The organism is Scytonema hankhaensis NUACC26, assembly GCF_045865695.1.
In the GTDB taxonomy this organism is placed as follows: domain Bacteria; phylum Cyanobacteriota; class Cyanobacteriia; order Cyanobacteriales; family Nostocaceae; genus Scytonema.
Genome location: NZ_BAACAP010000231.1, coordinates 1 through 57,671, shown reverse-complemented (window position 1 = coordinate 57,671; position 57,671 = coordinate 1). Strand labels below are relative to the sequence as shown.

At 41.8% G+C, this 57,671-nt stretch carries 53 protein-coding genes and 2 pseudogenes (1 of these 55 running past the window's edge); 27 read left to right on the top strand and 28 right to left on the bottom strand.

Features of this window, described 5'->3' with window-relative positions; translation table 11 throughout:
• The 3 genes from ACKTT2_RS35405 to ACKTT2_RS35395 all read left to right on the top strand — a co-directional run.
• On the top strand, positions 1-145 hold the end of the coding sequence (locus ACKTT2_RS35405) for a hybrid sensor histidine kinase/response regulator (protein WP_407895628.1). It extends 2,774 nt beyond the left edge of the window; the window shows 145 of its 2,919 coding nt (coding positions 2,775-2,919); its start codon lies off the left edge, out of view; its stop codon occupies positions 143-145.
• 12 nt (positions 146-157) lie between these two features.
• Complete coding sequence (locus tag ACKTT2_RS35400) at positions 158-628, top strand: chemotaxis protein CheW (RefSeq protein ID WP_407895625.1); 471 nt, start codon at positions 158-160, stop codon at positions 626-628.
• Positions 629-864: 236 nt separating this feature from the next.
• On the top strand, positions 865-1,098 hold the full coding sequence (locus ACKTT2_RS35395) for a DUF3134 domain-containing protein (protein WP_407895623.1): 234 nt from the start codon (positions 865-867) through the stop codon (positions 1,096-1,098).
• Positions 1,099-1,336: 238 nt separating this feature from the next.
• Here ACKTT2_RS35395 and ACKTT2_RS35390 read toward each other — a convergent pair whose 3' ends face one another.
• Positions 1,337-2,335: a formylglycine-generating enzyme family protein gene (locus tag ACKTT2_RS35390; RefSeq protein WP_407895621.1), complete on the bottom strand. Its 999-nt coding sequence runs from the start codon at positions 2,333-2,335 to the stop codon at positions 1,337-1,339.
• 6 nt (positions 2,336-2,341) lie between these two features.
• Positions 2,342-3,724, bottom strand: coding sequence for a sulfatase (locus ACKTT2_RS35385; RefSeq protein WP_407895619.1), 1,383 nt, complete (start codon positions 3,722-3,724; stop codon positions 2,342-2,344).
• A gap of 522 nt (positions 3,725-4,246) precedes the next feature.
• Here ACKTT2_RS35385 and ACKTT2_RS35380 point away from each other — a divergent pair.
• Together ACKTT2_RS35380 and ACKTT2_RS35375 are read left to right on the top strand one after the other, a co-directional pair.
• Positions 4,247-4,936, top strand: coding sequence for an Alr2735 family protein (locus tag ACKTT2_RS35380; protein WP_407895617.1), 690 nt, complete (start codon positions 4,247-4,249; stop codon positions 4,934-4,936).
• A 499-nt stretch (positions 4,937-5,435) separates the two neighbouring features.
• A pseudogene (locus ACKTT2_RS35375) lies at positions 5,436-5,877 on the top strand (Rpn family recombination-promoting nuclease/putative transposase); the annotation flags it as partial.
• A 203-nt stretch (positions 5,878-6,080) separates the two neighbouring features.
• On the opposite strand, the gene ACKTT2_RS35370 reads toward ACKTT2_RS35375, so the two are convergent.
• The 7 genes from ACKTT2_RS35370 to fdxB all read right to left on the bottom strand — a co-directional run bounded on the left by ACKTT2_RS35370 (position 6,081) and on the right by fdxB (position 12,276).
• Positions 6,081-6,557, bottom strand: a complete 477-nt coding sequence (locus ACKTT2_RS35370; RefSeq protein WP_407895615.1) for an ArsC/Spx/MgsR family protein — start codon at positions 6,555-6,557, stop codon at positions 6,081-6,083.
• A 116-nt stretch (positions 6,558-6,673) separates the two neighbouring features.
• Positions 6,674-7,285: a cysteine dioxygenase family protein gene (locus ACKTT2_RS35365; protein WP_407895613.1), complete on the bottom strand. Its 612-nt coding sequence runs from the start codon at positions 7,283-7,285 to the stop codon at positions 6,674-6,676.
• 84 nt (positions 7,286-7,369) lie between these two features.
• The gene (locus ACKTT2_RS35360; RefSeq protein ID WP_407895611.1) at positions 7,370-7,849 is read right to left on the bottom strand and encodes a hypothetical protein; all 480 of its coding nucleotides are present in this window, start codon (positions 7,847-7,849) and stop codon (positions 7,370-7,372) included.
• 196 nt (positions 7,850-8,045) lie between these two features.
• Positions 8,046-8,663: a cytochrome c oxidase subunit 3 gene (locus tag ACKTT2_RS35355; RefSeq protein WP_407895609.1), complete on the bottom strand. Its 618-nt coding sequence runs from the start codon at positions 8,661-8,663 to the stop codon at positions 8,046-8,048.
• 82 nt (positions 8,664-8,745) lie between these two features.
• A complete protein-coding gene (gene ctaD / locus ACKTT2_RS35350) occupies positions 8,746-10,449 on the bottom strand; it encodes a cytochrome c oxidase subunit I (RefSeq protein WP_407895607.1) in 1,704 nt (567 codons plus the stop codon).
• Between the two features lie 143 nt (positions 10,450-10,592).
• On the bottom strand, positions 10,593-11,588 hold the full coding sequence (locus ACKTT2_RS35345) for a cytochrome c oxidase subunit II (protein ID WP_407895605.1): 996 nt from the start codon (positions 11,586-11,588) through the stop codon (positions 10,593-10,595).
• Positions 11,589-11,982: 394 nt separating this feature from the next.
• Positions 11,983-12,276 (bottom strand): ferredoxin III, nif-specific, encoded by a 294-nt coding sequence (gene fdxB, locus ACKTT2_RS35340; RefSeq protein WP_407895707.1) that lies wholly within the window; start codon positions 12,274-12,276, stop codon positions 11,983-11,985.
• 975 nt (positions 12,277-13,251) lie between these two features.
• Here fdxB and ACKTT2_RS35335 point away from each other — a divergent pair.
• A complete protein-coding gene (locus tag ACKTT2_RS35335) occupies positions 13,252-14,844 on the top strand; it encodes a helix-turn-helix domain-containing protein (protein WP_407895603.1) in 1,593 nt (530 codons plus the stop codon).
• A gap of 185 nt (positions 14,845-15,029) precedes the next feature.
• Here ACKTT2_RS35335 and ACKTT2_RS35330 read toward each other — a convergent pair whose 3' ends face one another.
• The 5 genes from ACKTT2_RS35330 to dnaK all read right to left on the bottom strand — a co-directional run bounded on the left by ACKTT2_RS35330 (position 15,030) and on the right by dnaK (position 19,631).
• Positions 15,030-15,155, bottom strand: coding sequence for a type II toxin-antitoxin system HicA family toxin (locus tag ACKTT2_RS35330; RefSeq protein WP_407895601.1), 126 nt, complete (start codon positions 15,153-15,155; stop codon positions 15,030-15,032).
• Complete coding sequence (locus ACKTT2_RS35325; RefSeq protein WP_407895599.1) at positions 15,148-15,375, bottom strand: type II toxin-antitoxin system HicB family antitoxin; 228 nt, start codon at positions 15,373-15,375, stop codon at positions 15,148-15,150. The genes ACKTT2_RS35330 and ACKTT2_RS35325 overlap by 8 nt, the downstream gene beginning before the upstream one ends.
• 135 nt (positions 15,376-15,510) lie before the next feature.
• Positions 15,511-16,170 carry an acetoacetate decarboxylase family protein gene (locus ACKTT2_RS35320; RefSeq protein WP_407895597.1) on the bottom strand — a complete coding sequence of 220 codons (660 nt, stop codon included), beginning with the start codon at positions 16,168-16,170 and terminating at the stop codon, positions 15,511-15,513.
• A gap of 190 nt (positions 16,171-16,360) precedes the next feature.
• Entirely contained in the window at positions 16,361-17,440 is a 1,080-nt protein-coding gene (locus tag ACKTT2_RS35315) for a hypothetical protein (RefSeq protein ID WP_407895595.1), read from the bottom strand.
• 274 nt (positions 17,441-17,714) lie between these two features.
• Positions 17,715-19,631: a molecular chaperone DnaK gene (gene dnaK, locus ACKTT2_RS35310; protein ID WP_407895593.1), complete on the bottom strand. Its 1,917-nt coding sequence runs from the start codon at positions 19,629-19,631 to the stop codon at positions 17,715-17,717.
• 536 nt (positions 19,632-20,167) lie between these two features.
• Here dnaK and dusB point away from each other — a divergent pair.
• Positions 20,168-21,223, top strand: a complete 1,056-nt coding sequence (gene dusB / locus ACKTT2_RS35305) for a tRNA dihydrouridine synthase DusB (protein ID WP_407895590.1) — start codon at positions 20,168-20,170, stop codon at positions 21,221-21,223.
• A 90-nt stretch (positions 21,224-21,313) separates the two neighbouring features.
• Here the strand turns inward: dusB and ACKTT2_RS35300 are convergent, their stop codons facing one another.
• Positions 21,314-21,586: a hypothetical protein gene (locus ACKTT2_RS35300; RefSeq protein WP_407895588.1), complete on the bottom strand. Its 273-nt coding sequence runs from the start codon at positions 21,584-21,586 to the stop codon at positions 21,314-21,316.
• 729 nt (positions 21,587-22,315) lie between these two features.
• Here ACKTT2_RS35300 and hemC point away from each other — a divergent pair.
• The 9 genes from hemC (at position 22,316) to rnc (ending at position 32,410) form a co-directional block, all read left to right on the top strand.
• Positions 22,316-23,287, top strand: coding sequence for a hydroxymethylbilane synthase (gene hemC, locus ACKTT2_RS35295; protein WP_407895586.1), 972 nt, complete (start codon positions 22,316-22,318; stop codon positions 23,285-23,287).
• Positions 23,288-23,436: 149 nt separating this feature from the next.
• Complete coding sequence (gene glgA / locus ACKTT2_RS35290; RefSeq protein WP_407895584.1) at positions 23,437-24,867, top strand: glycogen synthase GlgA; 1,431 nt, start codon at positions 23,437-23,439, stop codon at positions 24,865-24,867.
• Between the two features lie 454 nt (positions 24,868-25,321).
• Positions 25,322-26,374 (top strand): M23 family metallopeptidase, encoded by a 1,053-nt coding sequence (locus tag ACKTT2_RS35285; protein ID WP_407895582.1) that lies wholly within the window; start codon positions 25,322-25,324, stop codon positions 26,372-26,374.
• 468 nt (positions 26,375-26,842) lie between these two features.
• On the top strand, positions 26,843-27,568 hold the full coding sequence (locus tag ACKTT2_RS35280) for an SH3 domain-containing protein (protein WP_407895580.1): 726 nt from the start codon (positions 26,843-26,845) through the stop codon (positions 27,566-27,568).
• A gap of 203 nt (positions 27,569-27,771) precedes the next feature.
• A complete protein-coding gene (locus tag ACKTT2_RS35275; protein ID WP_407895578.1) occupies positions 27,772-28,266 on the top strand; it encodes a hypothetical protein in 495 nt (164 codons plus the stop codon).
• Positions 28,267-28,304: 38 nt separating this feature from the next.
• On the top strand, positions 28,305-30,020 hold the full coding sequence (locus ACKTT2_RS35270; RefSeq protein WP_407895576.1) for an alpha/beta hydrolase: 1,716 nt from the start codon (positions 28,305-28,307) through the stop codon (positions 30,018-30,020).
• A 426-nt stretch (positions 30,021-30,446) separates the two neighbouring features.
• Positions 30,447-30,842, top strand: a complete 396-nt coding sequence (locus ACKTT2_RS35265) for a phage holin family protein (protein WP_407895574.1) — start codon at positions 30,447-30,449, stop codon at positions 30,840-30,842.
• A gap of 142 nt (positions 30,843-30,984) precedes the next feature.
• Positions 30,985-31,176, top strand: a complete 192-nt coding sequence (locus ACKTT2_RS35260; RefSeq protein ID WP_155752942.1) for a YqaE/Pmp3 family membrane protein — start codon at positions 30,985-30,987, stop codon at positions 31,174-31,176.
• Between the two features lie 544 nt (positions 31,177-31,720).
• The gene (gene rnc, locus ACKTT2_RS35255) at positions 31,721-32,410 is read left to right on the top strand and encodes a ribonuclease III (protein ID WP_407895571.1); all 690 of its coding nucleotides are present in this window, start codon (positions 31,721-31,723) and stop codon (positions 32,408-32,410) included.
• 173 nt (positions 32,411-32,583) lie between these two features.
• Here rnc and ACKTT2_RS35250 read toward each other — a convergent pair whose 3' ends face one another.
• Positions 32,584-34,158 carry a diguanylate cyclase domain-containing protein gene (locus ACKTT2_RS35250; protein ID WP_407895569.1) on the bottom strand — a complete coding sequence of 525 codons (1,575 nt, stop codon included), beginning with the start codon at positions 34,156-34,158 and terminating at the stop codon, positions 32,584-32,586.
• Between the two features lie 207 nt (positions 34,159-34,365).
• Positions 34,366-35,484 carry an HlyD family secretion protein gene (locus ACKTT2_RS35245; protein ID WP_407895567.1) on the bottom strand — a complete coding sequence of 373 codons (1,119 nt, stop codon included), beginning with the start codon at positions 35,482-35,484 and terminating at the stop codon, positions 34,366-34,368.
• Positions 35,485-35,956: 472 nt separating this feature from the next.
• Between ACKTT2_RS35245 and ACKTT2_RS35240 the strand changes: the two genes are divergently transcribed.
• Positions 35,957-36,454, top strand: coding sequence for a superoxide dismutase family protein (locus ACKTT2_RS35240; protein WP_407895565.1), 498 nt, complete (start codon positions 35,957-35,959; stop codon positions 36,452-36,454).
• Between the two features lie 218 nt (positions 36,455-36,672).
• On the opposite strand, the gene ACKTT2_RS35235 is transcribed toward ACKTT2_RS35240, so the two are convergent.
• On the bottom strand, positions 36,673-37,593 hold the full coding sequence (locus tag ACKTT2_RS35235; RefSeq protein ID WP_407895563.1) for an ABC transporter permease: 921 nt from the start codon (positions 37,591-37,593) through the stop codon (positions 36,673-36,675).
• 342 nt (positions 37,594-37,935) lie between these two features.
• Between ACKTT2_RS35235 and ACKTT2_RS35230 the strand changes: the two genes are divergently transcribed.
• A complete protein-coding gene (locus tag ACKTT2_RS35230; protein WP_407895561.1) occupies positions 37,936-42,321 on the top strand; it encodes an ATP-binding protein in 4,386 nt (1,461 codons plus the stop codon).
• Between the two features lie 123 nt (positions 42,322-42,444).
• Here ACKTT2_RS35230 and ACKTT2_RS35225 read toward each other — a convergent pair whose 3' ends face one another.
• From ACKTT2_RS35225 to ACKTT2_RS35195, 7 genes and pseudogenes are all read right to left on the bottom strand, one after another.
• A complete protein-coding gene (locus tag ACKTT2_RS35225; RefSeq protein WP_407895559.1) occupies positions 42,445-43,563 on the bottom strand; it encodes a hypothetical protein in 1,119 nt (372 codons plus the stop codon).
• Positions 43,564-43,647: 84 nt separating this feature from the next.
• Positions 43,648-44,877: pseudogene (locus ACKTT2_RS35220) on the bottom strand (IS4 family transposase).
• A 226-nt stretch (positions 44,878-45,103) separates the two neighbouring features.
• Positions 45,104-45,439: a hypothetical protein gene (locus ACKTT2_RS35215; protein WP_407895557.1), complete on the bottom strand. Its 336-nt coding sequence runs from the start codon at positions 45,437-45,439 to the stop codon at positions 45,104-45,106.
• Between the two features lie 281 nt (positions 45,440-45,720).
• Positions 45,721-46,740 carry an ABC transporter permease gene (locus ACKTT2_RS35210; RefSeq protein ID WP_407895555.1) on the bottom strand — a complete coding sequence of 340 codons (1,020 nt, stop codon included), beginning with the start codon at positions 46,738-46,740 and terminating at the stop codon, positions 45,721-45,723.
• 39 nt (positions 46,741-46,779) lie between these two features.
• Positions 46,780-46,968: a hypothetical protein gene (locus ACKTT2_RS35205; RefSeq protein WP_407895553.1), complete on the bottom strand. Its 189-nt coding sequence runs from the start codon at positions 46,966-46,968 to the stop codon at positions 46,780-46,782.
• Position 46,969: 1 nt separating this feature from the next.
• The gene (locus ACKTT2_RS35200; RefSeq protein WP_407895551.1) at positions 46,970-47,536 is read right to left on the bottom strand and encodes an ATPase; all 567 of its coding nucleotides are present in this window, start codon (positions 47,534-47,536) and stop codon (positions 46,970-46,972) included.
• 48 nt (positions 47,537-47,584) lie between these two features.
• Positions 47,585-49,084, bottom strand: a complete 1,500-nt coding sequence (locus ACKTT2_RS35195; protein ID WP_407895706.1) for an ABC transporter ATP-binding protein — start codon at positions 49,082-49,084, stop codon at positions 47,585-47,587.
• A gap of 252 nt (positions 49,085-49,336) precedes the next feature.
• On the opposite strand from ACKTT2_RS35195, the gene ACKTT2_RS35190 reads away from it, so the two are divergent.
• Positions 49,337-50,248, top strand: coding sequence for an AMIN domain-containing protein (locus tag ACKTT2_RS35190; protein WP_407895549.1), 912 nt, complete (start codon positions 49,337-49,339; stop codon positions 50,246-50,248).
• A gap of 196 nt (positions 50,249-50,444) precedes the next feature.
• Here the strand turns inward: ACKTT2_RS35190 and ACKTT2_RS35185 are convergent, their stop codons facing one another.
• The 3 genes from ACKTT2_RS35185 to ACKTT2_RS35175 form a co-directional block, all read right to left on the bottom strand.
• Positions 50,445-50,999, bottom strand: coding sequence for a DUF3172 domain-containing protein (locus ACKTT2_RS35185; protein WP_407895547.1), 555 nt, complete (start codon positions 50,997-50,999; stop codon positions 50,445-50,447).
• Between the two features lie 263 nt (positions 51,000-51,262).
• Positions 51,263-51,847 carry an endonuclease dU gene (locus ACKTT2_RS35180; protein WP_407895545.1) on the bottom strand — a complete coding sequence of 195 codons (585 nt, stop codon included), beginning with the start codon at positions 51,845-51,847 and terminating at the stop codon, positions 51,263-51,265.
• A 70-nt stretch (positions 51,848-51,917) separates the two neighbouring features.
• Positions 51,918-52,394: an NAD(P)H-quinone oxidoreductase subunit N gene (locus ACKTT2_RS35175; protein ID WP_407895543.1), complete on the bottom strand. Its 477-nt coding sequence runs from the start codon at positions 52,392-52,394 to the stop codon at positions 51,918-51,920.
• Positions 52,395-53,228: 834 nt separating this feature from the next.
• Here ACKTT2_RS35175 and rplC point away from each other — a divergent pair.
• The 8 genes from rplC to ACKTT2_RS35135 form a co-directional block, all read left to right on the top strand.
• Entirely contained in the window at positions 53,229-53,870 is a 642-nt protein-coding gene (gene rplC, locus ACKTT2_RS35170; RefSeq protein ID WP_407895541.1) for a 50S ribosomal protein L3, read from the top strand.
• 108 nt (positions 53,871-53,978) lie between these two features.
• Complete coding sequence (gene rplD / locus ACKTT2_RS35165) at positions 53,979-54,611, top strand: 50S ribosomal protein L4 (protein ID WP_407895539.1); 633 nt, start codon at positions 53,979-53,981, stop codon at positions 54,609-54,611.
• Positions 54,604-54,930 carry a 50S ribosomal protein L23 gene (locus ACKTT2_RS35160; protein ID WP_407895537.1) on the top strand — a complete coding sequence of 109 codons (327 nt, stop codon included), beginning with the start codon at positions 54,604-54,606 and terminating at the stop codon, positions 54,928-54,930. The genes rplD and ACKTT2_RS35160 overlap by 8 nt, the downstream gene beginning before the upstream one ends.
• Before the next feature lie 4 nt (positions 54,931-54,934).
• Positions 54,935-55,798: a 50S ribosomal protein L2 gene (rplB, locus tag ACKTT2_RS35155; protein WP_407895535.1), complete on the top strand. Its 864-nt coding sequence runs from the start codon at positions 54,935-54,937 to the stop codon at positions 55,796-55,798.
• Positions 55,799-55,876: 78 nt separating this feature from the next.
• Positions 55,877-56,155, top strand: coding sequence for a 30S ribosomal protein S19 (gene rpsS / locus ACKTT2_RS35150; RefSeq protein WP_155751479.1), 279 nt, complete (start codon positions 55,877-55,879; stop codon positions 56,153-56,155).
• A gap of 83 nt (positions 56,156-56,238) precedes the next feature.
• Positions 56,239-56,604: a 50S ribosomal protein L22 gene (rplV, locus tag ACKTT2_RS35145; protein ID WP_407895705.1), complete on the top strand. Its 366-nt coding sequence runs from the start codon at positions 56,239-56,241 to the stop codon at positions 56,602-56,604.
• A 21-nt stretch (positions 56,605-56,625) separates the two neighbouring features.
• The gene (gene rpsC, locus ACKTT2_RS35140) at positions 56,626-57,417 is read left to right on the top strand and encodes a 30S ribosomal protein S3 (protein ID WP_407895533.1); all 792 of its coding nucleotides are present in this window, start codon (positions 56,626-56,628) and stop codon (positions 57,415-57,417) included.
• A gap of 94 nt (positions 57,418-57,511) precedes the next feature.
• On the top strand, positions 57,512-57,671 hold a 160-nt coding region (locus ACKTT2_RS35135), incomplete at its 3' end, for a ribosomal protein L16 (protein WP_407895704.1).

Genomic DNA, 57,671 nt, shown 5'->3' with positions numbered 1-57,671 from the left:
TCCAGTTGTTATGCTCACTTCTCGAAGTAGCGATAAACATAGAATGCTTGCTTTTAAATTAGGAGCCAATGCTTATATTACTAAACCTTATCTAGAACATATGTTGTTAACAACAGTTAATGATGTATTAGAAAAGAAAAATTAATGTTACGGAAGAATGATGAATAACGAAATTAATATAGAAAAATTTATTGTTTTAAAAGTGGCAGATTATCTTTTAGCACTATCTATTAACGATGTGCTAAAAGTTATCAATTGTTCGTCTTTCAATAGTAAAAGACTGACCAAAATGGGATTAGTGCAAGTGGGCGAGCGCACGATTAGAATTTTGGATTTACACCAACAGTTAAATTTGGATGGCTTACCTCAGTTATCGGGTGACGAATCCTTTTTAGTAATTACACGCGATTCAGAAGATGAATTATGTGGGATATTGGTTCATGAACCACCCGATCTAGTCGAGTTACCACCTGAAACAATACGTCCGCTTCCAAAATCAGACATCTACAGCAAAACAACTCCTGACATAGTTAGTCATGTATCTGTTTTATCTTACCAAGAAACGATAAAAACTATTTTTCTACTAAATTTGAAGGCTACCATAACAATTTCCAATACTGATTTTTAACTGTTTCTCAGTAAACTGTGTTACGCTCAATTGGTTGAGAAATATTTTCGGTCATGTGACTGACACCGGATAGACGCCTCTCCGAATCTAAATCTCTACAGCCCTGATTTTGGAGGTCTTCTGTGTCAGTTTATATAAGTATTTTATTAAACGAGGTTGAAGACGAGCAACTCAAGCAAATAAATACCCTAGCTTTTGTTGCCTTTTAGTTTTTCCCAATTCAAAGAGAGTTTTTTATGCTTAACAGCCCTTTACGTGAAGAACCTCGTAATAAGCGAGCTCCTGTCATTCGTAAAACTAATGAGTTTGTGATTCTCGAATGGCTAAAGTCGAGTGGTCGCCTTATAGAGCGCACTCCTCAAGAATCTGAATATTTGAATGAAGTAGAAGAAATTTCAGAGATAATAGACCTTGATGATATTCCCTACGATCCTGAAGATGACGAAGTTGCGATCGATTTAGAAGATTAGTACTGTAAGACTTCCAAATCAACAAATATCCCAAAATTTCTTGTAGTGGGGGTTGAAAAGCCCGCTATTAATATAAGATACCGCGATTACAGCAGTTTTCAAGGTCTAGAGCCACTCTATGCTCTTGTGGTATCTATGCTCTTGTGGTACGGGCGTCCCCGCCCGTACACTCCGGAGATGTCAGGCGAGGATGCCCACCCTACAATCGGGGATAATTTATTTTATGGAAAGTTTACAATCAACTTATGCGTACTATACAACGAAATCCAATATGACAAGTTGAGGTATCTACTGTTTCTGGATGCCGTGCTGCTGGTCGATAACGCTGGCAGTAGTTGGGCGCACAAAGAAAGGAACCTCCTTTAAGGACTTTTCTGGGTATTTGAGCTTGCGATACAGTAGGCTCGTAACTCTCTTCTTTAGCTGCACCTCTAGGGTTTGTGGGAATACAGCAGGGTTTTGTTTTGTTTTCTGGATGGTGGTCTTGATACCAATCAGTTGTCCATTCCCAAACGTTGCCTACCATATCATATAAACCATAGCCATTGGGAGAGTAACAACCAACTGGTTCTGCTCCAGGAGGATTTGGTTTTAGGTTTTGCCAAGGGAACTCTCCTTCCCAAGTATTTGCCATCCTCTTGCCTTTGGGAGAAAATTCATTGCCCCACGCATAAACAGTGTTATCTAATCCACTACGAGCCGCAAATTCCCACTCTGCCTCAGTTGGAAGTGATTTACCAGCCCAAGTTGCATAAGCCTCAGCATCTTCATAGGCAATATGCACTACGGGATAGTTGTCTTTACCTTTAATAGAACTACCCGACCCTGTTGGATGTCTCCAGTTAGCACCAGGTACATAAACCCACCAGTTACAATTTTGTAAATTGACTGGTTGTTTTAGCTGCTGAAATACAGCTGAGCCTGCTACAAGTAGTTCTGGTATAGCGCCTGGGTAATCTTGTGGCTTTGGTTGACGTTCGGCAACAGTCACATAACCAGTTGCTTTAACAAAACGTTGGAACTGTTTATTGGTGAGTGCATAGCGATCCATCCAGAAACCACTCACACGAACAAGATGGGCTGGGCTTTCTTCTGGATAGTGGTTATCTGACCCCATCATAAAAGTCCCGCCCGGTATCCAAACCATATCGCGATCGCGTGGTTTATGAAGAGGTTTGGGAGTTATTTGTTTGCCAGATTTACGACTTGAATTCTCTTGGCATAATCTTTCTTGCATGACTCTTTAAGCCGGATAAGGCAATACTTGTGCATTCCACGCTTGGAATTTATTACGAAGTTGTTCTAAGACTTGAGGGTAATCATTTTTGAGGTCTGTTTGTTCGCCTTCATCAGTGGCAAGGTTAAAAAGATATTCCTGTTCTCCTTGTTTCAAGTACTTCCAATCTCCACTGCGGACTGCTGCTTGAAGTGGTTCCGAAGAACCAGGGCGATTAGCTTTGTAGCGCCAGTATAGCGATCGCGGATCGACAGCTTTTTTACCTAAAATAACAGGTAGCAAATTGCGCCCATCAAGAGGATAGTTTGGATCGGGTTCGGTGTCGGTTGCTGCCAAAATCGTTGCAGTCAAATCCATGGTGATAGTCACTTGAGTACTTACTCGATTAGATGGGATAACTCCAGGCCAGCGAATGATGGCAGGAACTCGCAAACCACCTTCATACAAGCTACCTTTCTTGCCTTGAAAGCGACCAAAATTAGAGTACTGTTCTCCTCCATTATCACTAACGAAAATAACTATTGTATTGTCAGCTTGTCCAGACTCTTCTAAAGCTGTTAAGACTTTGCCAATTCCATTATCAAGGCTTTTCATCATTGCCGCGTAAATTTCCGGCGCTCCTCCTACACTGAAGTTATTAGAATTGTAAAAATTTCTACTTAATTCTTCATCTTCCGGTCCTTCCCAAGGCCAGTGTGGTGCTGTGTAATGAAGGCTGAGATAAAACGGACGAGTACGAGATCTTTTAATAAAGTTAACAGCACGCTCTGTATATAAATCTGTCGTATAGCCCGATCGATCTACAAGTTCTTCACCTTCATAAAAATCAAGATCTCCACTGCCAGTTTTATGAGTGAAGTAGTCGATGGCTCCACTATAGTTGCCAAAGAACTCATCGAAGCCACTTTTTAAAGGACCATAATTGGGTAGAAAACCAGTATGCCACTTACCTACTAATGCTGTCTCATAACCATTCGCCCTTAAGAGGGAAGCGATTGTTGGATCTTCTGGAGGTAGTCCAACCGTTTCTCCCCCAGCCAAAGGTTCTTGAAGACCAACTGGCAATCGGGCTGGATATCGACCTGTGAAGAATCCTACCCGTGTTGGCGTACAAACGGTTTGTGCTGCATAAGCATTAGTAAACCTTGTACCTTCCCTCGCTAATTGGTCTAAATTTGGTGTTTGATAATTGGTCTGTCCGTAAATGCTAAGATCGCCCCAGCCTAAATCATCCGTTAAAATAAACACTATATTTGGACGCCTTTGTTTGGTAGAAACAGCAGAAACAGAAGAAAGAAGGCTCGAAGCTCCTATCGTTAGGGCTGTACTGGCAATTGTAGTGCCTAAAAATTTGCGTCTGCTAATTGCTTGTGGTTGATCTTTGTGCATATTCATTGGGAACGAGGAGTACTGAATGAGAGGTATTGCTCCCTCATTGACCAACTGCATCCTTTGGAGGATACACCTAGTCAATAATAAGTGCCACACGTTTTTAATGTACGGCAACTGGATAAATTAACAGTATTTAACTTTTAAATGAGGATATCATTGCATACAGTGTGCATCTGAGGCAAGTATTTCTCAACCAAAAGTGCAGAGCGAGGGTATACTGCTCTGGTTAATGTATAATCCTATCTCCAATTTATTCAAAAAATAAGTAATTTCGGGGATTTATATTTTCAGTTAAATAGTACAATTGTTCTATTAGAAAGACTTTTTGTTCGGCTATCACCCTTAACTGGGGTAGGAGTTTCTTGTATGTTCAGCCGTATAACACATATTAGCATATTAGACAAGAATTGAAGAAAGCAGGAGGCAGAGGGCGGGAGTCAGATTGCCTTCTGCTTGGTGTCTCCTTTCCTCTGCCTTCTTGATAAGCATTGATTTTTCCCTTCCAGAGTATTCCATAATATGATGACTCCAGTAAAAAGTGCGATCGCAACCCGCGTTGACAAACCATCTAGAACAACATCTGAGTTTGAGCAACAGTATTTTGAAGAAAACGTTATTAATGGCATTGGTCATGAAAATTACTCTTTCCCAACCCTGACGGAAGTGACCAAGGCAATTTTACATCATGCCTTTTGGTTAGCCGACCAAAAACGGAAGCTTCCTGTAAAAGAGTATAAAAAATTACTTCTCGATAAAGACTGGAAAGGCGAGGAAAAAAGATATCTTAAGATAGCTGCTGCATTTGGGAAATTTTTGCCTCGTGAGTTAGCACATATAGAGCCAAGAACTGTTTATCAGCTAGCGGAAAACAGCAAGAAGTACCAGCCTGTTATAGACAAGCTTCTGGACTTAACAGCAATCACACAAGAGGCTGTTCGTTCTCTAATTAAAGAACAACGCACTCCTAGAAGACCGAAACCTGAAAAACCGAGTATTTGGCGGCGAACAACTGATGGGAGGAGGTATTGCCAAATTCCACCAATTCACGAACCAGACGAACGGACGGGAACTACTTTACAAAAAATGATGGATGAAGAAGGATTAAGCGCCCAGCATATTGTAGCTGAAGCTATAGCCATGCGATCGGCATACAAAGAAGGACGGTTAGCCCTTGTAGATAATCGAGAAATTAAAATGAGTGAAACCTAGAGAAAGGTGCGGAGAGTTTACCCGCACCCCTATCTGTAAATACAATCCTTGTTAAGAAGAACTCTATACTTGGTGATAGACACGGAATAATGAAGAAGTTGTGGAGAAAATTTTTAATTATTTGAAAAATTTATGATTTTCGGATTGCATTGGTTCAAACAACAAATAAAGCTGAGCCTCTCGGTTAGATATTTTTGAAATTTCTAAATCTCCACAACTTCTTCATTTTTTTAAATTACAGTTAATAGTAGCGTTACTCAGAACGCCACTCTATAACTAACTTTCTATTTCTAAACACTTATGTTAACCTCCCCTTAGATAATATCTAAGGGGTATTTTAATTTGAAAATCTACAAAATAACAAAGATGCGGAGGGTCATCCGCACTAGTAGGTAAAGATATTACTTGTTATTATTTTGACAAGACTACCAAAATCCTGTAGAGTGTCAGTTGCAAGAGCGTGTAAATAGCATATAACGAGCACCTTAAGGATATTTTAGTGAAACGTGATTCCATTTACTACCAAATTTTTAAGCGCTTTCCTTGGCTACTCTTTGAACTTGTTGATTACCATCCAGAGCAGGCGCAAAATTCTCGATTTGAGTCGGTTGAAGTAAAAGAAACTACTTTTCGCATTGATGGAGTCTTTTTACCTCCAGAAGGTGCAACATCCAGAATTATCTTTTTTGCGGAAGTTCAATTTCAAAAAGACGAAGCTCTTTACCATCGCTTCTTCACCGAATCAATGATGTATTTGAACCGGAATCAGTCCCAGTATGATGACTGGTACTGTGTAGTCATTTTTCCATCACGCTCTTTGGAACCAAGTGATAAAAAAACTCATAGAATGTTTCTCAACAGCGACCAAGTGCAGAGAATTTATCGTTCTGGAGTTGGGCGCTCCTAATCAGCAGCCACTAGGTATCAACTTAATGCAGCTACTGTACCTCTATTACTAAACATGGGGATGAGCGTAGAACAGATTGCTCAACAACTTAATGTTAATATAGAAGCTGTGCGGCGAGCCTCACAACAGAGTTGAGAAATGAATGCTTTGGAAAACTAGCGCTCCACACCGATTTTAATAGACTGCTAGATCCCCGACTTTTCGGAAAGTCGGGGATCTAACTAGAGATCTATACCACTAATGCTTGCAAGAACCGTGTTCGTGTTTGTGCTCGCCATGTCCATGTCCGTGACCATGAGCACAATTTTGCAAGTCTTGTTGCATCAGAGTTTCACTCACTTCTTTAAGAGACTCATCTACAGGTTTTAAGCCAATCCATGCATCAAGCAGTTCCACATCAAAACCGACCTCACGACGATCGCCGACTTCAATCAAAGGACGACGAATGAGTATGGGGTCTTTCAGCATCAATAGCAAAGCGCTGTCAGCATCTAGCTTATCAGGAACGACTTCACCAGATTGTACCCGTGGAGCAGTACGATTAAACCATTCAGATACGGGGCGATCGCCAAAAAATGAGCGCAAACGTTCAGACGTCCAAGGTTCACTTAAGAGATTGTAAGCTACAACTTGATGACCTGCAGCAGTGAGTAGAGTTTTTTGCTTAACACTACCTCTACAGCCCGGTTTTTCATAAAAAATGATTCTTGCCATAAAGTTATCTCCGTTAGTGGTTAGTGGTTAGTAGTTAGTGGTTAGTAGATAGTAGTTAGTGGTCATAAATAACAACTAACAACTAACGATTAACAACTAACAAATAACCAATTGAGTTAAAAATTTTTAGCAGTGAAGTTGGCTGGATCGTACTCAAATCTTTCTTGCATACGAGTTTCCCCGTAAATATTAAAAGTTACAGTTGGTTTATCACCAACTGCTTCTACACTGTGAATAGCATCAGGAGTAAAGCTAATAATATCTCCTGGAAAGAGAGTCAGTTCTCCAGTTCTGTCAATTTTGTCTTTGTGTTCTGGGTGGGAGATGCGTTGCCAAAAAGTATTTCTCTCTTCTCCTTTTAATACCGCAACTACGCCCCAAGTTCCATGATTATGAATGGTTGACACAGTTCCCGGTGCGAATGTCACAGTTTGCACGGTAAAGGGAAAACCTAATTCATCATACAGTAGTAAAACAGAGGTTCCTGTTTTGGTACAAGGTTCTAAATATCGACTTTGTACCCAGTAAGAGTTCACTATTAAGCGCCTAACCAACATACGAATTTCTGGAATTTGGCTAGTTTCATCTTCAACACTATTAAGAACATCTTCTACTTCAGTTAGAAACCGATGTAGACGATAATTCTCTCTTAATAAATCCCACGATCTAACAGATTGACAGGCTTGATACTGTCCATCATCAGTGACAAACCAATCCCTACCTTTCATAATTTTTAAGAATAAATTGAGTTACTTTTGATTTTGAATTTTAGATTAATAATATAAAATCTAAAATTCAAAATTTAAAATTAATTAGTCTTCTTCAGGACGTGTCAAAATATCATACAAAATACTAGCTCCAAACTCATTCTTACCATCTATTTCTTTTACTCTAGCACTAATTTCTTTAGCTTTCTCTATTTCTCCTATCTTGGCTAAAACTAAACCAGAAGCAGTATATGCATTGAGGTATAATCTGATTCTAAAATCATCTTTCCGACTAGCTAATATTGGTTTAAGTTGTTCCCATTCAAGAGGAAAACATTCTACTTCTCTAATTCTATCTATAACTTTGGTTGCTGTTTGCAGTGCCATTGTGTAATTATTTTTGTAAAAAAAATATCTATAAGCGGCTACTAAAACATCTGTATTTTCTCCAGTTTTGGCTAAGGCTTGATTCATATATTTCTCAGATTCCAAAGTATTTTCCCAGTTTTCTGCTGCAAGTATCAATAACTTTTTGATGTCTTCTGGAATTTGAAACCAAGAAAATTTGTCTGCTTCAGTTGGCATAAAATTTATGGGAATAGGAAATCGGGAATAGGGCATAGCGCATAGGGAAGAGGAAATAAATTATTTACAATTCACAATGCCCCCTTCGGGTTCGCCCTAACTCCTTACGGAGACGCTTCGCGAACGGGTTCGCCAGTCGCCTGGGCGTGGGTTTCCCACGCCCAGGCAACTGGCGAACCAATGCCCAATGCCCTATTTAAAACTGTGTCAGAATGTACAGTAGGGTGAAAAGAATAATCCAAATAATGTCCACAAAGTGCCAGTAAATTTCTGCCATTTCAATACCAATGTGTTTGGTGGCAGAATAGTGACCGGGACGCCGGGAGCGCCATAACACGCCTAAAATGAGTAACAGTCCTACAAAAACGTGTAACCCGTGGAATCCAGTCATTAAGTAAAAACAGTTAGAAAAGATATTGGTTGTTAGACCATATCCCAGAGTTAAATACTCAACGATTTGACCGAGTAAGAAAATTGCGCCCATGAGTGCAGTGATTTTGTACCACTTTTGCATTCCTTGGACATCGTTTTTCTTGATGGCAACATCACCTAAGTGAATGACAAAGCTACTTGATACCAGAATAATGGTATTAATTGCAGGTAACAATAGCTCTACTTCTGTTCCCTGTGGAGGCCAAACATCAGCACTACCTCGAAAGAAGAGATAAGTGGCGAAAAAACCACCAAACATCAAAGATTCGGAAACTAGGAATGCTGATAGCCCTAATACACGTAAATCTGGGTGTTCTTCGTGATGATGTACGTTTGTTGTTTCTAGAGCAATAGGGTTATTGATATGTTTTGCTGCTTCCATAATAAATCTCTAGTTCAATATTGGAGGCGGAGCCTCAAGGTAGGCGTTCCCAGGCTGAGCCTGGGAACGAGATAACAAGAAACTACTGTGCTGGAACAACCTTTTCATTAGTGGATGGAGCAGCATTGTGGCTATCCAAGCCGTAATCGTAGGGACCGTGTGTGAGAACGGGCAGAACTTCCCAATTTTCAACTAGGGGTGGCGAACTGGTTGTCCATTCTAAGGTCAATGCATTCCAAGGATTATCATTAGCCTTTCTTCCAGCAATCCAACTCCAAATGATATTGAGGGTGAATGGAATTACCGATAGCGCTAGGATGTATGAACCGTAAGTACAAATCTGGTTAAGCGAGATAAATTGCGGGTCGTACATCGCAACTCTTCGAGGCATTCCTTGCAAACCCAATTCATGCATGGGTAGGAAGGTCAAGTTAGTGCCAATAAAGGTGAGGATAAAGTGAATGCGACCTAAAGGTTCGTTTAGCATCCGTCCCGTCATTTTGGGGAACCAATGATAGATGCCAGCATAAATACCAAATACAGAACCACCAAATAAGACGTAGTGGAAGTGCGCTACGACGTAGTACGTATCGTGAACGTGAGTGTCAAAGGGAGCAGTTCCCATGGTCACACCACTCAATCCACCCATAACAAACATGGATAGCAAGCCAAGGGCGAAAAGCATGGCTGATGTGAAGCGAATTTTGCCTCCCCAAAGGGTAGCAACCCAGCCAAAAATCTTGACGCCAGTAGGAACGGCAACGATTAGGGTGGAGATTGTGAAGAACATCCGCATCCAACCGGGTGTACCACTGGTGAACATATGGTGTACCCAGACGACCAAACCGACAACGCAAATTGCCAAACTTGAATAAGCGATCGCTTTATATCCAAAAATGTGCTTGCGAGCATGAACCGGGATGACTTCGGACATAATGCCGAAGATAGGCAGAATCATCAAATAAACTGCCGGGTGGGAGTAGAACCAAAACAAGTGCTGGTAAATAACGACGTTACCACCTGCATCTGGTTTAAAGAAGGATGTGCCAAAGTTAAGATCGAACAACAGCAGTATTAAACCTGCGGCTAAGACTGGAGTAGAAACAAGCGCCAAGACTGAGGTTGCCATAATCGCCCAGCAGAATAGAGGGAGTTGATCCCATTTCATGCTAGGAATTTTCATCTTCCAAATGGTGATGACAAAGTTTAGCGATCCCAAAATTGAGGAAGTTCCAACCAAAACGATGGCAAGTATCCACAGGGTTTGAGCGGCGTTGGCAGTAACCAAGCTTAAAGGAGGGTAAGCTGTCCAACCAGATTGCGAACCACCAAACAAGAAACTAGCAAGTATTAACAATCCTGCAGGTGGGTTTAACCAAAAGGCGATCGCATTCAGTTTTGGGAAAGCCATATCTCTAGCACCAATCATCAATGGCACTAAATAGTTCCCAAATCCACCAATAGCACTAGGTACGATCCATAAGAAAATCATGATCGTCCCGTGATTAGTCATGAAAGCGTTATACAAGTTAGGGTCAAGCAAATCTGAATCTGGGGTTGCCAATTCAGCACGCATAGCAACAGCCATCAGTCCACCAACAAGGTAAAACAAAAATGCTGTTACCAGATATTGGATACCAATCACCTTGTGATCGGTATTAAAGGTGAAGTAGTCATACCATTTCCAGGCTGGAGGATGCGAGGAGTGGGTTTGATGTGCGGCTACTTGAATTTCACCTTGATTCTTTTCTGGTGGAGTGTTGCGTGGAAGTCCTACTTGGGTCATGTTTTTTCCTCTGTTAATGGTTAGTTGTTAGTTGTGTGGGATAGGCGTCTCGCCTGTCATCATTATTAGTTAGTGGTTAGTTGAATTTTCTACCAACTACTAACGACCAACTACTATACGGGCGCAAGGCCGCCGCGCCCCTACTAACTACCAACCAATGACTTGAGAGTTGCGCCTTGAATTCCCATGTCGCGAATATAAGGCGCGAGAAACTCGGATGTTGATAAATCTGCAGGTTTAACTGCAACAGCTTCTTGCAATTGTTGCTTTTGAGCAACGAGGTTTTCTTCCAACCAGCTGTCAAACTCTTCTTTGGAGTTGTGAACAACAACAGAAGATCGCATTGAACCGTGGTAGCCACCGCACAATTCAGTACAAACTATAGGATATGTACCTGGTTTGGTAGCTACAAATCTTAACTCGGTAGGGATACCGGGAATTGCATCTTGCTTTAAACGAAATTGTGGAACCCAAAAAGAGTGAATCACATCAGTTGCAGAGATGTTGAGTCGTACATCTGTACCAACAGGAACGTGTAATTCTCCTGCACTTACGCCACTTTCAGGGTAGTTAAATACCCAAGCAAATTGCATACCTGTAACGTTAACAACCAAGTCAGCTAGGTTATTTTGTTTTTGTGGAGTTGCTCCAAAGCCATATTTTGGCTCTACAGAGGAAGTTGTTGACGTTTCTGATGGACTTAATAACGCATCATCTAAGGTAGCAGCGATCGCACTTCCTGACACTTGAGCTACATGAGATGGAGAATGATGTCCTGCTGAAAACCCTCCCATCTGTTGATAAATATCAACACTGTAGATTCCCAGACAAATAACGACAATCGATGGAATTGCGGTCCAAAAAACTTCTAAGGGAAGGTTTCCTTCTACATGTACGCCATCTGTATTGTCTCCGGGACGGTGACGAAATTTAACTAGGAAAAGTAAAATGGTACCTTCTACTAGAATAAACAAAGCAGTAGCAATGGAGACCATAATATTAAAAAAACCATCTACCAGAGGCGCTTGCTGTGATGCTTGTACTGGTAATAAAGTGTGGTTTTGTCCAACCCAAATGCTGAAAAGAGTGACGACCATTCCAGCAACTAGGGTTAATAGTGAAACAGGAATTTGTTGCATAAATGCCTGCTCTTTACAAAGAACGGGTTAAGGGTTGGGGGTTAGTAGTTAGTTGTTAGGTGTGTAGGATAGGCGTCTCGCCTGTCATCATTATTGGTTAGTTGTTAAGTTAGACACCTACTAACTACTATCATTGAGACTATCTCTGGATTTTACAGCGATAAAGTCTTCTTATTTAAGATTAACCATTAGTAGACAAAATTGCTTTATTCTTAACAATTGATTAGGCTATTGGTAGCAAGGTTTAAGATGTTCATAATATACATCTCGCAATCTATATTTTTGTTTACTCCGAACTTTTTTATAAGTCCGTGTTAAAAATAAAGGATAAAGTATAAAGTATGAAATTGAAGTTAAAAATACAAATATCATTTTTATACTTTATCCTTTATATTTAGTTATTTAAAGCAGTATGAGTGTAGCAATTTTTGGAGCAAATTTTGGCACACGCTTCACAACCAATACAATTGTCTCTGTTAGCGATCGTCATAACCTTCTTTTCAATTTCATCATCGTCTTCATCTTCTACAAATTCTCCTTCTTCATTCATTGCTTTTAAAAGCAGTACATTGTGTCCGCAAATTTTAAAACATCTACCGCAACCAATGCATTTGTCTTGGTCGATTGCTTCAACAAATTTAGGTGTCCAAGTTTTACCACCAAATGTTAATCCCGTTACTGTTGCCATGATTTTGCCTTTTGTCAGTATATCTACAAATGTTACTCTTTCGTTCATCCTAACATAGGGTTATTTTGCATTCTTAACTTCTTTCAACAATATCGAATTTCATTAAAGTTTTCTGACTTACAAAATTTTATTTTTTTGATTTAAATGCAATTTTTTTAAAACTACAAAGCTAAATAAGCAAACTACAAACTAGTAGTAGTGCTTGCACCAACCTTAAACATAATGAAATTTATTAGCAATAAATTCTTTTTTAGACTCTAGACAAGAATAAAGAGTATTGAATCATACAAAACTATCCATTCTTTTTGTTGTTGTAAAACTATATCAGTCCTATCTGATTTTTTACTCCCTTTGGGCTCTAAAATTACCGATCTTAGTAGGGTGGGCAGTGCCCACCGTTCGCGCTTTGGTGGGCACTGCCCACCCTACCTGTTTAGATAATCATAAGCGCGGGAAGGGAGTAATGCGTTTGCCTCGACCAAAAGCCTTTGTGGTGGGCAGTGCCCACCCTACGCCTATAGGTAATCTTCTGGCACCGAAGGGAGTAATCAAAATGTTATGCCTATAACATATAAATGAGAGTAGCAAAATATTAATATTATTAATAATTGAATAAAATGAGAGATTTAAATTGTCTCTATTGTTCGAGATTAACACTAATCAAAATTACTGTAAAAATCCTCAGAAGTGTTACTCAATGACTTCTTAATATAGTCAGTAAAAACTTGTTTAGCTCATTAAGAACACATTTTTATAAAAATTTATGAAATGTTATAAAGTAGGAAACTCAAAAAACAGGCTCTGGTTAAAAACCTTAAATAGCTTCCAATTGGATGTATTGTCCCGATCGAGATGTGAGTAATGAGTACAATAAAAATCCATTTAAATAATGTGGTGAAGAGTGGAGCAGGGAAAAGACACATCTAGGGGAGACTTGAGCCAAACATCTCAACGATTAGAGTGGGAAGAAGCCATATGCCTTATACAATTCCTAACAACAGTTGCGTTGGATGTGACAATTGCCGTCCCCAATGTCCTACTGGTGCTATCAAACTAGAGAACGATGAATACTGGATCGATCCTAGCCTTTGTAACAATTGCAAAGGTTATTATGCAGAACCTCAATGTGCAATTGTTTGTCCAACACAATCGCCAATTCCCTTACAGGCAAAAAGAGGGCGATGCAAAATTGACGTGAGAGAAGTCACTAGCCCCGATTTATTTGCTAACGGTAAGACCAATCCATTTGCATCATCACTTGTCATATGGGAAGCTTGTAATGTTCTCTCTCAAAGAACTTCACTACCTTGGAGCATTGATGAATTTCAAAAAGTGTGTCACTCCCGACAAGTTAACCAAGGAAAGGGAGAAATCTCTTTTCATATTTCTGAACCGCGTAACAAGGGTGAACTATTGACTGAGTTAGAGGCAATAGAGAATTTTGATATTAGAGCAGCTTGTATTAACTTGATTTTTGCCGCTCACATAACGGCTTTAGATAAGCCTTGGGAACAAGAATTTACCATTGATGAGCGCCAAATTGAGAAATATTTGGGGATGGAGAAGCGCAAAGACTTGAGTAAAGCCGCTAAGCTAGCACTGATGAAAAATTTGGTACAACAGGCTTGTTCGCTGATTGTTTCCATTAATTGGCCTCAACAAGGTTATATTAAGGGGTTTTCTGTAGAAGACAGCCGATTGTGGCATTTGATAGACATTCAACATCACTTTCAAGATGATAATATTGGGTGTAAATATTTAACTGGGTTAACTTTTAAAGTAAGAGCAGGTATCTGGTCTCAATATTTCCTAAATAAACAAGGTTGTAAGGAAAGAACTGCATTTTATCAATATGGCAGCTTGCCCAAATCTTTGTTAACCACAGTCATGAGTATTTGGCAGCAACATGAAGGTACAGCGCGACTAATGTTATGGCTGTTGTTTAAAACCAAAATGGGGAAAGAACAACGCATCACAGTTCCTACCTTACTGCGCGTAGCTTACGGCGAAGAGAAAATCTCTGTTGCTTGCAGACAGAGGGAAGAACGCAAGCGGCTGCTAAGGACTTTTGAAAATGATTTGGAAGTCCTCAACTATTATGGCATGAAACCGACATTCGATCCCGTGACCTATCCACCAGAAATTCAGCCTTTATGGGCAAAGTTAGTAGATATACCCGAAGATCCAGATGATGCTATAGAGTTTTGGATTAATGATGCAGGTGGTAATACCCGTTTAACCGATGCAAGTCCTCGTGGTAAGTGGAATATGCTCATGAATGCTCGGATATTATCTTTTGAGTTACCTCAAGAGTGGGAACATCACACTATCGATCCGGACAAAAAGCAACGAAGTGCCACGAAGAACAAAAAAAAGTCAAAAAGCACGGTAGGATACTTGCTTGGCGAACAAATTCTGCAAGCAAGACAAAATTTGAATCTTTCTCAAAGAGAATTGGCAAAATTAGCTGGTAAAAGCCAAAGCTGGATTCGTGATTTGGAAAATGGTCGTCTGAAAGCCAAGCTAGAAGACCAAGCTGTGCTGCGGAAAGTCTTGGGTATTGCGTAATGATGCGTCGGACTCCCCACCTCGTTCCCAGTCAGAGACTGGGAACGAGAAATTACGAATTACGAATTACGAATTATTCAGTCACCGCTCGTAAATGTCTACCCAAACTTACCCACAAGCGAACAAATCTGGACATACCCGGAGAAATAGCGGTCAACTCCTCCTACCCCGAAGGATTCACACCTTCACAAACTGACGGGGATTGTACGCTGCATCATAATATGGCTACCACGTTGGCGTACCTGCACAAAACCATATTGTTCTAAAATTTTGCAAACTTCCCGACCAGAAAGAACTCGCAACTTATCCAATACTCACCTCTAAACGTGTAATAAAGACTTCAGCGTGCAAGCGTTGCTGAATTTCAGATGGGTCTGCAACTTCAAAGAAGAGTTCTAATGCTTCAACCAAATTATTTCGTGCTTCCTCAATCGTATGACCTTGGCTAGTAATATCGAATTCTGGGCAAAGTGCTACATAATCATCTCCTTCACGCTCAATAATTGCAGTCAGTTGATGTGTTTGCCTCATATCACTGCTTATGTCCTTTAAGTGCTACTAACAAAATGATTATAGCTGCTGTTTGAAAAACATAAGTTTATTAGAGCATAGACTAGCATGATTTGCCCAAATGGCTGTAAGAAGCGATCGCACTCTACAACAGCATCAACCAACTTCAGAATAAGTATACTCGATTTCCCTTTCTGCGATCGCTTCAGGCGCACGAACTCTCAAGCTCATTTCTTCAGCGCGAATAGTTAAAAAAGGTTGACCCAAATCTATCTCCGCAAAAGGGCTTTCCGTCGGAATTTCTAACTTGGAACCAATCAGTCCCAATCGCGCTTCCATTTCAGCTGAAAAGCAGAGTAAATTTGTATTTTTAGCACTAAAACTAGAAGCTCCAAACCACTGTTTCCATGTAAAGAGTGGCTTTTTATAGTTTAGAGTACATAATGTTCGGTTTCCCTGACGCACTGTAATTCGTTCGCCTTTTTCCCAATTAAACTCTGCCATTTCTTTGGGTAATACCCAAATTTCTCGACCACCTGCGACTGATTCTGGATTGTCCACATATATATGAGAAACCCATCCACCAACTTTTCCTTGATAGCCTACTAATGCGGGAACTACAATTAATTCGCTATACTCCAATTCAGATCCTTTCCCGTAATAGGATATATAGATCCCACCAAGAGTTTTACCAGGTAAGACGGCAATAATTTCTAACTCTTTAGGGATCGAGTGACGCACTCGTTCAATATTTATCAAATGTCCGGTTAGGAAAGCGTAGCCATTCAGTATCCAAGGTGCTTGTGGGTATGTCATTGTTAGTCAGATGTAAATAATTTTTTGGTGCTGCTGAATAAGTCTTTAAGCAGTACCAGGTACAATATAGAAGCTGACTTATGATGAAACACCTTACTCTAGGTATAAATTTGTTAATTTATGGTGGGCATTGCCCACCCTACTCTGATGGTAAATTTGTTAATTAATATCATTGGTCACTGGTCACTGGTCACTGATGACTGGTTACTGTTTCACTGTTTTGCAGTTTCAACACTTTTGCATTCCACTTAGCGATATGCTCGTTTGCTTCTTTATATAGAGGACGCCCTTCTGTAATTAGACTAGCTTCATTAATTGCCATTTGTAGAGAGAGCAAATCATCGCGACTTGCGAGTTTTTTAGCTTGTTCTAATGAGGAGCGATCGTCAACAATTTCTATATTTTGTCTGATATCAGCAATCAGTTTTTGTGCTTCATTATAGTAACGACCATAACTCACCATACTAGCCTCACTAATACCATCTATCATCTCTTCAACTTTTTGAGACTTAGCTAAGTTACGAGCTTTTGTTAAATAAGCAACATCTTGAGCTTCTTGCTCTTGTTCCCAAGTTTCTATTTTTTCCGGTTTTTGCTTGGCTATTGCTTGACGATATTTTTCTTCTTCTGCGGCTCGTTCTTCTTGTTCTTCTCTAACATCTTGAATTTGAGCCACTAATTCTTGATATTTGGTTGTCTCCCAATAATCATTTCCTATTTTCAGAAGTTTTCTCGCTTCAGTTAATGCTATGTACGCATTTTCTCGGTCATCTTTTCCTAGTGTTGCTACAGCATTTTCATAAATAACGGAAGCTTTTGACCAGATATTTCTCCATTGTTTAACTCTGTTATCTACTAATTTATAAGTAGGAACATTGTCCGGAATTTTTTTAAGAATATCAATTGCTCTATCTATATCTCCCTGTTGAAAGGCATTTTCACCCAATCGCAATATTGCCTGAGACCACTGGTCCTTCACCTGTCTAGCAATTTCATACTGAGGATGTGATGCAGGTAAGCTACTCACTAATTCTATGGCTTGAGACAATTTATCTACATCTTGTTCGTCTGCGATCGCTTTGCCACAATAGAAAACTGTAGCAGCAGAAGTCTGACTTAATTCTGATAAACAATTCGGGAGTTCTGGCAACTGAAAGAGTTGAGCGAGACCCCATCCGCCTACTCCAACTGGAAATGATAATGTTATAGCAATCCCAATCCACCATTTGATAACTGGAAACCACTGCTGTATATTCATTTGTCTGTTCATCCAGAGCATAACCTCTTAGCTGTTAACATTCAGTGTTCCCATTTTTTAATAGATTTTGCTATGAAAACCGTATAAAGTCATATCAATTTTTGAAATAGTAGATGCATATAATTTTTACAAAATTCCAATATTAAAAACTGTAAAAAAAATACCCATTCAAGAGTATCCTGAATGGGCATTCTTAATTATATGGAGGGCAATACGTAGGTTGGGTTAAGCGGCAGCGAAACCCAACAGATTACCGATTATGTTGGGTTTCGTTCCTCAACCCAACCTACTTAGACTCGGTGAAATCAGCATCAATAACATCATCACCGCTGCCACCACCTGAGGTAGCGCCGCCATCAGAGGGTTCCGAAGTAGCACCAGTTGCAGAAGCACCGCCACCTGCTTGTTGATAGATATTGCTACCAACTGCAAAGAGTGCTTGTTGCAATTCGGGCATAACCTTCTTAATTTGCTCGTCGTCTTCCTTAGCTACGGCTTCGCGCAAGTCTTTAACCAAACCTTCTACTTTGGTCTTGTCAGCAGCAGGAACTTTATCGCCTAATTCTTCTAACTGCTTCTCAGCTTGGTATGCCAAGGAATCAGCTTGGTTCTTGCGGTCAATTTTCTCGCGACGTTCTTTATCGCTAGAAGCATTTCTCTCAGCTTCGTTGACCATGCGTTCGACTTCATTCTTATCTAAGGTAGAAGCACCAGTGATGCTAATAGATTGCTCCTTACCAGTACCTTTGTCCTTAGCGGTCACGTTGAGAATACCGTTGGCGTCAATATCAAAGATAACTTCAATTTGGGGTACGCCACGTGGTGCAGGAGGAATACCATCAAGACGGAAGGTACCCAAGCTCTTGTTATCATTTGACATTTCCCGTTCGCCCTGAAGGACGTGGATTTCCACGTTGGTTTGACCATCCACGGCAGTGGAGAAAACTTCCGACTTCTTGGTAGGAATGGTAGTGTTGCGAGGAATAATCTTGGTCATGACACCGCCCAAGGTTTCAACACCTAGAGAGAGTGGTGTTACGTCTAATAGCAAGATACCAGTAACATCACCACCAAGCACACCTGCTTGAATTGCTGCACCAACAGCTACCACTTCATCAGGGTTGACGCTTTGGTTGGGATCTTTACCCAGTACAGTCTTCACGATCTGCTGTACTGCAGGAATACGTGTAGAACCACCAACTAATACAACTTCGTTGATATCGTTTTTGTTGATCTTGGCATCGCGGAGTGCGTTTTCTACAGGAACGCGACATCGGTCAATTAAGTCAGCACAAAGTTTTTCAAACTGAGTACGAGTCAGCGTCATATCCAGGTGTTTTGGTCCATCCTGGGTAGCAGTGATGAAGGGCAGGTTAATTTCTGCCTGGGTAACGCTAGAAAGTTCAATCTTTGCTTTTTCTGCAGCTTCAGTCAAACGTTGCAAAGCTTGTCTGTCTTTACGTAAGTCGATGCCTTCTTGCTTTCTGAATTCTTCTGCTAGATAGTCAACGATTTTCTTGTCGAAGTCGTCACCACCAAGGTGGGTATCTCCTGAAGTTGCTAAGACTTCAAATACACCGTCACCCACTTCGAGAATGGATACGTCGAAGGTACCACCACCCAAGTCAAAGACAAGAATAGTTTCTTGGGTCTTCTTATCAAAACCATAAGCCAAAGAAGCAGCGGTCGGTTCGTTGATAATCCGTAGGACTTCAATACCGGCTATCTTACCAGCATCTTTGGTTGCTTGGCGCTGGGAGTCGTTGAAGTATGCAGGAACGGTAATAACAGCTTGAGTTACAGTCTCACCAATATATTTGCTGGCATCTTCTACCAGTTTGCGGAGAACTTGTGCTGAAATTTCTTCAGGTGCAAACTGCTTACCGGCTACGGGACAATCTAATTTAACGTTGCCGTTGCCATCACGTAAGACTTTATATGAAACTTCAGTGGCTTCATGAGTAATCTCGTCAAATTTACGTCCAATAAAGCGCTTCACTGAATAAAATGTATTTTCAGGGTTCATCACTGATTGGCGCTTTGCAATTTGACCAACCAAGCGATCGCCATTTTTTGCAAACGCTACGACTGAAGGTGTTGTCCGAAAACCTTCTGCATTCGCAATTACTGTAGGTTTACCACCTTCCATAACTGCTACGCAAGAGTTCGTAGTACCTAAGTCAATTCCAACTACTTTTGCCATTGTAGGTGCTGGCTCCGTATAACTACAAGAAATTTAAAGAGAGTATAAAGGACTAAATCTTGAACCAACTGAGCTAAAAGCAGCCAGTCCAGCAATAATTCCCTATGATTTGACGTACTGCTGATATATATACTGAGCCGATGTAGCCAGTCCATGAAGGGTGGTTTTCCGAACTCTTTAGGGCGGTTATACCTCTATACTGGTTAGTTATGACCACTCAGTGATTGGCGATCGGCGTTCCGTCACTCATCTAATGTATGAGAATTAATACTGAAAACAATTAGGGTGAACCGTATCCCTCTTGTGGTGTTTGCCGTCTTTGGGGATTGGGGATTGGCGATTGGCGATTGGGGATTAGGATTAAAATTGAGAAACTAAGGTAGTTAAGATCTGATTTGTTACTATATATTTTGCAATTCTAGTCCCCAATCCCCAATCCCTAGTCCCTAGTCCCCAATCCCTAGTCCCCAGTCCCCAGTCCCCAGTCCCCAATCCCCAGTCCCCAATCCCTAGTCCCCAGTCCCTAGTCCCCAATTATGGTTACGCTATCTCCTAGTTTAAAAGCTAGACTTTCGACTCCTCTAAAAATTGGTTCGGTTGAGGTCAAAAGTCGAGTCCTCCAGTCGCCTTTATCTGGAGTAACTGATATGGTTTTTCGGCGACTCGTGCGTCGTTATGCACCTGAGTCAATGATGTATACGGAGATGGTAAACGCTACGGGCTTACATTATGTCAAGCAGTTGCCCAAAATCATGGAAGTAGACCCCAACGAACGACCAATCAGCATTCAGTTGTTTGACTGTCGCCCAGATTTTTTGGCAGAAGCGGCGGTAAAAGCAGTTGCAGAAGGTGCTGATACCGTTGATATTAATATGGGTTGCCCAGTCAATAAAATTACTAAAAATGGTGGTGGTTCTTCTCTACTGCGTCAGCCAGAAGTTGCTGAGGCAATTGTTCGAGAGGTGGTCAATTCGGTTAACGTACCTGTAACAGTAAAAACACGTATTGGTTGGAATGACAAAGAAATTACAATTCTTGATTTTGCCAAGCGGATGCAGGATGCGGGAGCGCAATTAATTACGGTACACGGTCGTACTCGCGCTCAAGGTTATAATGGCAATGCTCGTTGGGAATGGATCGAACGGGTTAAAAATGTACTTTCAATTCCCGTAATTGCTAACGGTGATATTTTTTCAGTTGAAGCAGCACTGAAGTGTTTAGAGCAAACTGGTGCTGATGGGGTGATGTGTTCCCGTGGAACTTTAGGTTATCCGTTCTTGGTGGGAGAAATTGACTACTTTCTCAAAACTGGGGAACGCTTACCACCGCCTACTCCAATTCAGCGTTTGGAATGTGCTAGGGAGCACTTGGAAGCTTTATACGAGTACAAGGGTATTAGAGGTGTACGCCAAGCACGCAAGCACATGACTTGGTATGCTAAGGGTTTTGTTGGTGCTGCCGATCTACGCGGACAGTTGAGTGTCATTGACTCCGTTCAGCAAGGTGTAGATTTAATCAACAATGCCATTGAACTGTTGACTCAAGGTTATGAACTGGAGGAAGAAACAGCATCTGATTTGGCAATGGTCTAGTAATAATCTCACGACTCTCCTATCCAAAATTCATCAGGAAGCGAGTCATTAAAATCCTCAGCTGCCAGGAAATAGGTGTGATTTTCGGCATCAAGAGATACCTACTGTCACAGAGTGCCTTTCAATCGCCACCCAATCGGGGCTTACCCAGTTTCCATCCTGCAATTTGTAGCCGGTTTCTTGAAGAATTTCTTCTAAAGTACCCATAGAGGCAGCGGTAACTAGAAAAAGGTGAACTGCCTCGTCTAAAGCAATTCTTGCCGCCTCAGGTGTCTGCCCTGAACTCATAACATCTAATGGCATGGCATGGGCTACAAATTGCGAGTCTTCTTTCCAAATTTGAACTGTGTAGTTAACGTACATTTTCCCATCCTGTCTTCACAATTAAGTACTGCCGCCACTGCCTGAATTTTAACTATCGCTTCAATTGTACTGGGCAGAGGGGCGTGTTCGCCCACGCTTACGTGAATTTGAAATGCTGCTTTGGGCAAAGTAACAGAAGAGCGATCTATCAATATAAATAGCACTAAAGATTACGTGATGAATAAGGATAATTCCAGATATTTTTAGTAGAGACGCGAAATTTCGCGTCTCTACACTATCTGTATTTAGATCGGAGTTAATATACAGCGCACAGTATAATCATGACGATTAAATCTAATGTTGTATAATGCTATGACTTCGACTTTGAGAGACTGGAAAGAGAAATTGTCATCACTCAATTTGGAGTAACAGACCCCTTATAGCATTGATTTAAGGGAAAGGCGATCGCTTCTTTATACCGTTTCAATTCCATTTCCCACCTACTTGATTTCGTGGGAGTAGACATAATATTCTGCTATGAAGACTTACCATTTCTTACCCTCAAAGTCAACACCCTAGGCTGCGACCACTTCATTCCCATGCAGAGTACGAGCACGAGAGTAAAAACAAGAGAAAAAGGCAATTTTGCTAGATAAAATTAACAAAAATTTGGTAAATAAATGTAAAGAAAAAACAAGCACTAAAATCGACAGATCGCAAGGCTGATGAGTCACTCACTGCGGTACTCTAGATAAAGTGAATTTATCTCCTGGCTTTACAAACTTTTTTATGACATCCGTTGTTTCCAGTTCTATACGCACAATTCGCATTGGTTCTCGTAAAAGCCAATTAGCACTCGTTCAAACCCATTGGGTACAAGAACAACTCCAGAAACGTTTTCCTGAGATTTCTTTTGAAGTTCACACTATGGCTACCCAAGGTGACAAAATTCTGGATGTTGCCCTAGCCAAAATTGGCGATAAGGGATTATTTACTAAAGAACTTGAACTAGGAATGCTGGATCGGGAGATTGATTTTGCTGTTCACTCTCTCAAGGATTTGCCAACACGTTTGCCAGAAGGTTTGGCACTGGCTACAGTTACAGAACGTGAAAATCCAGCTGATGCTCTTGTCGTGCATGAAAAACACAAAGATAAACAAATTGATACTTTGCCAGAGGGCGCGGTTATTGGGACTTCTTCTTTAAGAAGATTGGCACAACTGCGATATCATTTTCCTCATCTCAGTTTTAAAGATGTACGGGGAAATCTCAATACTCGGATGTCTAAACTGGATGCGGGCGAGTACGATGCTCTAATTCTGGCTGTTGCTGGCTTAGAACGATTGGGAATGAGCGATCGCATTCACCAAGTTTTGCCTAAAGAAATCTCACTTCATGCTGTCGGACAAGGTGCTTTGGGGATTGAATGCCGTGCTGATGATGTCGAACTGATATCGCTACTCAAAGCGATCGAACATCCTGAAACACGCGATCGCTGTTTGGCAGAGCGGGCTTTCCTGCGCGATTTAGAAGGTGGCTGTCAAGTTCCTATAGGTGTAAATACAGAAATCAATGGTAATACTCTAATACTCACAGGTATTGTTGCCAGCGTAGATGGGAAAAAACTAGTCAAAGACACGGTTTCCGGAGAAACTCAAGACGCCGAACAATTGGGAACGGAACTCGCACAAAAAGTGAGAGAACAAGGAGCACAAGAAATCCTCAACGAAATCTTTGCTCAAATCCAAAGAAATTCTTAATTTAATCTACTAGCAATGTGATTAGATCAAAAGAAGTTACCGTTGTACGGCAGTAGGGTAGGTATTTCCCATTCGCAAGATTGCGGTGAGTCATTCTTACCCTACATATAGAGTTTTATCTAGGCAGAGCCGGGGAAATACAAATTACCATGCGGATTCTATTTGTTGCGGCTGAGGCAGCTCCCGTTGCCAAAGTTGGAGGAATGGGTGATGTTGTTGGAGCACTACCTAAAATCCTTAAAAAAATGGGGCATGATGTGCGAATATTTTTGCCCTACTATGGCTACATCTCAGACAAGTTAGAGGTTTCCAAAGATCCAATTTGGAAGGGATTTGCCATGTTCCAAGACTTTGCGGTGTACGAAACCGTTCTGCCTGGTACTGATATTCCTTTATATTTATTTGGACATCCAGCATTTTGGCCTCGGAAAATTTACGGTGGGGAAGATGAACCCTGGCGGTTCACACTATTTGCGAATGGTGCTGCTGAGTTTTGCTGGAACTATTGGAAGCCAGAAATTCTTCACTGTCACGATTGGCACACAGGTATGATACCAGTGTGGATGCACCAATCTCCAGATATCACTACAGTTTTTACTATACATAACCTGGCATACCAAGGTCCGTGGCGCTGGTACTTAGAAAAAATTACTTGGTGTCCTTGGTATATGCAAGGACACAACACAATGGCAGCAGCAGTGCAGTTTGCAGACAAAGTTACCACTGTTTCCCCAACATACGCCGAGCAAATTAAAACAGCTGCTTATGGCGAACAGTTAGAAGGTTTGCTGTCTTTTATTAGTGGAAAATTATCAGGGATTCTTAACGGTATAGATACTGAAGTTTACGACCCTGAAAATGATAAATATATTGCTCAGCCTTTTACACCCGATACTATAGAAAAGCGTCGAGCTAACAAAGTAGCTTTGCAGGAAGAAGTGGGTTTAGAAGTTAACTCTAGTGCTTTTTTGCTAGGAATGGTGACTCGTTTAGTAGAGCAAAAAGGCATTGACTTGGTACTGCAAATTCTCGATCGCTTTCTTGCGTACACTGATTCGCAGATTGTAGTTTTAGGTACGGGGGACAGATACTATGAAAGCCAATTATGGCAAATGGCATCTCGGTATCCCGGACGAATGGCAACTTACATACTATATAATGATGCATTAGCTCGTCGCATCTACGCAGGCAGTGACGCTTTCCTCATGCCAAGCCGATTTGAACCTTGTGGTATCAGCCAATTAATGTCTTTACGTTACGGGTGCGTACCAATTGTCCGCCGCACAGGAGGACTCGTTGATACCGTGTCTCACCACGATCCGACGACAGAATCAGGGACTGGTTATTGTTTTGACCGCTACGAACCATTGGATCTGTTCACCTGTTTAATCCGAGCATGGGAGGGTTATCGCTACAAACCTCAATGGAAAGCACTTCAGCAACGTGGCATGAAGGAAGATTTTAGTTGGTATCGCTCTGCCAAACAGTACGTGAATTTATATAGGTCAATGTATGGATTACCAGAGGAGGAAGACGAATCAGTGACCAGTTACCAATTACCAGTGACCAGTCATCAGTGACCAATGACTAGTGAAGGAGGCTTCTGAAACACAGTTCTTGTGGAACGGGCATCTTGCCCGTATAGAACAGGCGAGACGCCCGTTCCACAAGACCATTATCAATGTATTGCAGTTAACGATAAAACCCAGTATACATAGGCTTTCCTGACGTTTGAGGTCGGAAAATAGGAAGGAAATTTTGCCCTAAATTAAATTTTCTATAAACATAATGGTTCCACTTGGGAACAATATCAAAGTGCATTCTGTTACCTGTCATTGAGTGAGAAAACTAAATTTTTCCACTTGGTATTTTGGCAAGATCTTCCTTCTCCATAAACCTATAGTGGTAGCCAATCTTAAGATAACAACGGACTTACAAATTTTTTCAGATGACTAAGTTAACGTTGTTGTCGTAACACTGTAACAGCAATTCTCAAAACACACTCTGAACTATTTTTCCTCCGGGTGGAAGCTAATGAAAAAAATAACTGTGTCTCGTGTTTGTAGTTATGGCTTAGTTGGACTCTTATCCTTTACGGTTCTGCTAGGCACAAATAATCGCGTTCTTACAGAGGAAATTCAAGAGTTCGGAGTTCGAGAAAACTCTGTGCCTCTTAATTCCGTTCCTCCTAATTCTCTGCCTCCACGTGCTGTCTCTCCAAACGCTGTTTCTTCTGGATTGATTTGGCCTGCCCAAGGAGTTATTTCTCAAGGTTTTCGCAAACGATACCATGAAGGCATTGATATCGCCGGACCATTTGGAACTCCTATTTTTGCAGCTGCTGACGGTGTGGTGATACACGCGGGCTGGGAGGACACGGGACTTGGCAATGCAGTTAACATTCGACATCCTGATGGTCGCATCACAGTTTACGGTCACAATCAAAAAGTTTTAGTCCGCACTGGACAAAAAGTCAAACAAGGTCAGATGATTGCTAAGATGGGATCTACGGGTAATAGTTCCGGACCTCACCTGCATTTTGAAGTTTATCCTAACGGTCGTCTTGCTACTAATCCCATAGCTTTTTTACCATCTTTAGTTGACGGAAGAATACCAACACAAACCATAGCAAACGCTTCTCCTTATTATGGTTCAAGACGCGATCGCGCTACTTATGAAATGTCATCACTAATGGGAAGACGGCAGCACGTCTCGCCTTCACAGTCAATGCCGGGACTAGAAGATTCTCCTAGACCAGTGTATCCTGCTGATAGTTTTGATGGCGAACTTCCCGAACCCACAAATGCTGAATGCAGTGGCAAAACAATGCTTGAAGGAGAAACAGGCAGCATTCATGTCAAGGTGTGTTACGAGGACGGAAAGTTTTACTACATTGGACAGAAGAAAGAAGACCCAAGTAGTCCTATTAAAATACCAGCTGAGCGTATTGGCAAACAAATCTATCAAGCCAATAATGGCAGTTATTGGTATCGTGTCACCCCTCAAACAGTAGAAGTATGGCAGAATGGCAACCCCTATCCTATCCGTTCTGACAGATTTGACAGACAAAATGTTTCCGGAGGTTGAAGAAAAAATTGGGACGAGGATATAAGGGACACGGGGGACATAGAGTAAATAAATAAACTACTAAGCATCAATGAACAGCTTGCATAACAAAATTTTGCATCTTCTACCCTCTGACTTGAAAATAGAACGTAGGTAGGGCTGTGCCGCACATTCAATGTTGTAAGGTATAGCCTTACCTACTTTAGCTTTTTCATACTTGGCAGTGAAATTTTTTCATTGCGACTCCCTTCTATCAATTTGTCAGCGATCTAAATCACATAGTATAAATATTTTTGCGATCGATAAGCTAATTGAGATGCTTTCGAGTTTTGTAATAAATATTAACAACTTTTTTCAATTTCTAAGTAAAAAATCCTACATTAAGCCGTATAATATTACTTGAGTAGTTTCAGAAATACTCAGAATGAACACGGAAACAGGCAAGGCAAATCTCTACATCTAGCATACTTTTTGAAGAAGGAGATTTTTGTGGAATATCTTGCTTATTCTCTGCTGGATAGTGCCTATGCAGAGGCAACAGAAGATGCTGAATACGATCTTCCTGAATTTCAATTCCAATTCCGTTGGAACAGACAGTTCAAATCTACTTGGTTAACTATTGCTAGCTTGGGTACCATCGGTACATTGTTTGCAATTATAGGTCAAGTTCAGCCAGCTTCAGCTGCTTACTATGGATCTGGTTACCAGTACTATGCAAACACCAATGGTGGTAACCTCAACGTTCGCTCTGGTCCCGGTTATGACTATCCTGTAATTAGTAGTGTCAGAAATGGTGCAGCACTTGCGTCACCTATAAGATCCAGGTACGGATTTGTTCAATTAAGCACTGGTAATTGGGTTTCTTCCAGATGGATTAGCACAACACCTGGTTACGGATATAGATCGGGCTATGGTGTTGGTGGTAGATATGGCAGAAACTGCTACTGCTACGGTAGCGGTGGAAGATACTATAGAAGAGCTCACTACGGTTACGGTGGAAGACACTACTCTAGAAGAGCTCACTACGGTTACGGTGGAAGATATGGATACGATCGCGTAGTATATCGTCCTGTATACCGCAATGTCTACGTTTACAGAAGACCATACCGAGACAGCTACTACTATAGAGGTGGTCGAAACTATAACAACGGCTACTACTACAGGGGCGGTCGTAGCCACTACAACGGTTACAGCAGATATAACAGTGGATATTAATCCCATCTCGATGTCATTTAAAAATCCCTCTCAACTGAATTAAGGAATTGTAAAACACCCTGTCTTATATGTATTGTGAAGAGGCAGGGTATTTTTATGTTGCTACATATTATACTCTAGCCATCCTGATGTTGTTGTTAAAACACTGTAGGAATAATCGATTGCGGATGTTTTAAACCATCTTTGTTAGGGGGAGGAAATTTATGCAAAAAGTGACAGGTTCGCAAACGTATAGTTATGGGTTGATAGCATTTATAACCTCTGTCACTCTGTTTGGTACGGGTAATTACGTTTTATCACAAACATCACAAGGTTCTCTTAAAAGTCCTCACACGGCGTTTACTATTGATTTTGTCTCACCATACTCTGGGAGACAACAGAATTCGCGATCGCAAAAGAAACCTGCTACGACTTTAAAAGCTAAAAACAAGTACAGTATTATTACGATCCTTGAAGGCGAGACAGCGCACTTTATTGTCAAAGTTTACAAGGAAAATAATCAAATTTTGTATGTAGGGAAATCGAAAAAAGACCCGAAGAAACCCGTAAAACTACCAGCTAAAGTTGTAGGTAAATCAAAATATCGCGCAAATAACGGTAGCTACTCCTATATTGTCAATCCTGATGGAGTAGAAGTTTGGCAAAGTGGTCGTAAAATTCGCAGCGATCGCTTCCGACTTTCTAAAGTATTTCAGTGACCAGTGACTAATGACCAATGACCAGTGACCTCACTTAGTTGGATAACTTTGAAATATTAAGGGGTGCAAGTTTTATGAATTCTTATACTCATGCTAGTCTTCTAGATGCTCAACAGTACAGAATTTATGAGTTTGAAGAAAATAAAACAGCAACAGTACCAGGTTATTTAGTTGTCAGTACTGCAACGCTTAATGTCGAACAAGAGGTCAATGATACAAAAAATTTAACAAAACCTATTAATTCACAATTTTTTATTCCAAAAACAGAACAAGATGAAACTTCAACTAAAGCAATGCTTGAAAAGATTGCTAAATATTTAATAGAAAGTGAAGAACCAGAAATTGTTATAAATATTCATGGATATAGTTCTACACCTTCTGATACAGAGAAGGGATGTCAGAAAATTTCTGATTATGTCAATAGGAATCTTAAACAGAAAAATAAATATCTGTTTATAGGATATAGATGGCCATCAGAAAATCCCTTTAAAAAAGACCAGTCAGGTACTTTTAAACAAAAGCTCGGTTATGCATTTAATGCTTTGCCAATTTTACTAGCAGGTATCTTAAGTACTGGACTATTAATTAGCATAATAAATACACTAATTTTATTGTTTTTCCATCCATTGTCGTCTATTTTTGTTCATTTCCTAACAGCTTTATTAGTTTCGTTTGGAATGGCGTTTTCTGTTATTTTGACACTTATTCTTTTGAGAATTAGTGCTTATTTTCGTGATGTTTATAGAGCGAGTCATTATGGAGTTCTAGATTTAGTAGAGTTGTTCAGACAGCTTGACTTTACTATACATAAGGAAGTTAAGGACAAACGAATTAAACTGTCATTCATTGGTCATAGCATGGGGTGCTTTGTAGTTACTAATGCCATTCGTACTCTTTCTGATGTTTTTGACGTTCAATCTATCAATAAAGTACCTTCATCAAACATTGGCAACGTATTTTACTTGGGACAACTTGTTTTAGTTGCACCTGATATTCCTGTAGAAACTATTTTACCAGGACGAGCTAATTTTTTACGTTCTTCCTTGCGTCGCTTTCAGGAGACTTATATCTTTTGTAATGAAGGCGATCTACCTTTAAGAATTACCTCTACAGCCGCAAATTACTTTAGTTTTCCGGCTAAAGCCCGTATCAGTGGTTATAGGCTTGGTAATATAACAGTAAGTCATTTCACTGACAAAAATGATAAAATTGGTCGTGTTCCTAAATATGGAATTGTTAATCTAGCTCGAAAAGATAATACTGATAGTTATACATTTGAGCGTCCATACAAACATTTAGAAATTCGTTCTTCTAACAGAGAACATAGAAAACTTGAAGAAATGAGAAAGTTTTCTGAAACTGAGTTACAACCTGCTGACTTATTCACTTACTTTGATTGTACGGATTACAAAGATGATAAGAGTAAGAATACGGGAATTGTTAGTTTAGCTATACAAAAATCAGCTATGAACTTTTGGGATTATGTTTCTCTAACATTTTCATTTACTCGTAAAACTAGTAAGAATGACGCTTCTGGTGGTGTTGATACCCACACTGGTTACTTTCAGGGTCAGTTTAGTCAGCAAGCTATTTACAAACTAGCCTTTTTAGGATTTCAGGGATTTCTAAATTCTTTGGCAATACAAGATCGTCAGGAAGGGCAAATCTATGCTTTCTCTCAAGAGTGTCAAAACAAACAGATTCAAGTTATTCTTGCACCACATCTTTATCAACGGACTCAAATCAATAATTAGCAATGGTGCGATAAGCGCTCTTTCAGCTTGCGCTTCGCGAGCGCAACTTTGTAAGAGGATGTTTTAAAAGTCCTGGGCGAATATAATTCGCTACTATACAAAGAAAGTCCACCTACGCGGACTAACACAAAATTAAGGATTTGCTAACCTGCGAGGCAGGTTTTGTCTGTGTAGCCGCGATTTCCAATCGCCAAGGCTGTATGAATTAAGACTTTACAAACATCCTTGAAGATGTACTGCTAAAATACTGATATGACAGTGCTTACAAAATCTTAACATTTCTCTAAAATTTCTACTCCTAAATTGTATTAAAGCCCATCCAAACGGTATAAGCCAAATCTGCCTTACTAGAGATGTTGAAGCATAACGTAGCGATTAAAGATCGTAGTAGAACATTAAAAATTTAGTTTTTGGGTACAAGTGATTATGGGATTATTTCTAACTGCACTTGCTACAGCTTTGAGTCTACTGATTGTTGATTTAATTGTTCCTGGTGTTAATATTGCTAATTTTCCATCTGCTATGATTGCAGCTGTAGCTATTGGTTTAATCAACGGTTCCGTTAAGCCAGTTCTATCAACTCTTTCTCTTCCTCTTAACTTTGTAACCTTGGGCGCGTTTTCACTCGTTGTTAACGGCATCTGTTTTGCTTTAGCTGCCTTTGTGGTTCCAGGGTTTAGCGTTCATGGAATTATTGCTTTTCTTTTAGGACCCGTGGTTCTTTCTTTTGCTAATACCTTTATTAACAATTACTTTGTTGAAAAAAATCTGTCTTTGAAGAGTGGTGAAGATAAAGCTAAAGCTGAATTGCCATCCAGCTAAATCTCCCTATCTCTTTGTAGAGACGTTTAAAATTTAGTCTCTACAGAATACCGAATGTAAGATAGCCCATGTGACGGATTTATTTACTCGGTAGTTTCAAGAAAATGTAAGTAAAAGAGTTTAAATAAGAAGCAAGAATCCTATGAAACTAGTTCGTTTTCTTCTTGGTTTGTTAGTACCTCCTTTAGGTGTTTTTCTCACTGTTGGAATTGGTCCAACTCTGTTGATCAATGTTTTATTGACTCTTTTGGGATGGCTTCCCGGTAGTATTCACGCAATCTGGGTTATTGCTAAATACGAAGAGAAACTGAATAGAGAGGGAGAAATATATTAATAGCAATTACTCCCTTCCTCTTACAATTACCTAAATATGTATGGTGGGTACCGCCCACCATTCTCTATTGTGTGGTATATCCCTACCTACAAAGATTTGTAATTTTAGAGCCCAAAGGGAGTATAGCAATCTTAAATGAGTTGTAAGAAAATTCACCCCCCTGCTAACGCTGTCCCCTACCAAGGGGGGATAGCATTAGCAGGGGGGTCATAATAATTTCAAATGCTCGCGAATGATTTAGGATTGCTATAGTACAAAAAAGTGGAAATATTGAGGTAAAAGTTAAAAATTCTACATTAAAGGCTTTATTATCCTTTACTAAAGGTAACCTTGTTTCTACCAATATGTACTTAAAATCCAGATCCCCGACTTCTTTAAGAAGTCGGGGATTTAACTTTTCACAAATAATTGAAGATTGCTACAGTTACAACAATTTTCAAGTTAATAGATCGCATATTGTGGGATGGATATCCTCGTCCATCCCTCTTCATTTTTTGTGCTTTTCTTAGTTAAAATTTGCATAATTCAAATAAAACTGCTACTAATGCACAAACTGTTGAAATTCCGAAATGAAAAACTCTTTCGCCATGCCCTTACTCACCGTTCTTATGTCCATGAAAATCCAGATGCAGGAGAACACAACGAACGCCTAGAATTTTTGGGCGATGCTTTGTTGACTTTTTTAAGTGCTGAGTATCTCCATCGCCGTCATCCCGACAAGGAAGAAGACGAACTCACTCGCCGCCGTTCCGCACTTGTGGATGAAAAGCAACTAGCAAAGTTTGCTATGGAAGTTGGTTTAGATCTGAGGATGAGGCTGGGTAAAGGAGCTATTCTAGAAGGTGGTTACCAAAATCCTAATTTACTAAGCAGTACTTTTGAAGCTGTCATAGCTGCCTATTATTTAGATAATGATTCAGATGCAGATGCTGTTCGTAAAATTGTAGAACCGCTGTTTGATTCCGTACCAGAGAAAATTGTTGAATCTCGTTCTAGTGTAGATTCAAAGAACAAGTTTCAAGAATGGGTACAGCGTAACGTGACTCTAACACCTCCCAAATATATTACAGTTCAAGCAGGAGGTACTCCACACGCTCCTGTATTTACAGCAAAAGTACTTGTAAACGATCGCGTGTATGGAGAAGGTATGGGACGTAGCAAAAAAAATGCTGAAAAGGCGGCAGCTGAGGATGCGCTAGCTCGAGTCAAAGAACGCTCGGAGAATAATACTTAAGCTAGGTCAGAGTATATTATAGCAGTTTTCACTTGAATGAAGTATAGATCGATCTGCGTTCGTCTGCGTCGAGGGCGCGGTTCCATAAATTTTTTATGTATTGCACCCAATTGAAAACCGATATATAAACGTGCAATTAATCAACTCACAAGTGCGAATTATTAAATTAAAGATTATACGCCATAGGTATTGCGTCCTTGTGCCTTTGCTTTGTAAAGTGCTCGATCGGCGGTAACGATAAGCTTTTCCTGCACAAACTCAAATGTAGGAATTAAACTAGCAATCCCCATACTAAGTGTCACATAATTGCTTGCTTGAGACGCAGCATGAGGAATAGCGAGTTTGGTAACTTGCTGTCGAATCTGTTGTGCTATACAAATAGCTCCCTCTACATCGGTATCTGGTAGCAGTACAGCAAATTCTTCCCCGCCATAACGAGCAACTAAATCCCCCGGACGTTTGCACGTAGTGGCGATCGCATTAGCGACCTCTTTAAGACAACTATCCCCTGCTACATGCCCGTAGTAATCGTTATACAACTTGAAATAATCGATATCGCAGAGAATCAGAGATAAAGAAGCTTGCCGGCGTTGTAGCCTTTGCCATTCCCGTTCGAGTGCTTCATTAAAACAGCGACGGTTGTTGACTTGTGTTAACCCATCTAAGGTAGCCAAACGCTGTAGTTCCCGGTTGCTACGTATCAAAGCTTCTTCTGTTTGCTTTCGCTGTATAAATTCAGCTAACTCGATAGCAACAGCATTTACCAATTGCATTAACTTTGGATCGTAAGCTAAAGGCGATCGCTTGAAAAAAACCAAAACCGCAAGCACTTGCTCCCGCAACACTATCGGGACACCAAAAGCCGCTTTCAATTTAGCACGAATTGCTGCTTCAGTCCGCAGAAAAATAGGCGCTTGCTGTTGCGAAACATCTTCAATCCACTCCGATTGCTGAGTTGCCCAAACTCGTCCAAGCAATCCAACACGGTCAGTAAAATTTATGTCTAATCTTGCCTGATGGAATTGATTGAGTGAAACATCATGCATTGGATCGTAACACGTTTGACTCAGTTTTAAGGTCATAGTATCGTCACCTAAAATCCAACCCTCTCCGTAGTCCCAATCAATAGCTTGACGCACGTTACATAAAAGGATGGACAACGCATTTTTGAAATCAGATGCTTGATGAACCGCATGAATCGTGGTTAATAACAGTTGAGTTGCTGCTTCAGCTTGTCTTCGCTCTTGAATTTCCTTTTGCAGCCTCCGATTGTGTTCTTTGAGTTGTTGCTGTTGCTGTTGAATCTTAAGTTGATAGCGAATTCGGATCGAAACTTCTTCAGCTAGGAATGGTTTGGTAATGTAGTCCTCACCTCCAACCTCAAAAGCTCTAACTTTGTCTACAGCTTCATCTGAAGCACTTAAAAAGATAATGGGAACTTCACGAGTTTGAGGAGATGCTTTTAACTGCTCGCAAACAGCATACCCATCTAGCCCTGGCATTTTAATATCCAGCAAAATGAGATCGGGTGGTTCTAAGAAAATTGCTTTTAACGCGACTTCACCACTTATTGCTTTTCTGACATTATATCCTTGTTGCTTGAGAATTTCGGAGAGTAGAGCAAGGTTATCAATATTGTCATCAACAATTAATAAATCTACACGATCAATTAGGGCTTCTAAACCCTCCTGAATAGCCCGGTTTGCCTCTTTATAGTTATTATCAAACTCCTGGTTTTGAATGAACATTTGAGTTAGAGCAAAGGTGTTAGTCTTAAGAAATAGTTAAGGTTGAACGATCTTAACATCGTTCTTAAAAAACACCTTAAGTATTTATGGCAAAAACACCTAATTAGTTGGTCATCACAATTAAAATTAGGTAGTTAAGATCGTCATTCGTCATTGGTAAGAATTTAGATAACACTTAGAACCTTTAGCGTAATTTTTTACTATTGCTTACTTACTTTTAAGGTCAACTGTGACAGTTGCTGACATTCCAGGCGATAACCGCGATTCAAAACCGCGAATGCTCTCTGGTTCAAACACTATCTTGACAGGTATTCTTTGCTCATCCACATTTTTTGTAGATGATGGTGTATTACCTTCTTGTGGCAAAGGAGTAAATCTACCAAAAGATGTGGGAGACATACTTTCCACTGTGCCATGAAACTTGTGACTGGGAAAAGCTGTCATCTTGATATCCACTTTTTGACCGGGTTGGATTTTTTCTAACTGTGTTTCCTTAAAATTAGCTACAATCCAAGGATTGGGTTGTACAACCGTAATGAGAGTTTGCCCTGGTTGCACCTGCTGTCCTACTTGGACGTTTTTATTACCTATTTTTCCAGGCAAAAGGGCAGTAATTTTAGTATAAGATAACTCAAGTTGTGCTTTTTTCAAATCAGCTTCTTTTTGTGCGATCGCAGCGAGTGCTGTTTTGTACTTTTGGTCGTCAATTTCTTTCTGTCGAGCAGCGTTTGCTAGTGACGAAACTTTCTGCGTGCGATCGCTTTGTTTGACTTGTTTGTTCTTATTGGTTGATTTACCAACCCGTGTTTCTTTTTTTGTAGGTTTTGTTGTCACTGGTTCTGGTATGCTAACTGTGGTAATTGCCACAGCTTTCATATTTTCCCGTACTTGTGCTGCTTGTTGTTTGGCTAACTCTAGAGACGCTTTTGCTTGGGACAAAGAAACTTCATAGTCACGGGGATCGAGTTTCACCAACACCGAGCCAGGGGATACCATTTGATTATCATTTATAGCAATTTCGGTGACAATTCCCGATAGACGCGATGTAACGGGTTGAATATTTGCAGAGATAAAAGCATTGTCAGTGACTTGATATTTTTGAGCAAACTGCCACGAGCGATACCCGTATACTCCAGAAGCAATGGCTCCCGTACCTAACAACAAGCCAATTGTCACTTTAGGGAGTAGATTTACAGAGGATTTTTTGTGATGAATTGTTGTCTGAGTGGAATTGGTAGCGATCGCGTCTTGCTGCGACACTAGAGTTCCTTGTTCGTCTAGTCCTGTAACTTGCTGGGTTTGTTGTGAAGAATTTAAGCTTTCCATTAGCAACCTTCAACTATGCAACGATAGCAGTTTTTTAAATAGATGTATAAGTACTAACAATCGTCTAGCTCTCAGAAATCCGAGATTGAGCGATTGTTATCCGCTCTCAGGACGCACTCAGTACTTCAGTTGTTCCAAAAATACCAATTCCCTTTTGTTCTGAGTTGTACTCCCTTTCCGGTCTAAAATTCCACTCCAGTATGTAGACAATGCAATCTATCTTCCAAAATTATGTCAAATGAGAATGTACCTACACGGGGTACTATCTAAAAGAATAGGGTTTATGTTAGCGTCCAAATAAACCCCAATATAGGTTAAATTCAGCCCTTTGCTGACTTCAACCCACTCAAATAATTTACTACCACCACAAAAAATCATGAAGTTCAAATTGCCGCCGATCAAATCTTTATTTCTCCTCGGACTGACTCTTAGCATAATAATCATTGGCAAACTAATAGTAGTAGAACCGAGTATGGCGCAAAGTTTGCCAACAGCACAAACTTATATTGAAGGTAAAGACATCACTGGTACTTTATTTTTCATAGAGCGAAAAGATGGATCTGTACAAATTAAAGGTGAGATCCAAGGAGATCCGGCTATACTGACTCCCGGTTTACACGGGCTTCATATTCATTCTGCAGGTACGTGCGATCCTAATGCCCAACCTGCGTTCACCACTAGTGGCGGACACTTTGACCCCGGTCCATTTGGTTCCGAAGTACCTGTGGAAGCTAACCATCCATACCATTTAGGTGATTTGCCAAACCTAATAGTAAGTGAAGACGGTTATGCAAAATATAATGTAGTAACCAGTCGCGTCACTTTACGTGAAAGCCCAGTGAGTGTATTTGACGACAATGGTAGTGCAATTATTATTCACCAATTTCAGGATTTACAAATAGCCCAAGGAGAGGCGTCACAAGCAGGTGGAGGACGGATAGCCTGTGGAGTGATAACATATAATACTTAAACATCAAGCAATCTGCATGAAAGTTATATCAATGAGAAAAAACAATTGTGACAGATATAGCAATCCAACCTGATTTGTGAAAAATTTAATGACAGTAGCTATGCCGCACAAATAAAGCTTTTGTGCGGCATAGCCCTACCTACTTGTATTTCCTAAATCAAATAGGAGTCCTATGTTGGATTTCTCAATCCAAAATAGTCAAGAGGTGATTGGAAAATTTAACTTCGTTTCAAATAAGGCATGCCCAAAGCCGCAGGAGGCGTAGATTTGTTCTTTCGTCCCATCAGGGCAAAAAGTGCGATCGCATAAGGCAGCATAATTAAAAATTGATAAGGAAGGTTTGCACCTAATGCTTGAATTCGCAGTTGTAAAGCTTCCGTTGCGCCGAATAATAAACAAGCTAAAGCCGTTCCTACAGGATGCCATCGACCAAAGATAAGTGCTGCAATGGCAATAAAACCTTTGCCCGCACTCATTCCTTCAGCAAAGTATTTGACTTGCACTAAACTTAAATAAGCGCCTCCTAACCCAGTCAAACAACCGCTCGTTACGACAGCTAAGTAACGTATCCGTTGTACTGAAATTCCAGATGTATCAGCAGCACTAGGGTATTCACCAACAGCTCGTAAGGTTAAACCGTAGCTAGTGTGAAACAATATATACGTACTAATAAAAACTAAAACAAATAGTAGATAGACCAAAACATCTTGTCGAAAAAGCAGAGTACCAATAACTGGAATCTCTGCAAGAAGAGGAACGCTTATTGGGTTAAGCCCTACAATACTTTGGGCATTTGCACCACCAAAGACCAATCGAGACAGAAATGAAGTTAATCCAGAAGCAACAAGATTGATGGCTAGTCCAGAGACTAACTGATTCACCTGTAAAGTTACAGATAAAAAAGCATGCAGCAATCCTGTCAATCCTCCAACAACAATTGCAGCAATGATACCAATCCAGACATTACCAGTGTAAAAAGTTGTCGCAGCACTCGTAAAAGCACCAATTAGCAACATTCCTTCCAACGCAATATTCAAGACTCCCGACCTTTCTGAAAACATCCCCCCCAACGCCGCAAATGCAAGAGGTACTGAAAGGCGCAGGCTAGACACTAAATAATCGGAAAAGAAGTTAATCATTATTGTTTGTGGTTAGTTGTTAATAGTTATACCAATTATCCAAATGATTGCTACACACGATCCCCCATTATCCACGCCACTTGCTATCTCAAGCGCGGAGACGCTCCGCGAACAAGTCGCTTAACCCGCGTTCTTCGCAGTGGCTCCCCAATCCATCGGGGGACTTGAAGTACTTTCCCCCCTTTTTAAGGGGGGCTAGGGGGGATCTCAATCTGTTGCTTTAATATAGAGATTGGTATTAGTGGTTAGTCGTTATTTCTTTTGTCTCTACAAGGACTGGTCTCACCATTAATCAACCTGGCTCAACACAATTGTGATACCTGCGTGAGAGCAATAGATGCCATGCAACGACCTCAAAGAGAAACCGTCACCCTGAACGACATTCTAATTACGGAGGAATTGTCGCGGCGTTCGCCCCGTCCGCCCAACTGGCAGGCTCAAGCTATGGCAATGCAACCCCTAGCACGGCAGATGGCACGCGATCCAGAAACGCTGCTGCAAACTCTAGTGGATCTGGCGGTAGAGCTATGTCAGGCAGGAAGTGCAGTCCTCAGCTTGCCACAGACAACCGAGGCTGGGGAAGAGGTATTTCGCTGGTCTGTAATATCTGGAGCTTTGGCTTCCTTGGTCGGCAACACGACCTCTCGCAACTCCAGCTCCTGTGGGGTTTGTTTGGAGCGGGGCACCCCTGTGCTTTTCGCCTATCCCGATCGCTATTTCACCGACTTCCAGGTCGCTGAGATACCTGTGGTTGAAGTATTGGTGCTACCGCTGCAGGCAGAGAGCCACACCCTCGGCACGATTTGGATTCTCTCCCACAATGAGCATCGGCACTTTGACGGTGAAGATGTGCGGGTGATGACGAGTCTGGCAGACTTTACAGCCGCAGCCCTGCAATTGATGCAGCGACAGACCCAGGAATTATTGACAAAGAATGCTCAACTTGAAGTGGAGGTTGGCGATCGCAAGCTCGCGGAGATTGCTTTGCGCGAATCCGAAGAACTTTCGCGGGCTTTAATTGAGAACCTGCCGGGTGGGGCTGTGTTTGTTGTCGATCGCAATCTCCGTTACCAACTCGCCGAAGGAGAAGCATTGTCCGCCGCCGGATTCAAAAGCGAAGATTTGGTGGGGCATACAATTTTCGAGGTGATGCCACCAGAATTAACGGCGCATTACGAGCAGTGGTACCGTCAGGGGCTTGCTGGCGAAGCGTTTGAGTATGAACACGACGCACACGATCGCTCCTTCATCACGTGCGGAACGCCGCTAAGGTTGCCAAACGGCAAAGTATATGCTGTGCTTGCCGTTTCTTATGACATTAGCGATCGCAAACAGGCAGAAGTCGCCTTGCGCGTGTCGGAAGAGAGGCTTCAGACCGCCCAAAAAGCGGGCAATGTCGGCGTTTGGGATTGGGATGCCGCCAGCGGAAAAACTTACTGGTCGGAAACGATGTGGACACTTTACGGCTATGAGTCGCAGCCTGACAAAACGGGCGACGAGATTTGGGAGTCAAGTCAGCACCCGGAAGACCAGCAGCGTGTTAAGGAAAGCATCGCTCAATTTCTCGCCTCCAACGAAATCGATTACCGTGGTGAATTTCGCATCATTCAACCAAACGGCTCAGTTCGATGGATTGAAGCCGTCGCCCAACTGATTCGCGATGCGACGGGTAAGCCAGTGCGAATGTCTGGCGTTAATCTCGACATCACCGATCGTAAGCAAGCCGAGGCAGCACTAGCCCACTCTCGCCGCCAGTTAGAGAAAATTGCTGCAACCACCCCCGATCTCGTATACGTGTTCGATCTGATCGAGGAACGCAACACTTATGTTAATGCGGGCATTCAGCAAGTATTGGGCTACTCCCAAGCGCAAATCGCCACCCTCGGATCGTCGCTGATTGGGAGCCTGATTCATCCAGATGATATTCCGGGGGTGATTGAAGGCAACCAGCGGTTTCGGGATCTGGACGATCGGGAGGTGTACGACCACGAACTTCGCATGAGACACGCAACGGGAGAGTATCGCTGGCTTCGCTGCCGAGATGCCGTGTTTGAGCGAGCCGCAGACGGCACTGTGACCCAGATTATTGGGACGGCTCAAGATGTCACCGAGCACAAAAAAGCAGAAGCAACACTGCGCGAGAGCGAGCGGAAACTGCAAAGCGCGATCGCCGTAGCGCAACTGTCGCCTTACGAATGGAATCCGCTGACCAACGAACTCAAGTGGGACGCGAGACTCAAAGCGATGTGGGGTTTGCCCGCCGATGCCCAAATCAATTATGAAATTTATAATGCCGGAATTCACCCCCAAGACCGCGAGTATGTTGAGCGGCAAGTAGCGAAAGCCATTGACCCAAACGGCGACGGCATTTTTGCAGCCGAGTTTCGCACCGTCGGCATTGAGGATAAAATAGAGCGTTGGGTATCGGTACGCGGTCAGACATTTTTCGACGGGCAAGGTCGTCCCGTTCAGTATGTCGGCGTGGCGCAAGACGTAACCGATCGCAAGCAGGCAGAAGCCAATCGGATTCAACTGATCCAGGAACAGACTGCCCGCGAAGAAGAACGCCAACGCGCTGAGGCACTAGCCCAGTTAGATCGTGCCAAAACCGCTTTTTTCAGCAACGTTTCTCACGAGTTCCGCACGCCACTGACACTATTACTTGCGCCCCTGCAAGATGCCTTGAGCGATACTCCTTCTCCTTCGGAGACGCTAGCGCGAACGGAGTCGCTATGTGCAGGGCACACGCTTCGCGAACGCGAACGCACTCATCCCCTGCCTCAGGAGCAACGGGAACGATTGGAACTAGCGCATCGCAATGGTTTACGTCTACTGAAACTGGTCAATACCCTACTCGACTTCTCCCGCATCGAAGCCGGACGCATGGAAGCAGTTTATGAACCGACCGACTTGGCAACGTTCACCACTGAGTTAGCGTCTGTGTTTCGTTCCGCCATCGAACGGGCTGGGCTGCGGCTAGTGGTAGATTGTCCACCGATGCGTGAGCCTGTATACGTAGACCAGGAAATGTGGGAGAAAATTGTTCTCAACTTGCTCTCCAACGCCTTTAAGTTCACTTTAGAAGGCGAAATCGCCATCAGACTGCGTCTTGCTGATGACGATCGTGTAATGCTACAAGTAGAAGATACAGGTACAGGGATTGAGTTGGAACAATTGCCCCATCTGTTTGAGCGATTTTACCAAGTACGAGGAGCAAAAGCCAGAACTCATGAAGGCTCTGGTATTGGTCTTGCTTTGGTTCGGGAATTAATTAAACTGCATGGTGGAACTGTAGACGTAACTAGCACTGTAGGAGTGGGTAGCTGCTTCAGTGTTACAATTCCACTAGGTACAGCCCACCTGCCAAGCGATTGCGTAGCGTCTCCTACCCAGACGCTACGCGATCGCATTCAAGCCACACGCACCCTAGCATCAACGGCACTCGGTGCAGCCCCTTATGTTCAAGAAGCAGAGCGCTGGATACCAGAAGGAGGGACTGGGGAACTCGGGGTCCCCTCTGGGGATAAGGGGCAATGGGGACTAGGGACTAGGGATAAGGAGACAACGGAAGTAACCAATGCCCAATCCCCAATCCCCAGTACCCAATCCCCAGTACCCCGTGTCCTCATCGTCGATGACAACGCCGATATGCGCGGTTACCTCACGCGGATATTAAGCGAACACCATGAGGTGATAGCGGTTGCTGATGGGGCAGCTGCACTGGCGGCGGTTAATGAGCGCGTGCCAGATTTGGTTCTAACTGATGTGATGATGCCAGAATTAGACGGCTTTGACTTACTGAAAGCATTGCGTACCGATCCACGGACAAAAGAAGTACCGATCGTTCTGCTTTCTGCCCGTGCAGGAGTTGAATCTGTCATTGAAGGACTCCTTGCTGGGGCTGATGATTACCTAATTAAACCATTTTCTGCTACCGAACTTGTCACTCGTGTCAATACTTACCTGCAAATGGCACACCTGCGATCGGTTGCACTGCGCTCTGAAAGAATAATTAACCGCAGAAAAGATGAGATACTATCAACAGTTTCTCACGAACTGAATATCCCCCTAGTTGCCATTCTCGGTTGGACGCGCTTACTCCGTAGCAGCCCGTCCAGTCAAGCCATGCTGATGAAAGCCTTGGAAACGATTGAACGCAATGCTACTCTGCAAGCCAAACTTGTCCAAGATTTGCTCGATATCTCGCGGATTGCTGCGGGTAAAATTCACCTGAATCTCCAACCAGTCGAGTTGCAACAAGTCATCGATGGGGCGATCGCCACAGTCCGTCAATCCCTGGAAAGCAAAGACATTTGCCTAGATTGTCTGCTCGATCCATTACCTAGGATAGTTCAAGGCGATCCAGAGCGGTTACAACAAATTGTCTTAAATTTACTGACTAATGCTGTCAAATTTACTCCTCTAGGGGGAAGAATTGAAGTTAGTCTGCTTTCTCATGAACATCAAGCTGAGATTAGAATAACTGATACTGGCTGTGGAATAGATGGCGATTTTCTACCGTATATTTTTGATACTTTCCGGCAAGCAGACGGTGTAAAAAAAGGACTAGGGTTAGGACTAGCGATCGCCCGTAGCTTAGTAGAACTCCACGGCGGAACTATCCACGCCAAAAGCCCAGGTATTGGGCAGGGCGCAACTTTTATTGTCGTGCTACTAGATAACGGAATCGTGGAGTCAAGTGGAGTCAATCACAGTCTATACCTCTGATAATACCGCTAATTAAAATCTAGAGAAATCTGAGTACACGTAGATTGACTACGCGCCTAAGGCTTTCTAGACCTAGATACAGCAACGGTGACTGTATCGTTCCCCGTTGGAATTGCACCAACCTCAAAAAGCTCCAATTGAATTGGATTGCCCAGATATCCATACTGACCGGAGCGAGCAAGTCAGTTGACAAAAAGGCGTGACCTTTCGCGCTCTGTTAAAGCGGGATGTAAAATATTTGTGTCTGGGAGTGCCTAAGACGCTCCGAGACACCCGACTCCAATGCGACCAAACGTGCTTCACCTGATTGGCGTAGGCGGACGAGTAAGGGAGTAGGTGATGGTTTTTAGGAAGACGTTCAGAGAATCTTCTGCCACGACGTGCAATGACGAAAGCAGCAGCAGAAGCAGAATTCATGCCATACATGGACATAAATTTTGTCAACCCAACCAAGCTACTATAAGCGGGATTGACTTTCTTGTGATAAATGCCATGCTTTTGACACGCACGATCTAGAGATTCATTCCATTGCGAATAAGCTAATGTTGATAGCATTTGAGCGTATTTCTTGCCCTTTTCCTTAAGTTGTTTCTTTTTCGCAGAGAAGTCTAGCTGTTCTGATGCAATGGGGAAGTTGTATTGCTTTGCTTTCAATGCGACAAAATTGGCTGCATCGCAGAGAATTGCTTCTCTTTGGTTGGAAGTTTTGGAGTGCAAATCCAACTTGTAGTCGCCATATTCGAGTAAATTGCCTTGGGCATCGCACATTGCCCAGCCAACAGAATCGGCGTTTAAGTCAACTCCAACATAGCCAGACAAATATTCAGACGTAATTTCTGGTAGGTTGACATCTGTACTAGCAGCAACGTACCAACAATCATCTTTCCAGTAAAACCGAATTGTGACAGCAATACAGCCAATTGCCCATTTCTCAGATCCATCTTTGGTTTTTACCTTGTAACAACGCTCTGAGATGGATTCAACGATTTCGTGCAAGCCATGCTTGAAGTTCAATGAGTCAATGCGAATGTAATTGCCACCTAGTCTTTCTTCTAGCACATAGGGAGTGCGGATAGAAAGCACAAAGCTATCCGTCTTTTCAATGTAATCGAATTGCGCTAGTTGATTGCCTGATGACTCGTTCTTGCTGCCAACCAACACAAAGCTGTTGGCAATATCTGGTAACTCATACTTTGGTTGAGTTGACTTTAAATGCGATAGCTGTGACTGGAGTAAATGCAATCGGCGTTTCTTTTGATGCCAGCCAAATTTAGCGTCTTGTAGTTGCGTTGTTTGACGTTGCTTGCTGACGGGGCGACAAAAGGGCTAAGATGCAGATAAAATAAGCTTCATAGCTCTTAGACCTCGTTGATAATACTTCGACTTATTACGACATAATCTCATTAATTCTGTGACTAAATCTTCACATACTTCCATGAAATTAACCCATGTTTGGCCCTTCGGGTTCGCCAGTAAAGGTGCGGAGGGAAACCCTCCTTCAGGGCTGGACTCACCATATAATCCGATATAAAAACTGCTGTGTCGTCTTTCAATGCGCCCGTATTCTTTGATGCGACCCACATATTTTTGGACACCTTTTTGTTTAATTTGCTGTCCGTGTATTGTGGCAGATGTGTAGGCGATAGGCGAAGCGCCTAACGGCTTAAGCCGTATCGCTATTAATAAAATTAGAGATATTAAGCGTTTATTTGAGACCTTAGTATCTTCTAAGTTATAACCGCCACTCTTAAAATCACGAAACATTTCTTCTATATCGAATCTTCTTTTATAAGCTGCGATCGCCACTGACAAAGTCACTAAATTTGTAACGAGAAACCACCCTTCTTTTGGAGCCATTACTTGAATTTTCCGTTTCCATTTACCAGCTACATTGAAATGGCTAAATCCTTTTTGTTTAGTTACCCTAACTCCTTGTAAAAACAAAGAAATTCCTGGACATAAGCCTAAATCATTTAATTCTTTCCAAATATTATGTTGAACTTCAATAAATTCATTCTTTTTCAAACGAAGACAAAAAGATAGACCCTGGTCTCTGATCCAAGTTGCTAGTTTGATTGAACAAAATTCTCGGTCTCCTAATACGCAAATTTTATAACCTTTAAACAAGGGTAAGACTTGAGATATCAACGTTTTTTGTTCATCAATGTTGCTACTTCCTAACTTGGATAAGAGGTCAAAGTATATAGGAAAGGCTCTTTTATCCCAAACGATGCTAATTACAAATAAATTAATGCGACCCCATGCAGTGCGATCGATGACTACATAAATTATTTCGTCCGGTTGAAAATATGTTGACAACCATGTAGTAACAATTGGAAATCAAATCTTTTCAATCGTTAGGAAGGGTAATGACAAAAATCTTTGTAGTTTCTTTCTTCTGCTTTCAAATAGAATGGGAATTGGTAGAGCCGTTGCTATAGCTTCTAAACTCACTTTTTTAATTGACTGTAAAACATTAATTAAAATAGTGAACAACAAGTATTCCGTTGGGCTAAATTGACTTTTTAAATGTGTTTGATAGAATGGAGGTAACATTGTCATTAGATAGGTCTTGTTGACAAAAGTAGACCTATCTTTTTTTACCACGAATTGCTACACACTTTACCTCATAAGCTTTTCATGCTACTTTGTCGCCCCGTCAGCGTTGCTTGGCGTAAACACTACAAGCTTTTTTGATTTTTGTTTTGCTAGTTTTAAATCCTTTATTGGCTTTAGAAGCTTTACTAGACCGCTTGTTTTCTTGTTTGGCGAAATCTTTGATTTATTTAGAACGCTTTTTAATATCGGATTTGATTGACTTAATTTGACCTTCTAATGTTTTGATGCGAGCGATTCTGTTTTTGTTGACATTGGTGACAATTCCCTGAACTTCAGTGTAAATAGAGTTACTGTATCGCTTGTTGATATTAAATAAGAGTTGTAATTCCTTATTGCAATCAAGTTTGCTTTTTTCAGCCAGAATCATTTCCAGACAGTGATGGCGGGCAGAGTCAATCAGATTGGATAGGGCAAATAACTCTCCCCAGTGCCAAAAATCTATTTGGTCTGTATACGTTTTAGTTAGCTCTGTTTTAGCTAACTTTGCCACCTCTGCCACGCTTATCACCTCCTGGTTTTTCTTGCCTAATTCGTAACTAGATTGTATCACATTTATCGCTATACTTAGCAATTGATTTACCAGATTTAGTTTAAATATCTTGTAAAGATATAAGAGTGCAATTCTCTCCTCAGTTTAAGATTTTTCCTACTATGGGGACTTTAAAGGAACCTTTGAGCTTTACGACTTTTCCAATACTCAAATATTTTTTCATTTTCTACAGAATTTATTGTTGCTTCCAGAGAATTATATAGTTTTCTGAAGATTGGCGGTTAACTGATTCAAGCCCTAATTCTTCCTTCTATTGCCAAACTAACAGCAATAAACAGCACGGTCAAACCTTGAATGACATAAATCACAGTTACCGGAACTCCAGCACTACGTTGCATGACATTCGCACCACTTCTTAAGGCACCAAAGAAAAGAGACGCGAACACAACACCTATTACACTACCACGACTAAGAAACGCTATGGCGATCGCATCAAATCCATAACCAGGGGAAACAACTTCATACAAGCGATATTTTGCTCCCATCACCTCAATTGCACCCGCTAACCCGGCTAAACCCCCTGCTAATGCCATAACTAACATAATTGTGCGTTCTACAGAAATACCGCTGTAACGCGAAGCAACAGGATTAAATCCTACAGCAGCAATTTGATAACCCACAGGTGACAGCACCAATAATACCCAAACAATCCCTGCAACCAATAACGCTAGTAAAATTCCTGCATGAGCAAGACTGTCCGGTAGAATTATGGGTAAATAAGCAGACTGAGCAATTTCTGATGAATAAGGGCTAGGTGCATTGGGTGCTTTTAGGGGATTTTGTACGAGATAACTAATAAAGTTAAAAGCAATGTAGTTTAACAGCAGAGTTGAGATAACTTCATTAACTCCTTGCACGGCTTTAAGATAACCCGGTATCAAACCCCAAATTGCCGCAAACAAAAACCCTGAGATCAGTGCTAAAGGAATATGAATCCATGAAGGTAATCCTGTAACGTACAATCCTACTAAAGTACTTCCTAAAGCTCCGAGATAAATTTGTCCTTCTCCACCAATGTTAAACTGACCCGCACGGAGAGCTACTAATACCCCCAAACTTGTTAACAACAATGGTGCCATTTTGGTTAGCGTGTTGCCAAACCCAAAGTATGTTGTGAAAGATTCCTGAAACAAAGCCGTGTAAGCAGCAATAGGATTGGCTCCAGCAATTAGAATAAGAATTGCACCAACAAGTAATGCTGTTGCGCTCGCGATGATAGGAGATAAAATTAATCGTTTGTCGTTTGTCATTTGTCATTTGTCATTTGTTATTAGTTCTTGGTAAGACCTTTAATTGATAGAGCTATTTTGATTTTGAAGTTGAGGGATTTCCTCAGCTGTTAAAGTCACCACTTCACCATCCTGCATGATACTAATCGATTGACCTAACTTACGGTGTCGTTCAATTGCTTCAGCAATTGCGGCTTTGACTCCAGCATCAATTTTTTTATGTAGAGTTCTCATTTCTTCTTCGGTCATACTATGCCTCCGTAATTTTGTTCCAAATGTTATTTTCATATATTATAGGCAGCTGATTAATAATTCTTTCACTTACTATTCTAGGAAGTGAACTAGAGTTATCGTAAACCATCCAACCATCGCATAAAGGCAAGTACAATGAAACTAGATTTTTTCGTCCTCGCTCGTAACGGCGGCGAATAACATCTTCAGGAATAGAGTGTCCCCCACTAGCAATTCGCCTTGCCACCCTTTCTACTGCTAAGTCAGGGCTTCGTAACCAAAAATAAATCAGGTTAATTGTATAACCCTTGGCTCTACAATTAACAATAAATGGTGCAAAAGTTTTCGCTGCTAGTGTAGTTTCAAAAGCAAAATCACTGCCTGATTCCGATAGCGCTCGCAATCTTTGAATCATCAATCTTCCTGCTTCAATAGCCATGGATTCTGGATTGAGAGGTGAAAGCCCAGCTGCAATAGAATCTGCATTCACATATTCAAAGCACTCCAGAAAATTTGGTAACAAGTTCATTGCAACAGTCGTTTTTCCCGAACCATTCGCACCGCCTATAACGTACAGACTCGGCATATTTCCTTTGTTCGCTTTATGGTTTATACCAATTTAAGTTCATACATCTTACTCTCTTTCTTGTCTTCCTTGTCCCCTTTTCCCTCCTCCCATCAAAAACCCAATTTCTCCTACAGTGGTAGTTCTTGCATCCAAAATAGCAACAAATTCACCTCTATACATCACTGCAATGCGATCGCTCATTGCCATAACTTCCTCTAACTCAGTGGAGATGTATACAATAGCAGCACCACGAGTGCGTTGGGCTAATAATCGTTGCTGTACTGCTTGAGTTGCGCCCACATCCAACCCACGTGTTGGTTGCATAGCCACAATCAGCATTGGTTCTCGTGCGAGTTCCCTTGCAAGCACAACTTTTTGTTGATTTCCTCCTGAAAGCTGACTGACTTTGACGGCTTCGCTATTCGCCCGGATATCAAACTCATACATAGCAGACTTGGCATGATTCTTTATAGCTTTACCCTGTAACAAAAAGCGACGGCAAAAGGGTAATTTCCAAAAAGCTTTCAAAATGAGATTTTCAGCAATATTAAACTGCAATACCAAACCCATTTTTTGCCTGTCTTCTGGGATATAGCCTACAATCCTGTGTGACAATGAATCTGAACTAAATGCAATTTTTCCCCGCATCACAGTTCGCAAACCAGTCAATGCATCAGCCAATTCTCGCTGTCCATTACCATCTACCCCAGCGATTCCCAAAACTTCTCCTGCTTGCAGTTCAAATGAGACATTGCGAACAGCGATCGCACCTCTGTCATCTGTGACACACAATCCCTCTGCTGATAATACAACCTTCCCCGGTGTGACAGCTAATTTATCCAACTTTAGAGCCACCTCACGCCCAACCATCAATTCAGCCAATTTTTCAGTTGTTACATCTTTAGTCGTTGTATTCGCGACTACTTTTCCTCGCTGCAACACCGTGACTGTATCGCACAAGCTCATAACCTCATCCAACTTGTGACTAATAAAAATAATGGTGTGTCCGCTAGCTGCTAGTTGTCGCAAAGTCGCCATCAAGGATTCTACTTCTGATGGTGTTAAAACCGCTGTGGGTTCATCAAGAATCAATAATTTTGCGTTACGATAAAGCACTTTGAGAATTTCAACTCGCTGTTGCACCCCTACAGGTAAATTTCCCAACTTAGCAGTTGGATCGACATCTAACCCATAAGTTTGTGACAAAGTTACTATTTCTTGTTGCTTTTGCCGTAAATTGAGACGCCAGCTATTGGATGTCCCTAAAATAATGTTTTCTGTAACAGTTAATTGCGGAACTAGCATGAAGTGTTGATGAATCATGCCAATACCTAACTTAATAGCTGCACTTGGAGAGACGATTTTGATTGGTTTTTCCTGCAAATATATCTGACCGCTATCTGGTTGATAAAGACCACTGATAATATTCATTAATGTAGTCTTACCTGCACCATTTTCACCCAATATGGCATGAATAGTTCCAGATTCAACATTAAAGCTAATATTCTCATTAGCTACGAATGAGCCAAAACTTTTGGTAATTTTTTCCAAACACAAGTACGCCATATAGCGGTTTTTACTTGAATGAAGTACAGATTCATCCGCGCCCTTGGGTGCGTTCATCGGCGGTTTCATAACTTTTTTATGTATTGTACCCAACTGAAAGACGCTTCACAAACGGCTGATTTGTTGATGATTGCAGCAACATCTGAAAAAATCAATAAAAAATCTGACCACTTCAATACCCATTAAGTACAAACTGATGCCATATTGAATATGATTTACTACTACTCAGTAAAAGTAAGGAGCATTAAGCGTATGGGTAAGCACAAACCACTTTTATATTACTGCCAGCATCTATTTGGAGTTGGCTTGCTTGGCTCGTATGTTGCGATCGCTCTCCACACTGGTAGCAGTTATGCACAGCAAATAGCACGTTTGGAGGATTGGCGATTCAATCCTGAAGCATTACAACTAGAAATTTCTCTCTCAGCAGCTTCTCAACCACAACAATTCTACCTTGCCCAACCACCTCGCATTGTTGTTGATTTGCCAGATACCAAACTAGGCAATGTTTCCACTCGCCAAAATTATCCTGGAGTCATCCAGAGTATTCGTATTTCCCAATTAAATGCAGATATCACTCGTATTGTCCTAGATTTAGCTCCTGGAACTCTCCTAGATCCAGCCAATGTGCAATTACAACCTCTTTCTCGACAAGCCAATCGTTGGGTATTACGTCCTGGAATTTCTAATAACAACACTTACTTACCTTCTTCACCACGAAACCTTCCACCTAGTAACTATGCCCCACAACCACCTGGTTATTTACCGCCTAATAACTATACTCCACAACCACCTGGTTATTTGCCGCCTAGTAACTATACCCCACAACCAGAAGACGATTTTCCACCCGATATACCACCCGATACATATGGTGCGCCACCTTCTTTAAATTCACCATCTGGATATACCAACTTACCACCAACAACCAACTACTTACCTCAAGCGCCCTTTGTTCGAGTTCCTCCTTTAAAGCCCAACAATCGCGATCGAGCACCAAATTCAAATCTTCCACCAGCTTTCTTTCCAAATCAACCCAATAACTACAAAACCCCACCTTCAAGAACACCAAATTTCCCGGTTCCGAATCCGCCCAATTATCCTTACGGCGATGATGCACCTGAAGTTATTGATTTTGGTCAACCGTTTCCCAAAAGTCGTAGTTAGTAGCTAATAGCTAATGGTTAGTTGTCAAGTTTTTATTAGGAAGTTCCAAATAAAAAAATTTCCCAAAACTTAGTGGAACGGGCGAGGACGCCCGTTCTATATTAGTGGCGGGCGAGGACGCCCGCACCACAAGATAAATAATTTGTTTCTTAGAAATTTCTTAACCACTAACAACTAACTACTAACCACTAACAAATTAAAACCTTTCTGTTTCTAGAGTTGGTGCTGAAGCGCCTGGTTGATTGAGGAAAAAGTTCTTCGCGTCATTATTCTCATAGGTACAGCTAATATCTGGTTTATCACTGTTTAAGTCACCAGCATATGCAAAATGGTTCAGGCGATTTTTACACTCTCTAACCTGATCTCCTGTCACAAGCTTTCTTTGCTCTAAAATAGCCCAGTTACTGGAACGTAGAACGCACCCAGGGCGCATACTGGGTTGACCAACATAAACTTTAAAAGGGTTAAGAGTCACAAATAGTCGGGTATCCATCACCATAGCACTGGCTCCATACTGAACGCAAAGTTCGGGGTTCGGTGCTTTGGTATCAATAAATTCCCTACTAGCTACGTTAGCAGGGGTGAATGTTGCTGTGGAGCTAAAAGCAATACCAATTCCAATGCCTAAAACAAACACCCCTGCCAGAATTGCTATAGTGGTGACATTAAATAAAGGAGATTGAAAAATAGAAGATTTAGGGGTACTAGGTCTAGAAGGGGTAACTGTTTTGCCAGAAGATTTACGTCTCATACTAAATTAATTTACTTTATATTTTAGACAGTGAGAAGGAGTTGTCAATTGACTTCCTCTTTATAGTATGACGGTTTATGACGGTACTTGCCCGCCCAGATATACTTATATTGTTCCTTGTAAAGACAAAATCGGCAAATCGTTCTGAGATTAATGCTTTTTCTTGACCAATACAGTTTGTAGTACACTGAGCGTGGGGAGTAGGGGAAAGAGCGATCGCGATTGTTGGTTGAAGCACCCTACATCTAAATATTTTTTTACTGTTAGGCTGAACTGCTACTCTCTCCTTTAATAACAGCAGCTGCAATCAAATGTGCTAGACGCAATGCTTCTGGAACTTTGCCACAATCGGTTAAGCGATGCAGTGCGGCGGCGACGATCTCTGGTTCTTCACCACAAACTTGAAAGAAAAATGGTGGATATTCATAGATAGTACCTGCAAATCTTAGTAGTTCTTGGCGTTGCTGAAAATTTGGCAAGCGGCTCATAGCCTCTTCAACAGCACTTAAATCCGGTACGCGACGCATAACAGTAACACAAGGAAGTTGCAATTTATGAGCTAATTCTGGAAGGTTGACAAGGTTAAATCCACCGAATCCAATTCCATCAAGTAAAACGATATGCAATTGCGGTAAAAACTTGCTACTAAGCAGTAATTTACAAATAGTCTCTGTTGCATCTAAACCATCTTGCTGTATTTCTCCCCACACCATCCCCTCAAAGCGAGTTCCTGCACAAACAACTCCTCCTATCGGGACTTTACCTCCTGTCCCACGTAGAAAGGGACCATCATCAAAACCAATTACACGAATAGTACGCTTGAGTGTTAATAGAGATTCCAATTTCATAACTTGTTGCGGAGGGGGAGGGAGGAATCGTTTTTTGATTCTCCTTATCCCCGATTCACCTAGTCTTTAACTAACTAGCTAACAGAGTTTTTTGTAAAGGCATCCAACGGAAAGCGCGATCGCCTCCTCTCTCAATAATGACTTTAACTCTTGGTTCTATGCTAGGTAAAGCTGACAAGAACTCCACTTCTTGATCTGAAAGAATGTGTCCTTCAATAATCCATAACACCAAACCTTTAGATTTTGGTGGAAGTTGTTCTAACTGAGAGTTAACAATTGGTGGCACATAGTACACATCACCTACTGCTGCACCACTACCCGTGCTTTTTTTACCGAGATGTGGAGGTCGAACACCATGAACTCCCGTGAGATAGGCAGATACATCTCCCAGTCCCTTTGCAGATAAATTGAGTGCAACATATCCAGCTGCACGTAAGCGGCGTCTATACCGACCTTCAAAACCTCCTTCAAGAGGTACGTACACACCGAGAGCGCCATGCTTCTCCAGATCGCGGATGAAACCGTTGCCAGTGGTAATTAATGCCATAGATTATTCTTTATCCTATCCCACTTTGACATATCTATTATCTGTCATTATCGGGGATTGGGGATCGGGCATTGGTCAGGTGGTCACTGGTCACTGGTCTCTAGTCCCTAGTCCCCAGTCCCCTCAAAAAATTTCTAGACAAATATAAATCTATACGCTATATTATTGGATCGTGACATTTAGTAGGATCGGTTTACTTTTCTACTGCCATTTCCGGATGGTTTGCTTGCCAATACATGGTGACAATTATCCAAATAGGATAAACTAGTAAGGATTGGTCAAAAGATTGGTAAACTAGATAAACTATGTTAAGGATAATTGGTTAAACAACCAGAGCTATCCTAGGGTACATAGTACACTCAGTTCTTAGTCTGGTAGAAGACCGCAAAAAACCTCGAACAGATGTTTGAGGTGAGCAGTGAAAAAAAATTGAGCGGTGATGTTTGTTTGTGGCATTGCATGAGTCTCAGTTTATGGATACTGGGTAGGTTGCTACTTAAGTCTTGCTGCTGTAATCGAAAAGTGCCGAATCAACTGCTTAAATAAAAAGCGTTGCTGCACGAAACGCAAAGCTCTCGTGCCTTGCATTCAATCCAGAAATTACTTCTTCCACTATGGAAGATGTTTCTGGCTGTGTGGTGAAAACAAATAGAATCGGATTCACCGAACAGTAGGGACAGTTGTGGAGACCCAACGAAGTTGTAACTGTGACACCTAGCAGATTCGACTTCAGAGGTCAGCTCAAAGCAAGCTAAAAATGCTGACTTGAGCTTATATACAGATGTCTAAAATCCGATGTTAACGGAAAAAGTTAAGTAAGGAGAGCCAGTAACTGTGTCTGTAGGTATTCTCGGCACCAAACTGGGCATGACCCAAATATTTGATGGTGATGGAGTTGCTATTCCTGTCACTGTTGTTAAAGCGGGGCCATGCACTGTTACCCAGGTCAAAACAAAGCAGACCGACGGTTACTCCGCCATCCAAGTAGGTTATGGCGAAGTAAAGCCAAAAGCACTGAATAAACCTCTGTTGGGACATCTTGCTAAGTCATCTGCCCCAGCACTGCGTCATTTGCATGAGTATCGCATAGATAACTCTAGTGAGTATTCTCTAGGTCAAGAGCTTAAAGCAGATATTTTTAGTGCCGGTCAAATAGTAGATGTAGTTGGTACAAGTATAGGTCGCGGTTTTGCTGGCAACCAAAAACGCAACAACTTTGGTCGAGGTCCAATGTCTCACGGTTCTAAAAACCACAGACAACCAGGTTCGATTGGTGCTGGTACGACTCCCGGTCGTGTCTATCCAGGAAAGCGGATGGCAGGACGATTGGGTGGAGAGCGAGTTACAATTCGCAAACTCACTGTAGTACGAGTAGACTCAGAACGTAACTTATTGCTGATCGAGGGAGCTGTTCCTGGTAAGCCCGGATCTCTTGTAAATATTCTTCCGGCAACCATAGTAGGTAAAAAGTCATAAGTCCGTCATTAGTCATTAGTCATTGGTCATTAGTCATGAATTCGGACAAAAGACAAAGGACAAAGGACAAAAGACAAAGGACAAAAGACAAAGGACAAAGGACAAAAAATGTTTGAGTGTGTAGTCAAAAATTGGCAAGGAGAGCAAGTCGGACAAAAAACGTTCGAGTTGAAAGTAGCCAAGGAAAAAACAGCGTCTCACATCGTTCATAGAGCTTTGGTGAGACAAATGACTAATGCTCGCCAAGGAACAGCTAGTACAAAAACTCGTTCGGAAGTTCGAGGAGGCGGTCGCAAACCTTGGCGGCAAAAAGGAACTGGTCGGGCTCGTGCTGGCTCGATACGTTCGCCATTATGGCGCGGTGGTGGTGTCATCTTTGGACCAAAACCCAGAGATTTTGAAGTCAAAATGAACCGCAAAGAACGGCAATTGGCACTGAGAACAGCATTTGCTAGCCGAATCGACGATTTGATTGTGGTAGAAGAATTTAGCGAGCAAATCCAACGTCCTAAAACAAAAGAGTTGGTAACTGCGATCGCTCGTTGGGGTGTGGCTCCAGAAAATAAGACCTTGTTAATCTTATCGGAACGCACGGAAAACGTATACTTGTCAGCCCGTAACGTAGAAAATCTCAAACTGATTCCTGCAGATCAACTCAACGTTTACGACCTGCTTCATGCTGACAAAATTGTTGTGACAGCGCAAGCTTTAGAAAAGATTCAGGAGGTATACGGTGGCTAAGATACCCCAAGAGTTTGACCTCCGTAAGCTCCCCGATCTTATTCGTCGCCCTATTTTAACTGAAAAGGCGACCATCTTAATGGAGCAAAATAAATACACTTTTGAAGTAACTCCAAAAGCGACTAAACCAGAAATCAGAGCGGCTATTGAAAACTTATTTGATGTCAAAGTCTTAGGAGTTAACACCGCATTACCACCACGCAAGAAAAAACGTGTTGGGAAATTTATAGGTTTCAAACCCCAATACAAGCGAGCTATTGTTACAGTCGCGGCTGGGGATGTAGAGAAGATCCGACAAGTTTTATTCCCAGAGGTCTAAGAAAATGGGTACTCGTTCTTTTCGCCCTTATACCCCCAGTACTCGTCAAGTCACCATTTCTGACTTTTCGGAAATTACAAAATCCGAACCAGAAAAGTCTTTAACAAGATCGCTCCATCGTGCAAAAGGTCGAAACAACCAAGGACGTATCACTACCCGTCATCGCGGTGGCGGACACAAACGTCTTTACCGGATCATCGACTTTAAGCGGGACAAGCGTGATATTCCAGCTAAAGTCATTGCTATTGAATACGATCCCAACCGCAATGCGCGGATTGCCTTACTGCAATACGAAGATGGCGAGAAGCGTTACATTCTACAACCCAATGGAGTGGGTGTAGGTAGAACAATTATTGCCGGATCCACCGCGCCTATTGAAAATGGCAATGCTTTACCCCTATCTAACATTCCCTTGGGTACTAGCGTCCACAACGTAGAATTAAAGCCAGGTAAAGGCGGTCAAATTGTTCGCGCTGCTGGTGCTACAGCTCAAGTTGTGGCAAAAGAAGGTAATTACGTCACTCTCAAGTTACCTTCCACGGAAGTCCGAATGGTGCGCCGGGAATGTTATGCCACAGTCGGACAAGTAGGTAACCTCGATGCCAGAAACCTCAGTGCGGGTAAAGCTGGTAGAGTTCGTTGGAAAGGTCGCCGTCCTCAAGTCAGAGGTAGTGTGATGAACCCAGTGGATCACCCTCATGGTGGTGGTGAAGGTAGAGCACCTATTGGTAGGTCGGGTCCTGTTACCCCTTGGGGTAAACCTGCTTTGGGTCTCAAGACTCGCAAACCAAAGAAAGCAAGCAGTAAGTTGATTGTACGTCGCCGTCGTAAGTCATCCAAGCGCGGACGTGGCGGACGTGAATCATAAGAAATTATGAAGTATGAAGTATGAATTATGAAGTACTTTCATACTTTATCCTTTATCCTTTATCCTTTATCCTTTACTATGGGTCGTTCTCTAAAAAAAGGTCCCTTTGTTGCGGATCATCTTCTAGAAAAAATTGAAAGACTGAACGAAGCTAACAAAAAAGAAGTTATTAAAACTTGGTCGCGGGCTTCGACAATCTTACCCTTTATGGTTGGTCATACCATTGCCGTTCATAACGGACGTCAGCACGTTCCCATCTTTATCAGTGACCAAATGGTGGGACACAAATTGGGCGAATTTGCACCTACTCGCACTTTTAGAGGTCACTCTAAGAGTGATAAAAAATCAGGTCGATAATTGTTATTTGTCCTTTGTCCTTTGTCCTTTGTAGCTGACAAATGACCAATGACGAATGACAAATGACAAAAATGGAGAAAATTATGGCAATTAATACTACTGAAGTCAAAGCGATCGCCCGATATATACGTATGTCTCCCTTAAAAGTGCGGCGCGTACTAGACCAAATCCGGGGACGCTCGTATAGAGAAGCACTTATCGTATTAGAATTCATGCCTTATCGAGCTTGCGATCCAGTACTGAAAGTCCTGAGAAGTGCTGCAGCTAACGCGGAGCACAACGCTGGCTTAAATAGAGCGGATTTGGTTATTACTCAAGCTTATGCAGATCAAGGCCCAGTACTGAAAAGATTTCAACCCAGAGCACAAGGTCGCGCTTACCAAATTCGCAAACCAACGTGTCACATTACTGTAGCCGTAGCTGCTGACCCAGACGCAGCAAAAGATTAAGAAATTTTAGAGGAAGCATTTGTGGGACAGAAGATACATCCAGTCGGTTTTCGTTTGGGAATTACCCAAGAGCACCAATCTCGTTGGTATGCAGACCCTAACCGCTATCCAGAACTTCTTCAAGAAGATCGCAAACTGCGTAAATATATAGAAGAAAAACTGGGTAGATCTGCTCAAAACAACGCCGGAATTTCTGAAGTTCGTATTGAACGTAAAGCCGATCAAATCGATTTAGAAGTTCGCACTGCACGACCGGGCGTAGTCGTAGGTCGAGGCGGACAAGGTATCGAAGCTTTGCGGACAGGGCTTCAACAACTGTTAGGTAGCAATCGTCAGATTCGCATTAACGTCGTCGAAGTACAGCGAGTTGATGCTGATGCGTACTTGATTGCTGAGTACATCGCTCAGCAGTTGGAACGTCGGGTTTCCTTCCGGAGAGTCGTTCGCCAAGCTATTCAACGCGCTCAACGTGCTGGAATACAAGGCATCAAAGTTCAAGTCAGCGGTCGCCTCAACGGTGCAGAAATTGCTCGGACAGAGTGGACTCGTGAAGGTCGCGTTCCCCTCCACACCCTACGGGCTGACATTGACTACTCTTACTGCACGGCTAAAACCATTTACGGTATTCTTGGCATTAAAGTTTGGGTATTTAAAGGAGAAATTATTCCCGGACAGGAAGAAACTCCACCTCCACAAGGAGGAACTCGCGATCGCGATCGAGGAGACCGCGACCGAGGAGACCGCGATCGCCCCCCTTCTCGCCGTCAAAATCGCCGTCGCCAACAATTTGAAGACCGTTCTAATGAAGGATGAATTGGGCAACGGGCATAGGGCATAGAAAATATATTCTTGACGTAGCCCAATTCCCAATCCCTAATCCCCAATCCCTAATCCCTAATCCCTAATTATGTTAAGTCCAAGAAGAACTAAATTCCGCAAACAACAACGCGGGCGGATGACCGGACAAGCCACTCGCGGAAGTAGTCTTAACTTTGGAGATTTTGCTCTCCAAGCTCTAGAACCCTCTTGGATTACCTCCCGGCAAATCGAGGCTTCTCGTCGAGCTA

What these genes read in the sequence shown, in the direction of transcription:
- ACKTT2_RS35400 (WP_407895625.1), top strand. Translation starts at nt 158, where the DNA reads ATGATGAATAACGAAATTAATATAGAAAAATTTATTGTTTTAAAAGTG.
- ACKTT2_RS35395 (WP_407895623.1), top strand. Translation starts at nt 865, where the DNA reads ATGCTTAACAGCCCTTTACGTGAAGAACCTCGTAATAAGCGAGCTCCT.
- ACKTT2_RS35390 (WP_407895621.1), bottom strand. Translation starts at nt 2,335, where the DNA reads ATGCAAGAAAGATTATGCCAAGAGAATTCAAGTCGTAAATCTGGCAAA.
- ACKTT2_RS35385 (WP_407895619.1), bottom strand. Translation starts at nt 3,724, where the DNA reads ATGCACAAAGATCAACCACAAGCAATTAGCAGACGCAAATTTTTAGGC.
- ACKTT2_RS35380 (WP_407895617.1), top strand. Translation starts at nt 4,247, where the DNA reads ATGATGACTCCAGTAAAAAGTGCGATCGCAACCCGCGTTGACAAACCA.
- ACKTT2_RS35370 (WP_407895615.1), bottom strand. Translation starts at nt 6,557, where the DNA reads ATGGCAAGAATCATTTTTTATGAAAAACCGGGCTGTAGAGGTAGTGTT.
- ACKTT2_RS35365 (WP_407895613.1), bottom strand. Translation starts at nt 7,285, where the DNA reads ATGAAAGGTAGGGATTGGTTTGTCACTGATGATGGACAGTATCAAGCC.
- ACKTT2_RS35360 (WP_407895611.1), bottom strand. Translation starts at nt 7,849, where the DNA reads ATGCCAACTGAAGCAGACAAATTTTCTTGGTTTCAAATTCCAGAAGAC.
- ACKTT2_RS35355 (WP_407895609.1), bottom strand. Translation starts at nt 8,663, where the DNA reads ATGGAAGCAGCAAAACATATCAATAACCCTATTGCTCTAGAAACAACA.
- ctaD (WP_407895607.1), bottom strand. Translation starts at nt 10,449, where the DNA reads ATGACCCAAGTAGGACTTCCACGCAACACTCCACCAGAAAAGAATCAA.
- ACKTT2_RS35345 (WP_407895605.1), bottom strand. Translation starts at nt 11,588, where the DNA reads ATGCAACAAATTCCTGTTTCACTATTAACCCTAGTTGCTGGAATGGTC.
- fdxB (WP_407895707.1), bottom strand. Translation starts at nt 12,276, where the DNA reads ATGGCAACAGTAACGGGATTAACATTTGGTGGTAAAACTTGGACACCT.
- ACKTT2_RS35335 (WP_407895603.1), top strand. Translation starts at nt 13,252, where the DNA reads ATGCCTTATACAATTCCTAACAACAGTTGCGTTGGATGTGACAATTGC.
- ACKTT2_RS35325 (WP_407895599.1), bottom strand. Translation starts at nt 15,375, where the DNA reads ATGAGGCAAACACATCAACTGACTGCAATTATTGAGCGTGAAGGAGAT.
- ACKTT2_RS35320 (WP_407895597.1), bottom strand. Translation starts at nt 16,170, where the DNA reads ATGACATACCCACAAGCACCTTGGATACTGAATGGCTACGCTTTCCTA.
- ACKTT2_RS35315 (WP_407895595.1), bottom strand. Translation starts at nt 17,440, where the DNA reads ATGAACAGACAAATGAATATACAGCAGTGGTTTCCAGTTATCAAATGG.
- dnaK (WP_407895593.1), bottom strand. Translation starts at nt 19,631, where the DNA reads ATGGCAAAAGTAGTTGGAATTGACTTAGGTACTACGAACTCTTGCGTA.
- dusB (WP_407895590.1), top strand. Translation starts at nt 20,168, where the DNA reads ATGGTTACGCTATCTCCTAGTTTAAAAGCTAGACTTTCGACTCCTCTA.
- ACKTT2_RS35300 (WP_407895588.1), bottom strand. Translation starts at nt 21,586, where the DNA reads ATGTACGTTAACTACACAGTTCAAATTTGGAAAGAAGACTCGCAATTT.
- hemC (WP_407895586.1), top strand. Translation starts at nt 22,316, where the DNA reads ATGACATCCGTTGTTTCCAGTTCTATACGCACAATTCGCATTGGTTCT.
- glgA (WP_407895584.1), top strand. Translation starts at nt 23,437, where the DNA reads ATGCGGATTCTATTTGTTGCGGCTGAGGCAGCTCCCGTTGCCAAAGTT.
- ACKTT2_RS35285 (WP_407895582.1), top strand. Translation starts at nt 25,322, where the DNA reads ATGAAAAAAATAACTGTGTCTCGTGTTTGTAGTTATGGCTTAGTTGGA.
- ACKTT2_RS35275 (WP_407895578.1), top strand. Translation starts at nt 27,772, where the DNA reads ATGCAAAAAGTGACAGGTTCGCAAACGTATAGTTATGGGTTGATAGCA.
- ACKTT2_RS35265 (WP_407895574.1), top strand. Translation starts at nt 30,447, where the DNA reads ATGGGATTATTTCTAACTGCACTTGCTACAGCTTTGAGTCTACTGATT.
- ACKTT2_RS35260 (WP_155752942.1), top strand. Translation starts at nt 30,985, where the DNA reads ATGAAACTAGTTCGTTTTCTTCTTGGTTTGTTAGTACCTCCTTTAGGT.
- rnc (WP_407895571.1), top strand. Translation starts at nt 31,721, where the DNA reads ATGCACAAACTGTTGAAATTCCGAAATGAAAAACTCTTTCGCCATGCC.
- ACKTT2_RS35250 (WP_407895569.1), bottom strand. Translation starts at nt 34,158, where the DNA reads ATGTTCATTCAAAACCAGGAGTTTGATAATAACTATAAAGAGGCAAAC.
- ACKTT2_RS35245 (WP_407895567.1), bottom strand. Translation starts at nt 35,484, where the DNA reads ATGGAAAGCTTAAATTCTTCACAACAAACCCAGCAAGTTACAGGACTA.
- ACKTT2_RS35240 (WP_407895565.1), top strand. Translation starts at nt 35,957, where the DNA reads ATGGCGCAAAGTTTGCCAACAGCACAAACTTATATTGAAGGTAAAGAC.
- ACKTT2_RS35235 (WP_407895563.1), bottom strand. Translation starts at nt 37,593, where the DNA reads ATGATTAACTTCTTTTCCGATTATTTAGTGTCTAGCCTGCGCCTTTCA.
- ACKTT2_RS35230 (WP_407895561.1), top strand. Translation starts at nt 37,936, where the DNA reads ATGCAACGACCTCAAAGAGAAACCGTCACCCTGAACGACATTCTAATT.
- ACKTT2_RS35210 (WP_407895555.1), bottom strand. Translation starts at nt 46,740, where the DNA reads ATGACAAACGACAAACGATTAATTTTATCTCCTATCATCGCGAGCGCA.
- ACKTT2_RS35205 (WP_407895553.1), bottom strand. Translation starts at nt 46,968, where the DNA reads ATGACCGAAGAAGAAATGAGAACTCTACATAAAAAAATTGATGCTGGA.
- ACKTT2_RS35200 (WP_407895551.1), bottom strand. Translation starts at nt 47,536, where the DNA reads ATGCCGAGTCTGTACGTTATAGGCGGTGCGAATGGTTCGGGAAAAACG.
- ACKTT2_RS35195 (WP_407895706.1), bottom strand. Translation starts at nt 49,084, where the DNA reads ATGGCGTACTTGTGTTTGGAAAAAATTACCAAAAGTTTTGGCTCATTC.
- ACKTT2_RS35190 (WP_407895549.1), top strand. Translation starts at nt 49,337, where the DNA reads ATGGGTAAGCACAAACCACTTTTATATTACTGCCAGCATCTATTTGGA.
- ACKTT2_RS35185 (WP_407895547.1), bottom strand. Translation starts at nt 50,999, where the DNA reads ATGAGACGTAAATCTTCTGGCAAAACAGTTACCCCTTCTAGACCTAGT.
- ACKTT2_RS35180 (WP_407895545.1), bottom strand. Translation starts at nt 51,847, where the DNA reads ATGAAATTGGAATCTCTATTAACACTCAAGCGTACTATTCGTGTAATT.
- ACKTT2_RS35175 (WP_407895543.1), bottom strand. Translation starts at nt 52,394, where the DNA reads ATGGCATTAATTACCACTGGCAACGGTTTCATCCGCGATCTGGAGAAG.
- rplD (WP_407895539.1), top strand. Translation starts at nt 53,979, where the DNA reads ATGTTTGAGTGTGTAGTCAAAAATTGGCAAGGAGAGCAAGTCGGACAA.
- rplB (WP_407895535.1), top strand. Translation starts at nt 54,935, where the DNA reads ATGGGTACTCGTTCTTTTCGCCCTTATACCCCCAGTACTCGTCAAGTC.
- rpsS (WP_155751479.1), top strand. Translation starts at nt 55,877, where the DNA reads ATGGGTCGTTCTCTAAAAAAAGGTCCCTTTGTTGCGGATCATCTTCTA.
- rplV (WP_407895705.1), top strand. Translation starts at nt 56,239, where the DNA reads ATGGCAATTAATACTACTGAAGTCAAAGCGATCGCCCGATATATACGT.